Below are 57,671 nucleotides of genomic sequence, written 5' to 3' on the forward strand. Positions count from 1 at the left end.
GCCGGGCGGCACGTTGTTTGCCCGGCCTACGTTATCTACAGAGCGCGTAGGCCCGGATCGCTGCGCGCCACCGGGCGATACTAATCTTACTTCGCCATCGCCTTCTCGTTCTTCGCCCGTAGCTTCTTCGCCCGGCCTTCCAGCAGCAGATAACACACCAGCGCCAGCAGCAGCGGGATAAAGTAATACAGCATACGGTAAGCGAGCAGGGCGGCGATGATTGCCCCTTTAGACGTATGTTCCCCCGCCAGCAGCGCAATAAACACCGCTTCCAGCACGCCGATACCCGCCGGGATATGAATAATCACCCCGGCGATACTGCTCACCAGCAGGACGCCCAGCACGAAGAAATAGTTCACTTCCTGGCCCAGCAGCAGCCAGATAATAGCCCCCATCGCCATCCAGTTGGCGCTGGAGATCGCCATCTGCGCCAGCGCAAACTTCCATGACGGCAGCACCAGCTTCTGGCCTTTGATGGTGGCATGGCGACGTTTGGCAAAGGCGCAGAACCACATATAGGCGGCGATAAACGCCAGCAGCACCACGCCCGCAATACGCAGCGTACCTTCGTCGATATACCAGTGGGCGGGCAGTTCCACCACGCCAAAGGTGAAGATAATGCCGCCGAGCAGAATATAGCCCAGCCAGTTCGTGGTGATACTCAGGGAGAAAATACGCGTGATGGTGCTGCCCGGCAGCCCCAGGCGGGAATAGAGCCGGTAGCGCATGCCGATACCGCCAACCCAGGTGCTTAACGTCAGGTTAAAGGCATAGCAGACGAAGGACACCAGCATCACCTGACGCGCCGCCAGCTTATGCCCGCAGTAGGTGCGCGCCAGCAGATCGTAACAGCCGTAGAGCAGATAGCTCACCACCACCAGACCCAGCGCAATCAGCAGCGTCGTGCGGTTATAGTTGCGGATCACCTCCCAGACATCTTCCCAGTTCACCGTACGCGCATACACCACCAGCAGAACCGCCATGGCGATAAAAAACACCCATGTCAGGATTTTTTTGGCAAGACGCCACTTCGGATGCGATTTTGCCATCAGGGTTTTACCTCAGAGTTTTCGGGAGTGACGCGATCCTGGGTTTCGATTTCCGGCTGTACCGGCGCGGGCACCTGCGCCAGCCGCGGCGTATGGGCTGGCAACCATCCCACCAGCGCCGGGAATTTACGCAGGAAGTGGAACACCACCACGTTGATGGCCAGGTTCCACCAGGTGCGCTTCGGCGCCATGGTTTCATCCACGCGCTTACAGTCATTAGCGATAATCGCGTTGAGATTCTCGCGTAGCGTCTGGTTGAACTCGCGGTCATGAATAATCAGGTTGGCTTCCAGATTCAGCGACAGGCTGAGCGGATCGAGATTACTGGAGCCGACGGTTGCCCAGTGGTCATCCATCAGCGCCACTTTGCCATGCAGCGGGCGACGACGGTATTCATAGACCTGCACGCCGCCTTTTAGCAGATAGTTGTACAGTAGTTCCGCGCCCACTTTCACAATCGGCATATCGGGTTCGCCCTGTACGATCAACTTCACCCGCACGCCGCGCCGTGCCGCATTGCGCATGGCATGCAGCAGTCGATAGCCGGGGAAGAAATAGGCGTTGGCGATGATCACTTCGCGTTTGGCATTGGCCAGCATTTTCAAGTAGTGACGCTCAATGTCGTCCCGGTGATCGTCGTTGTCGCGCCAGACAAACAGCGCCTGCGCCTCGCCTGGCGTGCGGTTTTCCTCCGCCAGATGACGACGACGCTGCTGCCACCAGCGGCGGGTTTGCGCGTTCTGCGGCAGGTTTTCCAGTTCAAATTGCAGAATATCCTGCACCACCGGGCCTTCCACCCGTACTGCGTAATCCTGTTTGGCTTCTGGTCCGTAATCGGACATATGTTCTGCAGAGTAGTTGATGCCCCCGACAAAGGCGATGGTATTGTCGATCACCACGATCTTGCGGTGCATTCGGCGGAACACGTTGGTGCGCATGCCCATCAGCGGAGGGCGCGGATCGTAATAGCGGAACACCACGCCCGCAGACGTCAGTTGACTGACAAATTCGTCGCTCAAATCCGGTGAGCCGTAGCCGTCCAGCAGCACTTCCACATCCACGCCGCGCTGCGCCGCGCGCAGGATCACCGCGTGCAGCTGTTTGCCGACCTCATCCTCAAACCAGATAAAGGTTTCGAGGATCACTTTGCGCTGTGCATGATCGATTGCATCAAACACCGCGGGATAATATTCGTCACCGTTTTCCAGAAGCTGGATACGGTTCCCTTCTCGCCAGCCACATTTCATAAATGGATCTCCGCGCTCAGCGGCGCATGATCGGACAAATGACGCCAGTTGCGCAGCGGAAGCGCCGTGGGCGCGCTGGCACTGGCATTTTTCACATAAATACGATCAAGACGTAGCACCGGGAAACTAACCGGAAAAGTACGCGCCGGACGGCCATGCGCCCGCGTAAAAATCTCTTCCAGTCCGGCCTTCGTTTGTAGGGGACGATTGGCCTTTTGCAGCCAGTCGTTAAAATCACCCGCCACCAGCACCGGCTCACCTTCCGGGAAGGCATTTACCCACTCAGCCAGCATATCCAGCTGCGCCTGCCGATGCGCCTCGCGCAGGCCCAGATGGACGCAAATCACGTGGATTGGCCGGTCATATTGCGGCGGCACAATGCGGCAGTAGAGCAGACCGCGATTTTCGCTGCCCTCCACCGACACATCACGGTTTTCATAGTGTTCTATCGGGTAGCGCGACAGCACGGCATTGCCGTGGTGCCCTTCAGGGTAGACCGCATTGCGGCCATAGGCAAAGTCGCTCCACATGGTATCGGCGAGGAATTCATAATGCGTGGTATCCGGCCAGTTCTCGACGTGTAACGGGTGTACTTCGTGCGCGCCCATCACCTCCTGGAGGCAGACGATATCTGCGCTGACAGTGCGCACCGCATCGCGCAACTCAGGCAAAATGAAGCGTTTATTAAATGCTGTGAAGCCCTTGTGCGTATTAATGGTGAGCACTTTCAAAGAAAACTGTCGGGTTTGTTGCGTCATTTTTATCCTTCCCGCGTCACTATCCTGATGAAAATAAAGTGTAGTCCTTGTCACAAAAAGATGCGGCCTTACGGATTTTTCCGTAAAGTCCGGTACTCTCAATACAGTTAGATATCCGTTAAGGAGATAAGCCATGAGATGGCAACAACGTATTCGTGTCGCAACAGGCTTAAGTTGCTGGCAGATTGTGTTGCATTTAATGGTCGTCGCAGTGCTGATAATGGGCTGGATGAGCAAGTCGCTGGTGCATGTCGGCCTGGGGCTGTGCGTGGTCTATGGCGTCACCGTGCTGCTGATGCTGGCGCTGCAACGTCACCATGAGGCGAAATGGCGCGAGCTGGGGGATTTCCTCGAAGAGCTGACCACCACCTGGTATTTTGGCGCGGCGATGATCGTGCTGTGGCTGCTCTCCCGCGTGCTGCAAAATAACCTGCTGCTGGCGCTGGCCGGCGTGGTGATCCTCGCCGGTCCGGCCATCATTTCGCTGCTGATGAAAGATAAAAACTCAGGCCACTTTACGACGAAACATCGCGTACGCCGCTGAACCTGTCGTGGCCGTTATCACCAGTAGCGGCCATAAACTTCCCCATACGATCCCCAGACTCGCATCCTTGAGATAAATTTGCTTGGTTATGTCGGTGAAATGGCGGATCGGATTCACCCACGTCAGATTCTGCAACCAGACAGGCATGTTTTCCACCGGCGACACATAGCCGGAGAGCAAAATCGCCGGCATCATAAACACGAATACGCCGATAAACGCCTGCTGCTGGGTGGCGCAGAGCGACGAAATCAACAGCCCGAAGCCCACCAGCGACAGTCCGTAAATCACCATGGTGAAATAAAACAGCAGCAGCGATCCGGCAAAGGGGATCTGATAGGCAAAAATACCGATGGCCAGCACGATGGTGGCCTGGAAGGTGGCGACGATTAACGCCGGTACCGCCTTGCCGACGAAGATCTGCCAGGTCGCCAGCGGCGACACCAGCAGCTGATCCAGGGTGCCCTGTTCCCGCTCGCGCGCCACCGACAGCGAGGTGACAATCATCACGCCGATGGTGGTGATCATCGCAATCAGCGACGGCACGACAAACCATTTATAGTCCAGATTCGGGTTATACCAGTTGCGCACCACCAGTTCGCTGTTATTCGGTTTTGGCCGATCCCCCAGCAACTCCTGCTGATAGTCTTTGACGATTTGCTGTAAATAGTTGGCGGCGATCTGTGCGCTGTTGGAGTTACGCCCGTCGAGGATCAGCTGCATCGGCGCGGGCTGGAAGCTATCCAGATTGCGCGAAAAATCCGCCGGGAAGCGCACCAGCAGCAGGGCTTTTTGCTGGTCGATCGTCGGTTTGATCTCCTGCGGGCTGTTGAGCATGAGGACGTGCGTAAAGGCTTTCGCCCGCGCGAAGCGCTGGGTCAGCTCAATGGCATGTTTGCCGTTGTCTTCGTTATAGATGGCAATGGTGGCGTTGGTCACTTCCAGGGTGGCGGCAAAGGGAAACAGCAGCACCTGGATAAGCACCGGCAGCACGAGAATGGCGCGGGTTTGCGGCTCGCGCAGCAGCGATTGCAGTTCTTTGCGGATCAACGTCCAGAGTCGGTGAAACATGTTTGCTCCTTAAAACGATCCTGGCGACCTTGTAGGCCCGGTAAGCGCAGCGCCACCGGGCAAAATCAATCCAGCCGCCGTTTGGTTTTCATCCACGTCAGGCCGATAAACATCACCGCCGAGGCCACCAGAAACAGCGTATTGATCACCAGCACCGTCGGGATATTCCCCGCCAGAAACAGGCTTTGCAGGGTACTGGCGAAATAACGCGCCGGAATAATGTAGGTCACCATGCGGATGGCGGCGGGCATACTGTCGATCTGAAAGATAAAGCCTGACAACATCACCGACGGCAGAAACGCGGCGTTCAGCGCCACCTGCGCGGCATTAAACTGGTTGCGGGTGATGGTGGAGATCAGCAGCCCCATACCGAGGGTGCTCAGTAAAAACAGACTGGTGATCAAAAACAGTATCAACAGCGAGCCCCGGTAGGGCACGCCCAGCACGAACACCGACACCAGCATGCACAGCAACATCGCCAGCATGCCGAGAAAATAGTAGGGGATCAGCTTGCACAGCAGCAGCTCGCCGCGCGTCACCTCGGTGGAAAGCAGCGCCTCCATGGTGCCGCGCTCCCACTCCCGCGCCACCACCAGCGAGGTAAGAATTGCGCCGATCACCGTCATAATGATGGTCACCGCGCCGGGAATAATAAAATGCTGGCTGATGGCCGCCGGGTTAAACCAGTAGCGCATCTGCACGTCGATCAGCGGTTCAAAGGTTTCCCCACGATCGCTGGCGCGCTGGGTCTGCCACAGCTGCCAGATGCCCTGCACATAGCCCTGCACAAAGTTGGCGGTATTCGGCTCGCTGCCGTCGGTGATCACCTGCACCGGCGCATCATCGCCGGGGCGCGCCATTTTTTCGGCGAAATCCACCGGGATCACCACCAGACCGCGAATGCGTCCCGCCTGCATCATTTCAATCAGCTGCGGACGGCTGTTGCTGATGGTGGCGTCAATATAGGGGGAGCCGGTCATTGCATGGGTGAAATCCAGCGCCTCTTCGCTGCGCTGCTCAAGCAACACGCCGACGCGCAGCTTGCTGGAATCAAGGTTAATGCCGTAGCCGAAGATAAACAGCAACAGCAGCGGAATGACAAAGGCGATCAGCCAGCTGCTGGGGTCGCGCACGATCTGCCGCGTCTCTTTCACGCACAGCGCGCGCACCCGCCGCCAGCTTATAGCGGAACTACTCATTGGCATGCTCCTCGTCCCAGTCGTTGATCAGGCGGATAAAGGCCTGCTCCATGGTCGGATCCTGCTGCGCATCGTCGGCGGTCTGCGCTTTAAGATCGTCCGGCGTACCGCTGGCGATCAGCTTGCCGCGATACACCAGGCCAATACGATCGCAGTACTCCGCTTCGTCCATAAAGTGCGTGGTCACCATCACGGTGACGCCTTTTTCCACCATGCTGTTAATGTGCAGCCAGAATTCACGGCGGGTGAGGGGATCGACGCCGGAGGTCGGCTCATCCAGAAACAGAATATCCGGCTCGTGCATCAGCGAGCAGGCCAGCGCCAGCCGCTGTTTAAAACCGAGCGGCAGAGAGTCCGTCGCCTGTCCGGCCAGCGTTTTCAGGCCGAACGCCTCGCTCATACGGTTGATTTTCTCCTCCTGCGCCCGCCCACGCAGGCCATAGACGCCGGAGAAAAAGCGCAGGTTCTGTTCAACGCTCAGGTTGCCGTACAGCGAGAATTTTTGCGCCATATAGCCGAGATGCTGCCGCGCTTTGCCGGAGCTGACTTTCAGATCCATCCCTAACACCAGCGCTTTACCGGACGTCGGCACCAGCAGGCCGCACATCATTTTAAAGGTGGTGGATTTCCCCGCACCGTTCGGCCCGAGCAGGCCGAAGATCTCCCCGCGTTTGACGCTGAAATCCACGTGATCGGTGGCGGCGAAATCACCGAATTTTTTGGTCAGGGACTGCGCTTCGATCACCGTTTCGTCGGCGCTGCCAGTAACAGTATGCAGAATAGCGCCTAGCGGCGATTCCGACGCCCCCGCGCCGCCGAGCAGATCGATAAAGGCATCTTCAAAGCGCGGCGCGGTTTCAGCTATCTCAATGTCCGGCATACCGGGCGCCTGGCGAATGTCATCGGCAGTGGCCTCTTTTTTGAGGATCAGGCGTACCGATTTGCCCTGGATCATGCCATCGCTCACCTGCGGCAGCTTCAGCGCGCGCTGCAACAGACGACGGTTATTTTCCTGCGGGCTGTGCAGCAGAAAACTGCGTCCGGCGATGGTTTGCGTCAGCGCTTTTGGCTCGCCCTGATACAGCAGTTCGCCTTCGTTCATCAGCAGCACATCGCGGCACTGTTCCGCCTCGTCCAGATAGGAGGTGCTCCACAAAATCAGCATGCCGTCCCCGGCCAGCTCATGCACCATCTGCCACAGCTCCCGGCGGGAGATGGGATCGACGCCGACCCCCGGCTCGTCCAGCAGCAGCACTTTCGGCTCGCCCACCAGCGTGCAGGCCAGCCCCAGCTTCTGCTTCATACCGCCGGAAAGTTTTCCCGCCAGCCGCCCGGTGAAGGGGCCAAGGGCCGTAAATTCCAGCAGCCGGGCAAAAGTTTGTTTTCGCGCTTCGCCGGTGACGCTGCGCAGATCGGCATACAGATTAAGGTTTTCCATCACCGTTAAATCTTCGTACAGGCCGAATTTTTGCGGCATATAGCCCAGCACCGCATGCAGAGCGCGGTCGTCCTGGACAGGATCGAAGCCCAGCACCCGCGCTTCCCCCTCATCAGGCTTCATCAGCCCGGCCAGCATCCGCATCAGCGTGGTTTTGCCCGCGCCGTCCGGCCCGACCAGGCCGGTGACGTAGCCGGAGGCGATCCCGCAGTCCAGCCGCGCCACGGCGGGCTTGTCCATCCCGGCAAAGCGTTTAACCAGGCCGCTTAACTGGATGCCGTCATTACTCATGCGCCGCGGCATCCTGGAAGGTGGCGGTGATCGGCATCCCCTGGCGCAGGTTATCGTCGGCATCGGTGACGATAATGCGCAGGCGATACACCAGGTCGGTGCGCAGATCCGGCGTCTCGACGGTTTTCGGCGTGAACTCCGCCGTTGGCGAAACAAAGCCGATTTTGCCGTGATACGGCTTATCCGGGCGGCTATCGGTATAGAGCAGGATTTCGCGGCCAGGTCGCGCCTCGCCGAGGCTCTGTTCATTGATATAGGCGCGCACCCACACCGGGCGGGTGAGGGACAGGGTTAACACCGTGCTGCCCGCATTCAGCATACTGCCCGGCTCCACGGCGCGGGTCAGCACCGTACCGTCGGACGGCGCGACCAGCGTGGTGTCATGCAGATCCAGCTCCGCCTGGGCCAGCTGCGCCTGTGCCTGTTCAAGGCCCGCTTTCGCCTGGGCGATTTCCTGCGGCCGGTTCCCGGCGCGGAACTGGCTGAGCTTATCCTGCGCCGATTTCAGGCTGGCCTGCGCCTGATCCCGTGACGAACGGGCGTTCTCCAGATCGTTGGCGGAGATCACCCGGCTTTTCCACAGCCCCTGCTGGCGCTGATAAAAGTTTTGCGCATAGTCATAGGCCGCGCGCGCCTGATTGACCGCCGCCACCGCCTGGGCGATCTCCTCATCACGGTAGCCCGCAATGGTCAGATCGTATTTCGCCTGCGCGGTGGAGACATTGGCCTTCGCCTGCAACAGCGCGTTCTCATAAGGGGCGCGATCCAGCACGCCGAGCGTCTGGCCCGCTTTCAGCCGGTCCCCTTCATCGACGTTCAGCGTCTGCAAACGGCCGCCGACGCGAAAGCTGAGATTCACCGTGCGAATATCCACGTTGCCGTACAGCGTCAGCGGCTGATCCTGACGGCTCTGATACCACAGCGTCCCCGCGCCGATAACAGCGAGCACCGCCACCATCGCCAGCGCGATAATCACCGGTTTTTTCATGACTCCTGACTCCTTAACGTTAATCCTTCGAGGATAAGATCGAGATGGCAGCAGATGACTTCGTAGATTTGCGCGCACTTCCCGGCATCAAACGCCTGCCAGCCTGCACGCAGTAAAATGGTTTCCCGTCCGAGACGGAAGGCGAGGATTTCGCCGAGCAGGGCGTGAGTGTGCAGAATCGTGCGCGTATCCCCGGCGTCGCGCCCGGTAAAGGCGGCGATCAGGCGCGTTAAATGGCTGTGTAAGGGATCGATCACCTGCTCATGGATCAGGTGATAGGCGCGGGTAGGGGAGAGCTGCTCCCGGGAGATAAATTTGCTCAGCGGCAGGGTTTCATCTTCGGTCAGCAACTGGATCATATTGTTGCAGGCGCGGAGGATCAGCTCGCGGATGGCGGCTTTATCCGGTGCGGGCTGCGCCAGCAGACGCTCGGCGGCCTCGGCATGGGCACGGAAATTCTCGCCGATAAAGTCGGCAATCGACTGGGCGCAGGCGAGGTAAAGATCCTCTTTCGAACCAAAATAGTAGGGGATGGCGGCAATGTTTTGCCCGGCCTGGGCGGCGATCTCACGGGTGGTGGCATTCAGGCCATACTCACCAAACTGCGCCAGCGCTGCTTTGATCAGCAGGCCTTTTGCCTGTTCGCCTTTACTGGTTTTCAGGGATGCATTCATGGCGTCATTAAAAATTAATCAATCGATTGATTAACATTATGCCTGTTTTTTGACCTTGTCCAGTACAGTGATTTATTTTGCTGACAACCGCCTTCGGGATAATTTATGCGGTATGTCACAAAAGCTGCTACACTCCGCCTCTTCATGACATTGTGGTTTTTGTCATCCGTCACGTTACTGATCTCCCTGAAAACTACACCGGTAACGGTCGGGGCGGTTCGGAGTTGTTATGTCTTTTGATGAACTGGGTTTAAACCCTGAGATCCTGCGCGCCGTTGCCGAGCAGGGCTACCGCGAACCTACTCCTATTCAGCAGCAGGCCATTCCGGCCGTGTTGCAGGGGCGCGACCTGATGGCCAGCGCTCAAACCGGTACCGGCAAAACCGCAGGCTTCACGCTGCCGTTACTGCAGCACCTGGTGAACAACGAGCCGCACAGCAAAGCCCGCCGTCCGGTGCGCGCGCTGATCCTGACGCCAACCCGTGAGCTGGCGGCCCAGGTGGGCGAAAACGTCCGTGAATACAGCAAATACCTGAATATCCGCTCGCTGGTGGTGTTCGGCGGCGTGAGCATTAACCCGCAGATGCTGAAACTGCGCGGCGGCGTGGACGTACTGGTGGCGACACCGGGACGCTTACTGGATCTGGAACACCAGAACGCCGTGAAGCTCGACAGCGTGGAGATCCTCGTGCTGGACGAAGCAGATCGCATGCTCGACATGGGCTTCATTCACGACATCCGCCGTGTGCTGGCGAAGCTGCCGAAAAAGCGTCAGAACCTGCTGTTCTCCGCCACCTTCTCTGATGAGATCAAGGGTCTTGCGGAAAAGCTGCTGCACAACCCGCTGGAAATCGAAGTGGCGCGTCGCAACACCGCCTCTGAGCAGATCACCCAGCACGTTCACTTTGTGGATAAAAAACGCAAACGGGAACTGCTGTCACAGCTGATCGGCCAGGGCGACTGGCGGCAGGTGCTGGTGTTTACCCGTACCAAGCACGGCGCGAACCATCTGGCGGAGCAGCTGAACAAAGACGGCATCCGCAGCGCGGCGATCCACGGCAATAAAAGCCAGGGCGCACGTACCCGGGCGCTGGCTGATTTCAAATCCGGCGATCTGCGTGTACTGGTGGCGACGGATATCGCCGCCCGTGGACTGGACATCGAAGAGCTGCCGCACGTGGTGAACTATGAACTGCCAAACGTGCCGGAAGACTATGTGCACCGTATTGGCCGTACAGGCCGTGCTGCCGCCACCGGCGAGGCTCTATCGCTGGTGTGCGTCGATGAGCACAAACTGCTGCGCGATATTGAACGTCTGCTGAAAAAAGAGATCCCGCGTATCGCCGTACCGGGCTATGAGCCGGATCCGTCCATCAAGGCGGAACCTATTCAGAACGGTCGCCAGCAGCGTGGCGGCGGCGGTGGACGCGGGCAGGGCGGCAATGGCCGCAGCCAGCAGCCACGCCGTAACGACAGCGCAGCGCCTGGCGCGCGCCGCAGCAGCGAGGCAAAACCGGCCGGTGAAAAACCCCGTCGTCCGCGTCCGCGCAAACCGGCGGCCCAGTAACCGGAACGCCCTCTCCTGCGGGAGAGGGAAAATCCGCGTTGTCACTTTGTCAGCGGATCGCTAACATACGCTTCACTCTGTGCGGAGCGCTCTGATGATCGATAAACATTCTGCCGTCCCGGTATATTTACAGCTTGAACAGTATCTGACCCGCCGTATCTGCGCCGGTGATTTACGTCCGGGCGACGTCATTCCGTCGGAAAATGAACTCTGCCAGCAGTTTTCGGTGTCGCGCATGACCGCGCGCAAAGCCGTGGATTATCTGGTGCGGCAGGGAAAAGTCGAGCGCCGTCGCGGGCAGGGCACCTTTGTCGCCCATCCGAAAAAAATCCTCCGCATTCCGTTACCTCTCGATCGTCATCTCTCCTCCAGCGAAGCCACGCTCGGTCTTGAAGAGCCGGTGATAAACCGCCTGATCTGCCTGTCGCGCCAGCCTGCGCCCGGCGATATTGCCGACAAGCTGCAATTGCAGGCCGGGGAAGAGGTCTGGTTTATGAAACGCCTGCGCCTGCTGGATGACATCCCCTTCGTGTTTGAGCAGTCGTGGATGTTACTCGCCCCGTTTTCCGATCTGAGCGAAGCCGATCTCAACGCCTCGAAATACGCTTACATCAGCCGCAAGGGGCATACCGTCGCCCGCTCAGAGAAAGAGATCCGCGCCGAGCTGCCGTCTCAGGACGTGCGGGATATGCTCGGTATTAATCGTGACGAACCCGTACTCCATGCCACTTCCGTCGCCTGGCTTGCGGAAGGCATTCCCTTCGAAGTTTCTGAAATCTATTACAACCAACAGCATTACCGCTTCACGCTGACCGCTGAACGGCCGTAAATAACGGCGAATTTGTGATCCATCTCTGGTTATAAAATAAGTGGGCTAGACAACTATACATGTTGGCTGGCTATACTCATGGCAGGTTTTCGATCCGTAAATCACTTACTTCAATAAGGATCACGCTATGAGTCGCGCTGGCGAGTTTTTACAAGATTTAGGAAAGGCATTAATGATGCCGATTTCGGTGATTGCCGCCGCCGGGATATTTCTTGGCCTTGCAGCGGCATTGCAGAATCCGGCGATTGTCAGTGCCGAGATGATGAATGCGCAGATGATGCAGCACATCATCGGCTTTATACGCAAAGTGGCCGGATCGCTGTTTGCTAATTTACCCCTGCTCTTTGCCATTGCCGCCGCCATCGGTCTGGCGCGGGATGAAAAACCCACGGCGGCGCTGGCAGCGGTGATCGGCTTTATTACCTTTCACGTCGGCGTCAATTTCAGCCTGCTGGTGCAGGGCTTAACGCCCGCCACCACCTCTGTAGCCGCCTTTGTTGAAAAAGGTTACAGCCAGACCGAAGCGGTGATGTATTCCGCGGAATTCGCCAGCACGCTGGGGATATTTTCCTATCAGATGAGCGTACTCGGCGGGGTGATTGCCGGTATGGTCACGGTATTGCTGCATAACCGTTTTTATATGATTAAACTCCCGGCGGCCATCGCCTATTTTGGTGGCCGCCGCTTTGTCCCTATTATTACCGTGGTGGTCCTGCCGCTGGTCGGCGTCTTAATGTCGTTAATCTGGCCAGTTATTGCCACGGCGATTATTCATATCGGCGAATTTATTGGCGAGTCCGGGCCGTTCGGCACCTTTGTTTATGCCTTTACCGAACGCATTCTGATCCCGACCGGCCTGCACCATATTCTTAATGAAACCGTGCGTTTCACCCCGGTCGGCGGCATGGTGCATGTCGATAACGAAAGCGTGATCGGCGCGCTCTCTATCTTCAATTACGCGCTGGCGCATCCTGGCGCGCTGGCGGATGACATTACCCGCGAAGCCACGCGTTTCCTGGCGCAGGGCAAAATTCCGGTAATGATGTTCGGTTTACCCGCTGCCGCGCTGGCTATTTATCGCTGCGCCCGCCCTGAGCATAAACAGCGGGTTAAAGCGCTGATGATGGCGGGCGCGCTGGCCTCGTTTACCACCGGCATCACCGAGCCGCTGGAATTCAGCTTCATCTTTGTCTCACCCATTCTGTTCATATTCCACGCCATTATGTCCGGGCTTTCTTTTGCCAGCGCGCAGTTGCTGGAGGTGATGATCGGCAATATTCAGGGCGGCTTTATCGACTTTATGGTGTTCGGCGTACTGGGCGGCACGAAAACCCACTGGTGGTTCAGTCTGCTACAGGGCGCTATCTGGGCGCCGGCGTACTACTTCGTTTTCAAGTGGGTCATTTTACGCACCAATGCCAGAACGCCGGGGCGTGAAGATGAAGAGAGTGTGCGCAGCGTACTGGCAGGGGCAGGGGAACCGTCCGGTGAAACCGCGCTGATCGTGAAAGGTCTGGGCGGCAGCGAGAATATTCAGCACGTTGACTGCTGCTTTACCCGTCTGCGCGTGAAACTGCGCGATATGGCGAAAGTGGACGAAGCCGCGCTGAAACAGAGCGGAGCCAGTGGGTTTATTCGTACGACGGAGAACGATCTTCAGGTTATTTACGGACCGCAGGTGGAAAGCATCGCCAGCGCCGTAAAACAAAATTTAATTCAACAGACGCAATAAGAGAACTGATGATGAAAAACACTTTTAATATCGTATTAGTTGGCGGTGGTTCCACCTGGACGCCGGGTTTATTAAAAGCATTATGCAAACTCAAGGCGCGTCTGCCGCTGAAGAAACTGGTGATGTTTGATGTGAATGAAGAGCGCCAGGCGGTCATTGGCGAGTATGCGAAAGTGCTGTTCCGGGAAGAATACCCGGAACTGGAATTTACCTACACCACGGATAAAGACGTGGCCTTCACCGATATGGATTTCATCTTCTGCCAGATGCGCACCGGCGGCTACGCGATGCGCGAAAAAGATGAAAAAATTCCGCTGAGCCTTGGCGTGATCGGTCAGGAAACCTGTGGGGCAGGCGGCTTCGCCTACGGTATGCGCTCGATCCGCGACATGATCCAGCTGGTGGAAGATGTGCGCGCCCGCTCACCGAAGGCGTGGATCCTCAACTATACCAACCCGGCGGCCATTGTCGCCGACGCGCTGAACCAGCGTTTCCCGGACGACGATCGCATTATGAATATCTGCGACCAGCCGGTGAACCTGCTGCGCTCCTACGGTCGCCTGCTGGGGCGCAATCCGGAAAACTTCGAGCCGGTCTATTTTGGCCTTAACCACTTCGGCTGGTTCACCCACCTGTACGATGAAAACGGCGTCGATCTGGTGCCGGAATTAAAAGCCATTATTTCCGACAATGGCTTTAAACCGGCGGATGCCGAGCAGCGCGATCAGTCCTGGCTGGACACCTACGCCGCCGTCGCCGATATGCTGCGTGATTTCCCGGACTATCTGCCGAATACCTATTTGCAGTACTACCTCTATCCGGAATACAAGTTCTCGAAGCTGGATCCGAATTTTACCCGCGCCAACGAAGTGATGAACGGTCGCGAAAAACGCGTGTTTGAGGAGTGCCGCACGGCGGTGGCGGAAGGCACCACCCAAAACGTTAAAGTCGTGCATAACGACGCGCACGGCGACATGATTGTTGAGCTGGCGGAAGCCATCGCCTTCAATCTGAAGAAGAAATTCATCGTCATGCTGGAAAACAACGGTCTGGTGGAGAACCTTGACGACGACGTGATGGTGGAAGTGGTGGCGGAAATCGGCGTTAACGGCGCGCGTCCGTATGGCGTCGGCAAAATCCCCACCTTCTACAAAGGGCTTATCGAGCAGCAGTTTGCCTATGAGCGACTGACGGTGGAGGCCTGGTTTGAAGGCTCTTACACCAAAGCGTTGCAGGCGCTGACCCTCAACCGCACCATTGTGGATGCGAAAAAAGCCCGCAAAGTGCTGGATGCGCTGATCGAGGCCAACAAAGAGTACTGGCCTGAACTGCGCTAAGCGGAGCGGGAGAAGGTAACTTCTCCCGTTTTTACGAGCCGCCTTCCAGAGGCGGCAAAAAAAGGTACTGCCTGAACGCTAAAAATGCCACAATAGTGGCTGTTTATACAGTATTTCAGGTTTCCCGATGGCCTTATCCGCCGCGCTAAAAACGCAGATTGCCGCCTGGTACAAGGCGCTACAACAACAGATCCCGGATTTTATTCCCCGCGCACCGCAACGGCAGATGATTGCCGATGTGGCGAAAACCCTCGCCGGTGAAGAGGGGCGGCATCTGGCGATCGAAGCGCCCACCGGCGTCGGTAAAACCCTCTCCTATTTGATCCCCGGCATCGCTATCGCCCGCGAGGAGCAAAAAACGCTGGTGGTCAGCACCGCTAACGTGGCGTTGCAGGATCAGATCTTCAGTAAAGACCTGCCGTTGCTGAAGAAAATCATCCCCGATCTGCGCTTTACTGCCGCCTTCGGGCGCGGGCGCTATGTCTGTCCGCGTAATCTTGCGGCCCTTGCCAGCAGCGACGCCATGCAACAGGATCTGCTGGCCTTTATGGACGACGAGCTGACGCCGGGCAGCAAAGAAGAGCAGCAGCGCTGTGCAAAGCTTAAAGCCGATCTCGACAGCTACAAATGGGACGGCCTGCGCGATCACACCGATCAGAACATTGAAGACGCGCTCTGGGCGCGGCTCTCAACCGATAAAGCCAGCTGTCTGAACCGTAACTGCCACTACTACAAGGAATGCCCGTTCTTTGTCGCCCGCCGGGAAGTGCAGGAAGCGGAAGTGGTGGTGGCAAACCACGCGCTGGTGATGGCGGCGATGGAGTCCGAAGCGGTATTGCCGGAGCCGAAAAACCTGCTGCTGGTACTGGATGAAGGCCATCATCTGCCGGATGTGGCGCGGGATGCGCTGGAGATGAGCGCGGAGATCAGCGCGCCCTGGTACCGCCTGCAGCTGGATCTGTTCACCAAACTGGTGTCCACCTGCATGGAGCAGTTCCGCCCGAAAACCACGCCGCCGCTGGCGACGCCGGAGCGGCTGAATGCCCACTGCGAGGAGCTGTATGAACTGATCGCCTCGCTGAACAATATTCTGAATCTGTACATGCCTGCAGGCCAGGCGGCTGAGCATCGTTTTGCGATGGGCGAGCTGCCGGATGAAATCATGGAGATCTGCCAGCGGCTGGCAAAGCTCACCGACATGCTGCGCGGGTTAGCGGATCTCTTCTTAAGCGATCTGAGCGAGAAGACCGGCCAGCACGACATCGTGCGTCTGCACCGGGTGATCCTGCAAATGAACCGCGCCCTCGGCATGTTTGAAGGCCAGAGCAAGCTGTGGCGGCTGGCGTCTATGGCGCAGGCGTCCGGCGCGCCGGTATCGAAATGGGCGACGCGCGAGCTGCGCGACGGCCAGCTGCATCTGTTCTTCCACTGCGTCGGCATTCGCGTCAGCGATCAGCTGGAAAAGCTGCTGTGGCGCAGCGTGCCGCACATTATCGTCACCTCCGCCACGCTGCGCTCGCTGAACAGCTTCACCCGGCTTCAGGAGATGAGCGGCCTGAAAGAGAAAGCGGGGGACCGTTTTGTGGCGCTGGATTCGCCCTTTAATCATGTCGAGCAGGGAAAAATCGTCATCCCGCAGATGAAGTACGAACCGCTGATGGAGCATGAAGAGCGGCACATCGCGGAGATGGCGACCTATTTTCGGGAACAGCTGGAGAGCAAAGTCCATAAAGGCATGCTGGTGCTGTTTGCCAGCGGACGCGCCATGCAGCTGTTTCTGACCTTTGTCACTGACCTGCGGCTGTTGCTACTGGTGCAGGGGGATCAGCCACGCTACCGGCTGGTGGAACTGCACCGTAAACGCATCGACGGCGGCGAGCGCAGCGTGCTGGTCGGCCTGCAATCCTTTGCCGAAGGGCTGGATCTGAAAGGCGATTACCTGACGCAGGTGCATATCCATAAAATCGCCTTCCCGCCTATCGACAGCCCGGTGGTGATCACCGAAGGCGAATGGCTGAAAAGCCTCAACCGCTACCCTTTTGAAGTGCAGAGTCTGCCGAGCGCTTCCTTTAACCTGATCCAGCAGGTGGGGCGACTGATCAGAAGCCATAGCTGTCACGGCGAAGTGGTGATCTACGATAAACGTCTGCTCACCAAAAGCTATGGCAAGCGTCTGCTTAACGCGCTACCGGTATTTCCTATTTCACAACCGGCCGTCCCGGACGTTATAGTGAAAAGTAAACCAAAAGCAGACGCAAAACAGAGCCGTCGCCGACGACGCTAATCCGGGCACGGGAAGGAGATTTCATGGACTATCGCAAGATCATCAAAGAGGTCGGGCGCGGCAAAAATCACGCCCGCGATCTGGATTTTGATACCGCACGCGCGCTGTACACGCACATGCTGAACGGCGAGGTGCCGGAGCTGGAAATGGGCGGCATTCTGATCGCGCTGCGCATCAAAGGCGAGGGCGAAGCGGAAATGCTCGGCTTCTATGACGCCATGCAGCAGCAGACTATGAGCCTGACGCCGCCGGTGGCAAAGCCGATGCCGATTGTTATCCCGAGTTATAACGGCGCGCGTAAACAGGCCAACCTGACGCCGCTGCTGGCGATCCTGCTGCATAAACTCGGTTTTCCGGTGGTGGTGCACGGCGTCAGCGAAGATCCCACCCGTGTGGTGACGGAAACGATTTTCGCGTTGCTCGGTATTGAGGCCACGCATCTGGCGGGTCAGGCGCAGGCGAAGCTGGACGGTCATCAGCCAGTTTATATTCCCGTCAGCGCCCTCTGTCCGCCGCTGGAAAACCAGCTGGCGATGCGCTGGCGCATGGGGGTGCGTAACAGCGCCCACACGCTGGCGAAGCTGGCGACGCCGTTCGCCGAAGACGCCGCCCTGCGCCTCTCCAGCGTTTCCCATCCGGAGTATGTGCCACGCGTGGCGAAATTCTTCAGTGATATTGGCGGACGCGGCCTGCTGATGCACGGCACCGAAGGGGAAGTGTATGCCAACCCGCAGCGCTGCCCGCAGATGACATTAATAGACAGCCAGGGCGCGCGCGTCATCCTTGAGCGCCAGGCCGAAGAGCAAACTGACGTCTCGCTGCCAGACGCCAAAGATCCACACACCACCGCGCGCTGGATCGAACGCTGCATAGTGGGCAGCGAAGCGGTACCGCAATCACTGAAAACGCAAATGGCCTGCTGCCTGTATGCCGCAGGTCAGGCCGATTCCCTTGAGGCGGGGCTGGCGCAGGTCAACGCCCGTTTTTAAGGCAAAAAAAAGCCCGTCCAGGGCCGGACGGGCAACAAGGGTAATAACACTCTGGTATTGCAAAATACAACATATGATGAGGGTAAAACGCACCGGCGGGCGGGTAGCCCGCAGGTGTAAAGCATTCAGTCGATTATTTGTAGATAACCGCGGTGCCGCTCATTTTGTTACTGGTGTTAGCGGAAGTGATGCTGTAACCGGTCGCGCCAGCTTCAGCCGCTTTCTGCGCCAGCTGTGCTTCCAGACCGTCCAGCGTGGTCGCGCCGTCGGCTGCCACAACGCCGATTTTGCTCATATTCTGCGCCTGTTCAGCAGTCACTGCCTGGGCGGCAAACGCGCCGAATGACAGGGTGGAAAGGGCGATGGCGGCAACAGCATATTTAATGGTTTTCATTGGTAAACTCTCGCAGATAATTCTGTTAAGGGGACGATGTTCCGTCGATGTGATAAGTATCACAGTATTTTGCGAAAGATAAAATCTAAGAGAATTGACGACCTTGTTCTAAAAAATTGAACGATCGTTAATTAATTGATTAGTAATATATTTTTCAGATGAATGGGTATAAAGCCGGGCAGGACGACGCGACAGCGGCGTTAGCGGCACGATTTGCTACTTTCTGAGCGTTTTTTTGTGGTCTTACCCGCAACCGCTTGCGCTGTCATATTACGTCAGGAAAGGTCAACGTAACTGGCTTTCCTTGGAACCTCTGCGATTATATCCTGAGTTAGCCTGATTTTTTAAATCTTTCTTCTGCTGGCAGTTTACGCACAGACGCACACCGGGGATCGCCTTACGACGCGCGTCCGGAATAGGTTCGCCGCACTCTTCGCACTCCTTCAGGCTTTCGCCCTTCGGCAGATCGCGCCGTGCACGTGCCACGGCGTCTTCAACAGTGCTGTCGATTTGATCCTGCACTGCGCCATCATTTGCCCAACCGGATGCCATCGCCTTCTCCTTCTCTCTGTACATACCTTAAGTTTAGACCATGTACAGACAAGCCAGGACGACAGGCTTAGCGCGCGTCGGGGCGAACCAGGTCGAAGCGCTGGGATTCGTCAATGGTGTAGTAGGCAGACGGGCCGCCCGCACGCAGTACCGGACGGGCTTTAGCCGTCTGATAAATACCGTTTTCCAGCAGGGATTCATCAATATGAATGCCGACCACTTCGCCCAGCACCAGCCAGCTGTCAATCGGCGTACCGTCGGCGGCGGTCAGCTGAATACACTGGGACAGGCGGCATTCGAAATTGACCGGGCTTTCGGCGACGCGCGGCACGCTCACCACCTGGCTTGCCACCGGCGTCAGACCGGCACGCACAAATTCGTCCTCGTCGTGGGGCAGGGACGCAGAGCTTTCATTCATTCGCACTGCCAGATCATAAGTGGTCAGGTTCCAGACGAACTCTTTGGTTTCAGTGATGTTTCGTACGCTGTCTTTCCAGCCGGTGCTGGAGAAGCCAATGATCGGCGGGCGATAGTTAAAGCAGTTAAAAAAGCTGTAGGGCGCGAGGTTACGCTGTCCCTGACTATCCTGCGACGCGATCCAGCCAATGGGACGCGGGCCGATAATGGCATTCAGCGGATCGTGGGGCAGACCGTGCCCCAGCGCTGGCTGATAAAAATACATAGTTCACCTGTTTTTACGATTAAATCAGAATAGCGAGCGTCACTTATTTACCGCGCCGCCGTCAACGGGTATCTTACGCCGCTGTTGAAAGGAGAATGCCATGACTGCCCAGAAGCCGGGATTACACCCGCGAAACCGCCATCACAGCCGCTACGATCTTGACGCCCTTTGTCACGACTGTCCGGAGCTGCGTGGCTATATTATTGCCACGCCAACGGGTGAGGCGACGGTGAACTTTGCCGATCCCCTCGCCGTGAAAGCCCTGAATAAAGCGCTGCTGGCGCATTTCTATGGCGTCGCCCACTGGGATATTCCGCAAGGGTTTCTCTGTCCGCCGGTGCCGGGCCGCGCGGATTATATTCATCATCTGGCGGATCTGCTGGCGGAAAGCGCCGACGGCGCTGTGCCGCGTCAGGCGAGCGTGCTGGACGTGGGCGTGGGCGCGAACTGCATCTACCCGCTGATCGGCCATCACGAATACGGCTGGCGCTTTACCGGCACGGAAGTCAACAACGAGGCTTTTGCCAGCGCCCAAGCGATTATTAACGGCAATCCTGGCCTGACCCGCGCCGTGCGTCTGCGTCGTCAGAAAGATCCTGCGTCTGTTCTTAACGGGATCATCCACAAAAACGAACAGTACGACGCCACGCTCTGTAACCCGCCGTTCCACGACTCGGCTGCCGCCGCCCGCGCCGGCAACGAGCGCAAGCGCCGTAACCTTGGTCAGAGCAGCGAGGCGCTGAACTTTGGCGGTCAGCAGCAGGAGCTGTGGTGCGAAGGCGGGGAAGTGGCCTTTATCACGCAGATGATCGCCGAAAGCCAGGCCTTTGGTCGTCAGGTGCTGTGGTTCAGCTCGCTGGTGTCACGCGGGGAAAACCTGCCGCCGCTGTACCGCGCGCTGACCGAAGCCGGGGCGGTGAAAGTGGTGAAAAAAGAGATGGCCCAGGGGCAAAAGCAGAGTCGCTTTATCGCCTGGACCTTTATGGATGACGCCCAGCGTCGCCGCTGGGCAAATACCCGCTTTAAAGCGTAGGGGCAGCGGGCGGCGGCAGTTCCTGCGGCGCGGCAGATGGCGGCGTGGCAGGCTGCGCCAGCACCTGATAAGTCTGCACCGGCGGGCGTACCCCTGCCAGATCGAAGTATTTCTTCACCATGCTGTCGAGCGCAAAGCGCACCGTCCACTGCTTGAGCGGCTGCGTGGTGAAGGTCACGCGCAGGGTAAAGGCGGTGTTGGTCAGGCCGACGATGCCGACAAAAGTCGGTTCGCCGATGATCAGCCCGCGAATATCCTCCCGCGCCATCAGTTCCCCCACCGCATCCTTGAGCGCCTGATTCGCTTTATCCGCATCTTCATGGCGATCGACATCGTAGTTAGCCACAATCGAGCCAATACCGCGCACAAAGTTGGCGAAGGTGGTGATAGATGACCAGGGGATGATGTGGTACGCGCCGGTATCCTGGCGCACCCCCACCGAACGGATCGACATGCGCTCCACCGTGCCGGTTAGTGGCCCGATGGTCACCAGATCGCCGGTGTTCATCCCGTTTTCAAACTGAATAAACACCCCGGTAATAATATCTTTCACCAGCGTCTGCGAACCAAAAGAGATCGCCAGACCCAGCGCCCCGGCACCCGCCAGCAGCGGCGCGATGTTCACGCCAATCTCCGACAGCACAATCATCACCGTGATGGTGCTGATCACCACCGCCAGCGCATTACGGAACAGCGTCAGCAGGGTACGGGTACGGGCGCTCGGCAGCGGGCGGCCGTGAATATCGGAAGACAGGCGGTTTTCGATAAGACTGGCCAGCACCGTCCAGCCGACGGCGGAGAAGAACAGGATCAGCGCGATGCGGATCAGAATATCCACGGTTTTCTCGCCTGCGCCGTTATGCAGCCAGTTCCAGAAATCAAACAGACCCCAGGCATTGAGCAGCAGCATGATCGCCACGCAGACCACCAGAATACGCGCCACTTTCAGCGAGGCGGAGATCCAGCCATTAACGCGCTTTTGCAGCTCCGGATAGTTACGTTGCACATGGGGCGACAGGGTGATGGTCTTGGTGAGCCAGCGCGACAAAATTCCCGAAGCAAAGGCGGCGACGCTGATGATAGCCAGACTGTGCAACGACGCGCTCATCATAAACTTCAGGCTGTTGCCGGGATCGAACAGCGAGAAGAAGAACAGCACCACGAAGTAAGCGCTGGCCAGCCAGTGCCACACCAGCGCAAAGGCGCGGATAAAAAGGCTGAAAAACGACAGCGAGCGCTCCGCCAGATGGATAAGATTTTGCTGGACGGTGATCCTGTTATGAAAGATCAAATACAGCGCCCAGCTGGTGATGCAGAGCATGATAATGACGTTCGCCACCGCGCCCACCTGCACATTCACCTGATTGGAAATAATGGGCACCGCCACCAGCAGGCCATAGCCGATCAGGCTGCTTAAGGCGCTCAGGCGCAGATGCCAGTATTTTGCCGCCTCATCCTTTACCGGGAACGGGCGCAGATCGGGAAAGCGCGGGCAGAAAATCAGCCGCAGTATGGCTTTAAAAAACTCAATCAGCGCAAAAGCGTTCAGGAACAGCCCCTGCTGGAAGGCGATAGTGCGGTTACCGCCGTTGAGGTTATCGCTCAACAGCTGGCCGACAAACAGCGTCAGGGCCAGCAGCATGATGTCGATAATAAATGCGCCTATGATCATTGCCGGTAACTGTAACCAGTTGGCGTGCTCGCGGTTTTTACGCCGCGCCCAGGTGCCCATTTTGCGGTACAGCGGCGAGACGCTAAAGCGCACCACCCAGAAGAAGACGAACACGCTCACCGCCAGCATCAGAAAATGCGAGGCGGCGTTGTAAAAGGTCTGCGGATTAAACGCTTTATGCGGCGAACCGGTAATGTTGCGATACAGCTGCGCGAAGCGGGAGGCCAGTTCATCGCCGTAATGGCGGGTGACGGCGGTGACGTTCTCCAGCACGGTAGTTTCTTCGACCACTACCGGCGGCGTGATAGTCGGCGCTTGCCCTGTGGCTGGCGCGGCGGCCGCATTACGTAACTGACCGATCAACTCCTCCCGCGAGGCGCTGTTTTCCAGCACATCCGCCAGCGCGCCATAGGCGGCTTTTTTTTGCTCGGCATCTGGCTCAGCGGGGGTGGTTTCGGCCGGGGTGGCAGTGGCGCCTGACGTGACGCCAGGAATTGTCGCCGCGTGCAGCGGCATGAAGAACAGGCTAAGCAGCAACAAGATCCACTTCACGGACTCCTCCTGAGAAAAGCACAACAAAAGGATAAGTATAGAGGATGGCAGGGCGGCGACGGGAAATGGGAGAAATCCAGGCGGGGTGGAAAACAGCCCTCTCCGGGAGAGAGGGCCGGGCAGTTACGACACGTGCTGTAAGAATTCCTGCAGACGCGGGCTTGGCGGATTTTCAATCAGCGCCTGCGGATTGCCGTCTTCGGCAATGCGGCCTTTATCAATGAAGATCAGGCGTGAGGCCACTTTTTCGGCAAAGCCGATTTCATGGGTCACGATCACCATCGTCATGCCTTCTTCCGCCAGATCCTGCATCACCTTCAGCACTTCATGGCGCAGCTCCGGATCCAGGGCTGAGGTTGGCTCATCAAACAGCATCATTTTCGGCTTCACCGCCAGGGCGCGGGCGATAGCGACACGTTGCTGCTGCCCACCGGACAGCTCCGACGGGTAGTGATGCGCACGTTCAGCAAGGCCGACTTTCGCCAGCAGCGCTTTGGCCTGCACTTCGGCATCTTTTTTGTTCGCGCCACGCACGCGCAGCGGGCCAAACATCACGTTTTCCAGCGCGGTCAGGTGCGGGAACAGATAAAACTGCTGGAACACCATACCGGCTTCCTGACGGATCAGCCGCTCATCCACCTTCGGATCGTTCACTTTCAGACCGTCAACAATCAGATCGCCGCTGGTGATCTCTTCCAGCTTGTTAATGCAGCGTAAGAGCGTCGATTTACCGGAGCCGGACGGCCCGATAATCACCACCACTTCACCCTGTTTGATATTCAAATCGATATTGTGCAGCACCTGGGTCTGGCCAAAGTGCTTGGAAACATTTTTAAATTCAATCACAGGATTTTCATCCTTCTTTCAAGACGACGCAGAATAAAGCTCAGCACCAGGGTGATGATCAGATAGAAGACCGCAACGGCGCTCCAGATTTCCAGCGCGCGGAAGTTGCCGGCGATGATCTCCTGGCCCTGACGTGTCAGTTCGGCGACGCCGATAACAATAAACAGGGAGGTATCTTTAATGCTGATGATCCACTGGTTGCCCAGCGGCGGCAGCATACGGCGCAGCGCCAGCGGCAGGATCACGTGGCGAATGGTTTCGCGGCGCGACAGCCCCAGCGCCAGACCCGCTTCGCGGAAGCCTTTATGAATAGACAGCACGGCGCCGCGGGTGATCTCGGCAATGTAGGCGCCGGAGTTGATCATAATGGTCACGACGGCGGCGCTGAACGGATCGATACGCAGGTCGTTAAACGCCATGGGCAGCGCAAAATAGATGAACATCACCTGCACGACGATAGGCGTGCCGCGGATCACTTCGATAAAGACCAGCGCGATGTGGTTAGCCAGCCAGCCGCCGAAACTGCGGGCGAAACCGGCGGCAAGACCGATAAGCAGGCCGCCAGCGAGACCGAGGACCGAGATCCACAGCGTCATTTTGGCGCCTTCTAAGAGAAGCGGAATGGCAGGCCAGATGGCACTCCAGTCAAACTGCATGATGAATTCCTGTAAACCGTGGTTTAAAAACAGCAGGGGCGAATGGTCGCCCCTGAACTAACTTGTTAAAACTTATGATTATTATTTAGGCTCGGTGCCGAACCATTTTTTGTAGATTTCGTTGTAGGTGCCGTTCTCTTTCAGGGTTTTCAGTGCGCCGTTAACTTTGTTACGCAGATCGTCGCTGCCTTTCGGGAACGCGATACCGTACTGCTGCGCTTCCAGAGAATCGCCTACCGCTTTGAACTTACCGTTACCGGCGGTTTTGATGAAGTAGAGAATGTTCGGCGTGTCATGCAGCACCGCGTCGGCACGGTTGGTGCCCAGTTCCATATAGGCATTGTCGATGTTCGGGAACTGACGCAGATCTTTGGTTTTGATGTTCGCTTTTGCGTAGTCAACAGAGCCGGTACCGCCTTTCACGGCAACGACTTTACCGTCCAGATCTTTTACGCTCTTCACGTCGTTGTTGTCGGCTTTCACCATCACCAGCAGACCGCTCTTGTAGTAGCCATCAGAGAAGTCGATCGCTTTTTTACGTTCTTCAGTAATAGTGATACCCGCCAGCGCCACGTCGACGTTTTTGGTTTGCAGAGCCGGGATAATGCCGCTGAAATCCATAGGTTTCAGCTGGTAATCCAGCTTCAGCTCTTTCGCCACGGCAGCCCACAGATCCACATCGAAACCAACGTATTTATCGCCTTGTTTGAATTCGAACGGAACGAAAGCAGTATCTGTTGCCACAACCAGTTTATCGGCGGCGTGAGACGAAACCGCAAATGCCAGGGTCAGAGCAGCCAGGGAAACTTTTAATACAGACTTCATAGCATTTCCTTTTATATCCACGGGGCGATCCCCTGAGAGAACCTGTGCAGTATGAAAAAATCGTGCCAGGTTTACAACCTGTTGTTTTGTAAAGACGTGTCATCGCCGGGGTGCACTAAAAGCAGCGCAACGGCAACGGAATGCACCATGATGGGGCGCTATTTTAGTGCAGTTACGCCGGGCACCGGGAGACGTCTATTTTTAACGCAGGAAATGGGCAGGAAACAATCTTTTATTAACGATTGTGTGAAGTGATTATTACATCTTTTTCACGATTGACGGCAGGAGTGGAAGAAAGGATGCACCATAAATGTGCAAAACCCCCCGCCGGGGCGAGGGGTCATAGCAAATCACAATACTTATTCGATATTGGATTCAATGAACCACAGATACTGATCCAGGTCGCGTGATGCGGCGGTCAGAATGTCAGCGGTGTCTTCATCCTGCGCTTCGCTGATGGCTTTACGCACATCGTTTGCCACTACCGCGTAGCGGTCGGCCAGCTCTTTCAGGTGTTCCTGAACGGAATGAATGTCCAGCGGGTAGCTTTTCAGCGGGGTTTTGCTGTTGATAACCTGAGTGGTACCCAGTGCAACACCGCCCAGCTGTACAGCACGTTCTGCCATGGTATCCAGGTGATCCACCAGGCCTGTACGGAAGCCATCCAGCATTTCGTGAACAGCGATAAAGTTTGCGCCGCGCATGTTCCAGTGCGCCTGCTTGGTGATCAGAGACAGGTCAATGAACTGGGCCACCTGACGATTAAGCAACTCGATAGTCGCTTTCTTATCGTTATCAGAGACATCATTGCGGGTATAAAGCAGATCGGAAGCTTTCGTTTTTACCAGTTTAGCGGTACTCATAATCTCATATCCTCTTGATGTTTATGTCCCGGGTAATTACTGGAACTAAGTATAGCAGCGGATCCTGGCTTTGCTTTTCGTCTCTGCCTATCGGTTTAATAGCGACAACGATAGGAAAAATTAAATCCTATTAAATTTCAGTGACTTGATGATTTTTTTAGGAATGATTCTTAATTCTGACCGGGACAGAAGAGTGTGAATAAATATTACTGAAAATAAAGCGAAACAGCGCAGGGATTATTCCGGGCGCTTCGCCTGGCGCCCGGAAATATAATTTAACTGATATCCACTTTCTCAATTTTCGCTTCACGGCGCAGCGTCAGGGTCGATCCCATGGACGCCGTAATGATAGCGAGCAGAGCCAGCCACTGGGTCAGCGTCAGGTTTTCCCCCAGGAAAACCATGCCCGACAGCGCCGCCAGTCCGGGTTCCATACTCATCAGCGTACCGAAGGTGCGGGTCGGCAGACGGGTTAGCGCCACCATCTCCAGCGAGTAGGGCAGCGCCGTGGAGAGGATCGCCACGCCCAGCCCCAGCGGTAAGACCGACCAGTGCCACAGAGCATCGCCCGCCTGCCAGACACCGACCGGCACAAACACCAGCGCGGCGATCAGCGAACCAATGGCCACCGTTGCCGGACCATGTTCTTCCCCGGCACGCTGGCCGCTTAATATATAGACAGCCCAGCAGGCCCCCGCGCCAAGAGCCAGCGCCGCACCGGTCAGATCAACATGTGAGACATCCTGGCCGAGGGGCAGCAGAAACCACAGTCCGAGCACCGCCAGCGCCACCCAGATAAAATCCACCGCGCGCCGGGACGCAAAGAGCGCCACCGCCAGTGGGCCGGTGAACTCCAGCGCCACCGCGATCCCCAGCGGCACCGTCTGGATAGATAAGTAAAAGAGATAGTTCATCGCCCCGAGGGATAATCCATAAAGCAGCAGCGGCTTGCGCTGCGCTTTAGTAAAACGTAAGCGCCACGGCTTGAAGATAACCACAAGGATCAGCGTGCCGAGGGCCAGACGCAGGGCAGTGACGCCGGGCGCGCCAATTAACGGAAAGAGCGATTTCGCCAGCGAAGCCCCGCTCTGTATAGAGAGCATGGCAATGAGGATCACCAGTACGGGCATCCATACCGGCGTTTTACGGGACAATCCAGGCATCCTTTCTCCTGTCAATTTATGTCAAACGAAGTAAAAGAAGGCAGTGTAATGGAAATACCTGCCCACGGTTGAACCTTCGTTGAAAAAAAGTCTCCGCAAATCCGTACAATAGGCCATAGTTGATGGATTAATCGCCGTTTGATTAGGATTAATCTGGATGAATATGTTGCGTTTCTCGCGTAAAAATAGCGTCCTGTGTGGGAAAACCGCTGCATTTTGAAAGAGATAGTCAGTGCTGGAAACGTTCTGTTACAGGAAAAGAGCCCTTAGACAACGTAAACCGCCAGGAGTTTCCTGACTATTTTTGATATATTTAAAACTTAGGATTTACTTGAAGCACATTTGAGGTGGTTATGAAAAAAATTGCATGTCTTTCAGCGCTGGCCGCGATTCTGGCCGTTACCGCAGGTTCCGCAGTAGCTGCATCCACCGTTTCTGGCGGTTACGCTCAGAGCGATGCGCAGGGCGTAGCGAACAAAACAAACGGTTTCAACCTGAAATACCGTTACGAAAATGATACTCCGCTGGGCTACATCGGTTCCTTCACTTACACCGAAAAAGATCGTACCGAAGACGGCGCTTATAACAAAGCACAGTACTACGGCGTGACCGGTGGTCCTGCTTTCCGTATCAACGACTGGGCCAGCATCTATGGCGTAGTGGGTGTTGGTTACGGTAAATTCCAGCAGCGCGAAGATGGCTTCAAAACCGCTGACACCAGCGATTATGGCTTCTCTTACGGTGCAGGTATGCAGTTCAACCCGATGGAAAACGTTGCTCTGGACGTGTCCTACGAGCAGAGCCGTATCCGTAGCGTTGACGTTGGCACCTGGATCGCAGGCGTTGGCTACCGCTTCTAATCACTTCTGTGATGATAAAAAATCCGCCCTCGGGCGGATTTTTTTTTGCTTTATGGAAACGAATGGCTACGGTCGTAGGGTTTACCGCGTTTTGGTATCAAAAATATCCGTGCCCAGATGGGTGTAATCCACTTTCTGCAGTTTGAAATTCGTCACCCAGGTGGTGCCGCTTTTTTGCGAGGACATAAAACGGTATTTATTGGTGATCTCTTTCGCGCTGATGCCGGTCCACTGTGAGAAAAAGTTCAGGAAATCATTGGCCGAGCGACGGGCTTTGATCACGCGATGGGTCTTGTCATCGCTGGAGACCACCATAAAGGGCACCTGGAAGTTCTGCTGGAAGGTGTCGCCATGGGCCAGATACTGCACGTCTTTGCCGCGCTCTTTAATGGCAAGGCCATGATCCGAGAAATAGACCATCGAGAAACTGTCCCCCGCGCCCTGCAACTGCGCATAGAGTTTGCCGAGCAATTCATCGGTCTGGGTGATGGAATAGAGGTAGCAGGAGGTCTCTTTCGACTGCACAAACACCTTATATTTACCTTCGGTGCGATCGCAGGCCTGCGGGTGGGAACCCATCAGGTGCAGGACGATCAGCTGCGGCTGGCTGCGCGGCGTGGACAACACCTGGGCCGTCATTTTCAGCAGCGCCTCATCCTTGACGTTTTTATCCGCTTCGAAATCGCCGTTTTTCAGGAACTGCACTTCATCGGCGCGTTTCGCGATGCTGGCGATGGCGGTATCGTATTCGCCAATTTGTCCCTGATTGGAGAACCACCAGGTCTGGAAACCGGCGCGGTTCGCCAGGGTGACGAAGTTATCCTGGTATTGCGGTTTATCGTCCACCACGCGGTTCAGCGTCAGGCCGAGGGATTTTTGCGTCGAGCCGCTGGCGGCCACGTAGTCGATAAAGAAGGTGCCGTTAACCTGGCTGGCGAAGGGCGTGTTATTCCAGTACCCGCCAAAGGCGCCCATCGCGTCGCGACGCACGCTTTCGCCGATCACCACCACATAGGTGTGATATTTCGGCTTCACGCCCAGCACCGTCCAGGTATCTTTCATGCCGGACAATTCCGCCATGCGGGTCTGTTCTTCCCGCACTTCGCGGTTATTCACCACCACATCTTTCACGAAGCGCACTACCGGATAACCGGTGTCTTTCAGATGGAAGCCCCAGCCGTAGTAGAGGTTGCTTACCGGCTGCACGAACACCACCGCGAGACAGAAGGCGACACCCAGATGATCCCATTTACCCCAGGCCGGACGTTCCGCCGCTTTGCGGCGCACGGCGATCACGCCCAGGCCAAAAATAAACAGGCCTATCACGTAGTTGTGCCACGGGAAAATCGTCAATATTTCCGTGGACTCTTCCATATTGGTGGAGTGCAGCGCCAGCAGGGTATTAAAGTTGGGCGCGCCATAAGCCTGACCGAACGGATAGTAGGACGCCGCCACCAGGGTACAAAGGCCGATCAGCACTTTCTGTACCCGCGGGGCGTGACGCCATAGCAGCTGTAAGACCAGGGCAAAGGCGACGGCATACAGCAGGCTGAAAGGATAGCCAAGGGCGTAGTTAATAAGTAAGGACTGCAAAAAATAAAAACCTGTCCACGGGCTGATGTTCAGCCCGCGTGCAGCGAGGGTTTCTTTTATGATTAAATTCATATGACACTATCGCGAAAACGCCATGTGCTCACCCTGGCGTCGAGGGTCAAAACCTGCGGGACAATGCGTGAAGAATGAGGAGGGGGCCGTCATCCGCAAGCCGCATTTGCGCAGGGCTGCGAGAAGATAGAGCGAGCCGCCATGAAGGTCAACAGGCGTCAGGGCTATGTTTTGCGATAATGGTTACAAAACCAACAAATAATAAGAAATTTCTATAGAAACGATCAGTATGACGGGGGGATGTGACAGAAAAATGAAGCGGCGTACCGCGACGCCGCATTAGCGTGAAGGTTTATCGTCCGGCTGCGGTTTGCTGTGGAACATATCGCACAACAGATTAACCAGCAGTAAACGCACTTTAAAAGGGGAGTGACTGAACACGGCCATACATCTCCTGAATTCGTTCATTAGTTACCTCCTGTCCAGATAAAAACCATTCCGTCCGTGAAGGGTGACTGCATTACATACAGATATAGCATAGGCTATATTTTATAGCTATGGCTAATGCGTTAATTTTTTGTACTCCTCAGGCGATGGTTTACAATGGCCGCTCGCTTAGAGGATGCGGTATTCGCGTCACGTCAATGAGGAAGCACTATGAGTCGTCGCGCAGGTACGCCAACAATAAAAAAAGTGACGCAACTGGTTAATGTTGAAGAACATGTCGAAGGATTTCGCCAGGTTCGCGAGGCGCATCGCCGCGAGTTAATCGATGATTATGTTGAGTTGATTTCCGATCTGATCCGCGAAGTGGGCGAAGCGCGTCAGGTGGACATGGCGGCGCGGCTGGGCGTTTCGCAGCCGACGGTAGCCAAAATGTTAAAACGACTGGCCAGCGTCGGCCTGATCGAACAGATCCCCTGGCGCGGCGTGTTCCTGACGCCTGAAGGGGAGACCCTGGCGCAGCAAAGCCGTGAGCGTCATCAGATTGTGGAAAGTTTTCTGCTGGTGCTCGGCGTCAGCCCGGATACCGCCCGCCGCGATGCGGAAGGGATGGAACACCACGTCAGTGAAGAAACCCTTGAGCGTTTCCGTCTGTTTACCCTGCAACAGGGCCAGAACGCAGAATGACGCTGCCCTTCGTGCGTGCGCTGGCCCGCGACCGATTCTTTCATCTGTTACTGCTGGTGGGCGTGCTCCTCAGCTTTTTCGTCCCCTTTGCCCCGGCGGGCTGGGGTAAAGCCATCGACTGGCACACCATTATTACCCTCAGCGGGCTGATGCTGCTGACCAAAGGCGTCGAGCTGTCGGGCTATTTCGATGTGGTGGGGCGTCGCATGGTGCGCCGCTTCGCCACCGAACGCCGTCTGGCGATCTTTATGGTGCTGGCGGCGGCGCTGCTGTCGACCTTTCTGACCAACGATGTGGCGCTGTTCATTGTGGTGCCGCTGACCATCACGCTGAAAAAACTCTGTGAGATCCCGGTCAACCGGCTGATCATCTTCGAAGCGCTGGCGGTAAATGCCGGCTCGCTGCTTACGCCCATCGGTAACCCGCAAAATATCCTGCTATGGGGGCGCTCCGGACTGTCGTTTGCCGCCTTCTGCGCGCAGATGGCGCCGCTGGCGCTGGCGATGATGCTGACATTACTGGCGCTGTGCTGGTTTGCCTTCCCGAAAAAAGCCCTCAATTACCATAGCGGCAGCCAGAGCGCCGACTGGCAGCCGCGGCTGGTGTGGAGCTGTCTGGCGCTCTATATCGTGTTTCTTATTTCACTGGAGCTGAAACAGGAGCTGTGGGGGCTGGCGGCCATCGCTGTCGGTTTTCTGATCCTCGCACGCCGCGTGGTGCTGAGCGTCGACTGGACGCTGCTGCTGGTGTTTATGGCGATGTTTATCGACGTGCACCTGCTGATCCAGCTGCCGGTATTGCAGGGGGCGCTGAACGACGTCGGCAACTTATCCGCGCCCGGCCTGTGGCTCACCGCCATTGGCCTGTCGCAGTTTATCAGCAACGTTCCGGCCACCATTTTACTGCTTAACTATGTACCGCCGGATCAGCTGCTCGCCTGGGCGGTTAACGTCGGCGGTTTCGGGCTGCTGCCCGGCTCGCTGGCGAATCTCATCGCGCTGCGCATGGCGCAGGATCGCCGCATCTGGTGGCGTTTTCACCTCTGGTCGCTACCGCTGCTCGTCTGGGCGGCGCTGGTCGGCTACGGTCTTTTTATTCTCAGTTAGTGCTCAATTGTCAGTTTTTCCTGGCAAATGTATAGCAACCTCCTAACTTTAGTTAACGGCGCACCTGCCGCGCCGTTAACTGACAGGAACGTTGTAACGCTATGGCTGAGAACATGAACGCGTCTGACGAGACGCAAAAAGACGACAATAAAATCGACAATAATAACGAAAAAACAGAACGCAAACGCCCCGGCAAAAAGCCGATTATTATCCTTGGCATCGTGGTGATCGTCATGGTGGTCGGCGCACTGGTGTGGTGGCTGCTGACCCGCAATGAAGAAACCACTGACGACGCCTTCACCGATGGCGATGTGGTGACTATTGCGCCCAAGGTCGCGGGCTACGTGACCGAGCTGCGTGTGAAAGATAACCAGCGGGTGAAGAAGGGCGATCTGCTGGTGACCATCGATCCGCGCGATACCCGCGCCCAGCGCGATCAGGCGCAGGCCCAGCTGGGTCTGGCGACCGCGCAACTGCATCAGGCGCAGGCGCAGCTGGCGCTCTCGAAAGTGCAGTATCCCGCCCAGCGGGATGAAGCGCGCGCCCAGGTGCTGAAAGCGCAGGCAGATCTGGCCAATGCCGAGGCCGCGTACCGCCGTCAGCGCGGCGTCGATCCCCGCGCCACCACGCAACAAAATATTGATACCGCCAACGCGCAACTGCGCAGCGCGCAGGCCCAGCTGGCCAGCGCTAAGGCGCAGGCGGAAGTGGCCGAGCAGGTGCAGCTGCAAATTCGCCAGCAGGAAACTAACGTCGAAGCGCGCCAGCGTCAGGTCGATCAGGCGCGGGCGCAGCTGGAAAACGCCGAGCTGAATCTCTCCTATACCGAAGTGCGCGCGCCTTTCGACGGTTACGTCACCAAACGTAACGTGCAGACCGGCACTCTGGTGCAGGCGGGCAGCGCGTTGTTCTCGCTGGTGTCGCCGGACATCTGGGTGGTCGCTAACTTTAAAGAGTCGCAGCTGGAGCGTATGCGCCCCGGCAATAAAGTCACCATCAGCATCGACGCCTGGCCGGATATGGAGCTGGAAGGGCATATCGACAGTATTCAGCAGGGCAGCGGATCGCGCTTCTCCGCCTTCCCGGCAGAAAACGCCACCGGTAACTTTGTGAAGATTGTCCAGCGCGTGCCGGTGAAAATCGTCATCGACAAAGGGCTGGATCCCAACAAGCCGATGCCGCTGGGTCTGTCTGTTGAGCCGAAGGTTACGCTGGAATGACCGATCACAACCATGAAAGCTGGAAACCCGCCAGCAATCCGTGGGCGGTGGCGATTGTCGTCACGCTGGCGGTTTTTATGGAGATCCTCGACACCACTATCGTTAACGTGGCGCTGCCGCACGTCGCCGGATCGCTCTCCTCCAGCTACAGCGAATCGACCTGGGTGCTGACCAGTTATCTGGTGGCGAACGGTATTGTGCTGCCCATCTCGGCGTTTTTAAGCCGGGTGTTTGGCCGTAAACGCTTCTTCCTGATCTGCATCGTGATGTTTACCGTCTGCTCGTTTTTGTGCGGTATCGCCACTGAACTGTGGGAAATCATCCTGTTCCGTATCTTGCAGGGCTTCTTTGGCGGCGGTTTGCAGCCGACGCAGCAGTCGGTGCTGCTGGATTACTTTAAGCCGGAAGATCGCGGCAAGGCGTTCGGCCTGTCCTCTATCGCCATTATCGTCGCGCCTGTGCTTGGCCCGACGCTCGGCGGCTGGATCACCGACAACTACTCCTGGCGCTGGGTATTCTTTATCAATATCCCGGTGGGCATCATCACGGTGCTGGCGATCTATCAGCTGCTGGAAGATCCGCCGTGGGAGCGTAAATCGGAAGAAAAACTCTCCATCGACTGGACGGGCATTGGCCTGATCGCGCTGGGTCTGGGTTGCTTACAGGTGATGCTGGATCGCGGCGAAGACGACGACTGGTTTGCTTCCGGCTTTATCCGCACCTTTGCGGTGCTGACGCTGGTGGGCATTATCGGCGCTATCTACTGGCTGATTTACGCCAAAAAACCGGTGGTCAACCTGCAATGTATGAAGGATAAAAACTTTGCGGTGTCGAGTCTGCTGATGGCGGGCATGGCGATGATCCTCTACGGCAGCTCGGTGGTGATCCCGCAGCTGGCTCAGCAGGATCTGGGCTATACCGCCACCTGGTCCGGGCTGGTGCTGTCGCCGGGGGCGATACTGATCGTGCTGACCATTCCGCTGGTGCTGAAACTGATGCCGGTGGTGCAGACGCGCTGGATCATCGCCTTTGGCTTTGCCTGCCTCGCGCTGTCGTTCTTCTGGTCGCGCACCCTGACGCCGGACATCGATTTTGAAACCCTGGTGCTGTTCCGCAGCGCCCAGTCGATTGGTCTTGGCTTCCTGTTCGTGCCGCTGACCACCATCGCCTTTATTACCATACCCCGGCAGCTGAACGCCGACGCCGCGGCGCTGTTCACCATGTTCCGTAACGTTGCGGGATCGATGGGCATTTCGCTCTCCACCGCCGCTATTACCGAACGATCCCAGGTGCACAGCGCCTATCTCAGCGAACATGCCTCGCCTTTTGACGAGCAGTTCCAGCAGGCGATCCGTAGCTCAGCAGAGGCGATACGCAATTTCACCTCGCAGGTGGGCGATCCCACCGCCATTGCCAGCGGGCAGATGTACCAGACCTTAATCGAGCAGTCGCGCTTTCTCGCCTACGTGGATGTCTTCACATTGCTCAGTCTGGTGGCCGTTCTGTTGATCCCATTTTGTTTACTGCTTTCGCCGGTGAAAAGCGAAGGCAGCGCAGGAGCACATTAAGATGCACAGGAAAACTCATCCCACTTTCACCCTGCTGGCGCTGTTGCTGGCAGGCTGCGCCGTCGGGCCGGATTATCAGCAGCCCGCCGCCCCGGCGGTCAGCCACTGGAACGATCAGGGCGACCGCAATGTGAAGTCGCAGACGGCGTCCCAGGCGGTCAATCCCCGCTGGTGGACGACCTTCAACTCCCCGCAGCTCAACAGCCTGATCGAGCGGGCAATTGCCGATAACCTGTCGTTGCAGCAGACCGTGCTGCGCATCGCCGGGGCGCGGGAGCAGATCAATCAGGCGGGCGGGGCATTGCTGCCGGCGGTAAACGGCAGTCTGAAGGCCACCCGTCAGCAGCTCGGGCTGGAAGGGGAGCTGAAATCCCATGACGTTTACGGCCAGCTGAATGACGTTGATCCCGAATTGCAGGGGGCGCTTGGCACCCTGACGCAGCCGGTGAATCTCTATCAGGGTAGCTTTGATGCCCAGTGGGAGATCGATCTGTGGGGCAGAGTGCGCCGCCAGGTGGAAGCGGCGCAGGCGCAGCAGCAGGCGGCCATTGAACAGCGCAACGACGCGCTGGTATCGCTGGAAGCGGAAGTCGCCCGCGCCTGGCTGCAACTGCGCGGCGCGCAGAGCATTATCGCCACCATGAATACGCAGATTGCTACCGCCCAGGAAACGTTCTCGCTGACGGAAAACCGCCAGCGCGGGGGACTCTCGCCGCAGCTGGATGTGGAAAACGCCCGCGCACAGCTTGGCAATCTTGAAGCGCAACTGCCGCAGTATCAGGCGCAGGAGCGGCAGGCGATGAATGCGCTGGCGATCCTGCTCGGCAAGCCGCCGGGTGCGCTGGACGCTGAACTGCGCAACCCACAGCCGCTGCCGAAACTGCCGGATCTGGTGGCGACCGGCATTCCGTCCACCCTGGCGCGGCGTCGTCCGGACGTGCGCGAAGCGGAAGCGAATTTACATGCCGCCACCGCGCAGATCGGCGTGTCGGTGGCGCAGCTGTTCCCCAGCCTGTCGCTGACCGGACAGTTTGGCCTGCGTAACAGCGAAACCAACTGGCTCACCGACTGGAGCAGCCATTTCTACAGCTTTGGCCCGCAGGTTTCGATCCCGATTTTCCAGGGCGGACGGCTGGTTTCCAGCGTCAAACTGGCGCGGGCGCAGCAGGGGGCGGCGGTGCTCAACTACCGGCAGACAGTGCTGACCGCGCTCGGGGATGTGGAGAACGCGCTGGTCAGTTACCGCACCGATCAGCAGCGTGAAGCCGGTCTGAGCAAAACCATCACCGCGCTGCAAAACGCCTTCGATCTGGCGAGCGACAGCTACCGGCAGGGGATCGCCACCTTTATCGATGTGCTGGATGCCCAGCGCCAGTTAGCCCAGGCGGAACAGCAGCGGGCTCAGGCGCGGGTGCAGACCAGCCTCGATCTGGTGGCGCTCTATAAAGCCCTCGGCGGCGGCTGGGAGCCATACCAGAACGTGCAGATGCCTGACTACGCCGTGTTTGGCGACGCGCCGCGCGGATAACTTTCAGAGGATTGGGCAAGAAACGCGCAGGATCGCCACATTCGCATAAGCGGCAGGGCGGGTATAACTACAGAACATTCACGGCAGCATCTTTATGAGGAAGGTTCTATGCGATACCAGAAACTTGGCAATACCGGTCTGTTTGTGTCGGAACTGTGCCTTGGCACCATGACCTTTGGCGGCGAAGACGACATGTGGGGCAAAATCGGCAAGCTCAGTCAGAGCGACGCGGATCGCCTGGTCGGTAGCGCGCTGGATGCGGGGATCAATTTCATTGATACCGCCGATGTGTACTCCGGGGGCCGCTCGGAAATCATCACCGGGCAGGCGCTGAAAAACCTGAAGGTGCCGCGGGAAAACGTCATTGTCGCCACCAAAGTGTTCGGTGAAACCGGCACGGCAGGGGTGAACTCCCGCGGCAGTTCCCGCCACCACATTATCACAGGCGTGAAGCAGAGCTTACAGCGCCTGCAACTGGATCATATCGATCTCTATCAGCTGCACGGCTTTGATCCGGCGACGCCTATCGAAGAGACGCTGTACGCGCTGGATAATCTGGTGCAGCACGGCCATGTGCGTTATATCGGCGTCTCCAACTGGGCAGCCTGGCAGATCGCCAAAGCGCTGGGCATTTCCGAACGGCTGGGTCTTACGCGCTTTGCCTCGCTGCAGGCCTATTACACCCTCGCCGGACGGGAACTGGAGCGCGAGCTGGTGCCGATGATGCAGAGCGAAGGCGTCGGCCTGATGGTCTGGAGCCCGCTGGCGGGCGGCCTGTTAAGCGGAAAATACAGCCGCGACGGGCAGGCGGAAGCGGGCAGCCGTCGCCAGGAATTCGACTTCCCGCCGGTGAATAAAGATCGCGCGTTTGACTGCGTGGACGTGATGCGCACCATTGCCGAGGCGAAGGGCGTGAGCGTGGCGCAGATTGCCCTGGCCTGGCTGCTGCATCAGCCGGTGGTCAGCAGCGTGATCATCGGCGCGAAGCGCGAAGAACAGTTGCTGGATAACATCGCCGCCACCAGCATTCGCCTGAGCGACGACGAACTGCAACAGCTGGATGCGGTCAGCGCGTTGCCGCGGGAATATCCGGGCTGGATGCTGGAACGTCAGGGCGAATACCGCCGCAAGCAGCTGGCTGCGCAGTAATTTATTGCAATTTTGTTACATCCATAACATATCATCCATAAGAGCATTGCCAGCGCCGTCTGACCCGGCATCATGTCGCGAAAGAGAAGGGAGTGATGCTAATGGTCCGTGTCGTACTGGTGGATGATCATGTGGTGGTACGGTCGGGGTTTGCCCAGCTCCTCGGCCTGGAAGACGATGTGTGCGTGACCGGGCAGTTCAGCACCGCTGCGGAGGCCTGGCCCGCACTGCTTCAGGATGATGTTGACGTGGCAGTGCTGGATGTCGCCATGCCCGATGAAAACGGCCTCAGCCTGCTGAAACGCCTGCGTCAACAGCGCCCTGGCTTTCGCGCCATTATTCTCAGCATTTATGATACCCCGGCCTTTGTGCAAAGTGCGCTCGACGCCGGAGCCAGCGGCTATCTCACCAAGCGCTGCGGCCCGGAAGAGCTGGTGCAGGCGGTGCGATCCGTCGGCATGGGCGGTCACTATCTGTGCGCCGATGCCCTGCGCGCCCTGCGCGGCGGCGAACCCTCCGGTAAAGTGCTGAATATTCTCACCCCCCGCGAGCGGGAAGTATTCGATCTGCTGGTCAAGGGCGACAGCGTTAAAGAGATCGCCTATAAGCTCGAACTAAGCCATAAAACCGTTCATGTTCACCGTGCCAATGTGCTGGGCAAATTACAGTGCAGCAGCACCATTGAGCTGGTGCATTTTGCCCTCGACCACCAGCTGCTGACGGGGCACTGATGTCGTCAGCGTCCCGGCGTTTTATGGTGCTGTCGCTGTTTATCGTTCTGGCCTGGGGACCGGGCTGGCTGATGCTGTGGACGCTGAGTTTTTATCTCACCCATAACGGCCAGCAGGCGGTGCTGTTTCTGCCGCAGGGCGTGTTTCTGGCGCTGCTGATTTTGCTGTCGCGCCGCTTCTGGCCGGCGCTGTTACTGCCGTTGCTGGCGATGATTTTCTGGCTGCACAGCGAACAGTTGCTCACTGGTTACACCATGCTGGCCGCCCCCTTAATCGCGCTACCGGTGGCGCGTGTGGCGCACTATTACTGGCACCGTTTTCCCCTCTACTGGCATCGCCTGACGCTGCTGCTGACGGCGGTCACCGCCTGCGCCCTGCTGCAAACCCTGCTGCTGGCCCCCTTTCTGGAAAGTAAGTCCACGCTAATCGGCCTTGCCAGCTTTACCGGCGGCGTGCTGCTGACGCCCTTCGTCTACCTGATTTTTGAATTTCTGCGCCAGCAGCATCGCTATCATCTGCTGGGGCTGGACACCAGCAACCCGCCGCTGCACACCTCGCTGATTATCTGGTGCAGCCTGTTTTTTATTATCGGCATCGGCACGCAGATGGTGCTGTCGCCGGAAATCGAACGGCTGCTGCTGATCGTGGTGTTTCTGCCTAACGTCATCATGGCGTGGAAATTCGGCTGGCAGGGCGGGGTGCTGGCGGGGCTGCTCGGCAGCATGATGATCACCATCGCCCGACAGGTGGGCATCGGTTTTGGCGATCTGCTGGAGCTGGAGATTTTCCTCGCCACCCAGGCGTTGCTCGGCATCGGGCTTGGGATCGCCATCAGCCGCCAGCAGCATCTGGCGCAAAACCTCGATCGCTATCGTCAGCGGCTGGAGGTGGAGTTACAGGCGCGCCGCGCGCTGGCGGAGAAGCTGATCCACAGTGAAGAAGACACCCGCAAAAGCCTTGCCAGAGAGCTGCACGATGAGATCGGCCAGAACATCACCGCCATTCAGATCCAGTCGCAGCTGGTAAAACGCAGCGCGGGCAGCAGCCAGGCGCTGGACGCCGCCAGCCAGATTAACGATCTGGCGCGGCGCATTCACACCTCCACCCGCCAGCTGTTGCGACAACTGCGTCCGCCGGTGCTGGATGAGCTCTCCTTTCGCGAGGCGCTGCACCATCTGGTGAATGAGTTCGCCTTTGCCGAGCGCGGCATCACCTGCCGCTTTGATTACCGGCTCAGCGCGCCGCCGGAAAACGAAACCCTGATTTTTACCCTTTACCGCCTGTTGCAGGAGCTGCTGAACAACGTCTGCAAGCATGCGCAGGCCAGCCGGGTGAGCATTGTCCTTGAGCCGCGCGACGGGCAGATCTGGCTGACGGTCGCGGATAACGGTATCGGCCTACCGGCCGGGCAGTCCCCTGGCTTCGGCATTCAGGGGATGCGCGAGCGGGTGCATGCGCTGGGGGGCGATCTGGTGCTGGAGTCCGCTCAGGGCACGCGCGTAATTGTTAACCTGCCCACACTTTTGCCACAAAGCCCCCGTTAACCAGGAAAAAGTCTTAGTCACTGCGGACTTTCTCTCATCCCCTTTTTCGTTCGCTTTCATATAGTCATTGTCACCGGAGGCCCTATGCAGGAACTGTCAGCCACTGCCATTAGCCAGCGCTACCGCCGACTACGTCCGCGTTTATTGCTGTCGATGGTGGTGGGTTACGCGGCCTTTTACCTGACGCGCAAAAGCGTCAATTACGTGCTGCCCGCGCTGCAACTGGATCTCAGCTTAAGCAAGAGCGACATCGGTCTGCTGGGTTCGCTGTTTTATCTCAGCTATGGCCTGTCGAAGTTTGCCGCCGGCCTCTGGCACGACAGCCACGGCAGCCGGGTATTTATGGGCATCGGGCTATTTGCCACCGGGCTGTTAAACGTGCTCTTTGCGTTTGGCGATTCGCTGCCGACGCTGCTGTTCATCTGGACGCTGAACGGCTTTTTCCAGGGCTGGGGCTGGCCGCCATGCGCGCGCCTGCTGACCCACTGGTATTCGCGCAACGAGCGCGGCTTCTGGTGGGGCTGCTGGAATACCTCCATCAATATCGGCGGGGCGATTATCCCGCTGATCTGTGCCTTTGCCGCCCACTGGTGGGGCTGGCAGGCCGCGATGCTGACACCAGGGATCATCAGCATGGCGCTCGGCGTGTGGTTAACCATGCAACTGCGGGGCACACCGCAGGAAGAGGGATTACCGTCCGTCGGGGAGTGGCGGCAGGATCCGCTGGAGTTACGGCAGGAGCAGCAAAGCCCGCCGATGGGGTTGTGGCAGATGTTACGCACCACCATGCTGCAAAACCCGATGATCTGGCTGCTGGGCGTTTCTTATGTGCTGGTGTACCTCATCCGCATTGCGCTCAACGACTGGGGGAACATCTGGCTGGCGGAGAATCACGGCGTCAATCTGCTCAGCGCCAATGCCACTGTGATGCTGTTTGAAGTGGGCGGGCTGCTGGGGGCGCTGTTTGCCGGATGGGGATCGGATGTGATGTTCAGCGGGCAGCGTGCGCCGATGATTTTGCTGTTCACCCTCGGGCTGATGGTTTCCGTCGCCGCGCTGTGGCTCGCGCCGGTGCACCATTATGCGCTGCTGGCGATGTGCTTTTTTACCGTGGGCTTTTTTGTTTTCGGCCCGCAGATGTTGATTGGTCTGGCGGCGGTGGAGTGCGGTCACAAAGGGGCGGCGGGCTCCATCACCGGTTTTCTGGGGCTGTTCGCCTATCTGGGGGCGGCGCTGGCGGGCTGGCCGCTGTCACAGGTGATCGAAGGCTACGGCTGGTCGGGGATGTTTACCCTGCTGTCCGTCGCGGCGGCACTGATGGGTTTACTGCTGATGCCGCTGTTGATGGCGGGCATTACGGCTTCTAACACGCAAAGGATAAAAACATGAAAGTGACTCTGCTCTCTACGCTGGTAGCCACCGGCATCGCGCTTGCAACATTAAGCGGCGGCGCACAGGCAAAAGGCCGTCTGGTGGTCTATTGCAGCGCCACCAATGAAATGTGTGAAACCGAAACCAAAGCCTTCGGCGAAAAATACGATGTGAAAACCTCGTTTATCCGTAACGGCTCCGGCAGTACGCTGGCGAAAGTGGATGCGGAGAAGAAAAACCCGCAGGCGGATGTCTGGTACGGCGGCACCTTAGATCCGCAGTCGCAGGCCGGTGAAATGGGGCTGTTGCAGCCGTATAAATCCCCGAACCTTGAGCAGATCATGACGCAGTTCCGCGATCCGGCCAAAGTGAAAGGCAACCTGTCGTCGGCGGTGTATGTCGGCATTCTCGGCTTCGGGGTTAATACCGAGAAGCTGAAAGAGAAAAACCTGCCGATCCCGAAATGCTGGAAAGATCTGACCAAACCGGAATACAAAGGTGAGATCCAGATTGCCGATCCGCAAAGTTCCGGCACCGCCTATACCGCGCTCGCCACCTTCGTACAACTGTGGGGCGAAGATCAGGCGTTCGATTACCTGAAGCAGCTTAATACCAATATCTCTCAGTACACCAAATCCGGGATCGCCCCGGCGCGTAACGCCGCCCGCGGCGAAACGGCTATCGGCATCGGCTTCCTGCACGATTATTCGCTGGAAAAGGAGCAGGGCGCGCCGCTGGAGCTGATCTCGCCGTGCGAAGGCACCGGCTATGAAATCGGCGGCGTCAGTATTCTGAAAGGCGCGCGCAATGCCGACAACGCGAAGCTGTTCGTTGACTGGGTGCTGTCAAAAGAAGCGCAGGAGCTGGCGTGGAAGAAGGGCAAGTCCTATCAGATCCTGACCAACACCACGGCGGAAACTTCGCCGAACTCGCTCAAGCTCGACGATCTGAAGCTGATCAGCTACGACATGGACAAATACGGCTCAACGGATGTGCGTAAGGCGCTGATCAATAAATGGGTCAGCGATGTGAAGATGGGGAAATAACCCCACGACGGTCACTGCCGGGTGGCAGCGTTAACGCCTTACCCGGCCTACAACTTTCCCAACACCGGAACACTTATGTCACACACACTTGCACTCCATCCCGCCAGAAAGCGGGATGCGGTCTTCCTTTGGCTGCTTTTAGGCTGGCTGGCGTTCGCGCTGCTGCCGAGCTGGAGCCTGGATTATGGCCTGTTTGAATCCACGGCGGACGAAATTCTTGATGCGTACGCCTGGTCGCATCTTAACGTCAGCCTGCTGTGGTACCTGTTCCCCAGCCTGTTGCTGTTGCGCCCGTTCAGCGCGGCCAGCCGCGATCAACGCCGTCGCCACTGGTTTGACGCCGGCTGGGCGCTGGCCTGTATGGCGTTTATCGTTATCAGCGCGACGCTCGCCGGGCGCGGGCTGGGCTATGCCACCATCATGCTGTTCATTTCCCTTGGCGCGATCATGACGCTGGCGTTGACCCGCCTTGAATGGCTGAGCGGCGACCGCTTTGTGATTGGCTCGCTGATCGCCATTATCGCGCTGATCGGCATTTTTATCGTCTGGCCGAGTATCGCCATCTTTATTCCGATGTTCACCACCGACAGCGGGGAATTCGCGCCGCTGGCGTTTATGACGGTGCTGTCGCAGGCGCATATCGTGCAGGTGATCGTCAACTCGATCCTGCTGTCGATGGCGGTGGGCGTGGGCTGTACCTTCTTCGGGCTGGTGCTGGCGATCTACACCACGCGCATCGCCCGGCGCAGCGCCATTATTGGCCGTATTTTCTCTATTCTGCCGATCGTTACGCCGCCCTTTGTGGTCGGGCTGGGCGTGACGCTGATGATGGGCCGCTCCGGTTATGTGACTGAACTGATGGTCGACTGGTTCGGCCTGACCAACACTAACTGGCTGTACGGTTTTACCGGTATCTGGATCGCGCAGGTGCTGGCCTTTACGCCGATGGCCTTTATGATCCTCGATGGCGCCATCAAAACCATTCATCCGTCGCTGGAAGAAGCCTCTTATACCCTGCGCGCCAGCCGCTGGCAGACCTTTAACGGCGTCTTTGTGCCGCTCTTAAAACCGGCGCTGGCGAACGCCTTTTTAGTTGTCATCGTGCAGTCGCTGGCGGACTTCAGTAACCCGCTGGTGCTGGGCGGCAACTTCGACGTGCTGGCGACGCAGATCTATTTCTATATCACCGGCTCGCAGCTGGATTATCAGGCCGCCAGTACGCTGGGCGCGTTCCTGCTGCTGTTCTCGCTGCTGGTGTTCTGCATCCAGTATATGTGGATCGGTAAACGCTCCTACGTCACCGTCTCCGGTAAATCCTACCGGGGCGACGTGCAGCCGCTGCCGGTGACGCTGGTGTGGGGCGTGATGGCGCTGCTGGCGGTGTGGGTGGCGTTCAATGCGCTGCTGTACGGCAGCATTTTCTACGGTAGCTTTACCGTCAACTGGGGCGTGGATTACACCCTGACGCTGGATAACTTTATCAAGCTGTTCGGTCAGGGGATGAGCGATGGCGCGTGGCCGTCACTGCTCGATACGCTGCTGTACGCCGGTATTGCCGCGCCGATCACCGCCATTTTTGGCCTGCTGATCGCCTGGGTGGTGGTGCGCCAGCAGTTCCGCGGCAAAAAGACTATCGAATTCACCACCATGCTGTGCTTTGCCGTACCGGGCACCGTGGCGGGCGTTTCTTATATTCTCGCCTTTAACAGCGCCCCTGTGTATCTCACGGGTACCGCGGCCATTGTGATTATTTCGATGGTGATGCGTAACGTGCCGGTGGGTATTCGCGCCGGGATCGCCGGTCTCGGCCAGATCGACAAATCGCTGGATGAAGCTTCCCTCAGCCTGCGCGCCGGATCACTACGTACCATTACGCACATTCTGCTGCCACTGCTGCGCCCGGCGATCCTCTCGGCGCTGATCTACAGCTTTGTGCGCGCCATTACCACGGTGAGCGCCATTGTGTTCCTCGTCACCCCGGACACCCGTGTGGCTACGGCCTACATCTTAAACCGTGTTGAGGACGGCGAGTACGGCGTGGCCATTGCCTACGGCTCGATCCTGATTGTGGTGATGCTGGCGATCATCTTCCTCTTTGACTGGCTGATCGGTGAGGCGCGTATCTCCCGTTCAAAAGCTAAAAACCAGGCGTAAATTTATGACTCAGAAACATTTTGTTGAGCTGCGCAACGTGGGTAAAACCTTTGGCAGCAATGTGGTGATTGAAAATATCAACCTGGCGATCCCGCAGGGGGAGATGGTAACGCTGCTCGGCCCGTCCGGCTGCGGTAAAACCACGGTGCTGCGGCTGGTGGCGGGGCTGGAAAAACCGACTTCCGGGCAGATTTTTATCGACGGTGAAGACGTGACCGACAGTTCGATCCAGCAGCGGGATATCTGCATGGTGTTCCAGTCCTACGCGCTGTTCCCGCACATGTCGCTGGGCGAGAACGTCGGCTATGGCCTGAAGATGCTCGGCGTGTCGCGCGCGGAGATCAAAACCCGGGTCAAAGAGGCGCTGGCGATGGTCGATCTGGACGGCTTTGAGGATCGCTATGTGGATCAGATTTCCGGCGGTCAGCAGCAGCGTGTGGCGCTGGCGCGCGCGCTGATCTTAAAGCCCAAAGTGCTGCTGTTTGATGAGCCGCTCAGCAACCTCGACGCCAACCTGCGCCGCAGCATGCGCGATAAAATTCGCGAGCTGCAAAAGCAGTTTAATATCACGTCGCTCTATGTCACCCACGATCAGAGCGAAGCCTTTGCGGTATCCGATACCGTGCTGGTGATGAATAAAGGCCACATCATGCAGATGGGCTCGCCACAGGATCTCTATCGTCAGCCTGCGTCGCGCTTTATGGCCAGCTTTATGGGCGATGCCAACCTGTTCCCGGCAGCATTCTCCGCAGATCATGTGGATATTTACGGTTACCGGCTACCGCGCCCGGCGCAGTTCGCCACCGTGGGCAGCGGGCAGGTGGGCGTGCGTCCGGAGGCGATCACCCTCGGGCAGCATGGCAGCGAAAGCCAGCGCTGCGTGATCCGTCATGTGGCCTATATGGGACCGCAGTATGAGGTGATTGTTGCGTGGCATGGGCAGGAGATTTTGTTGCAGGTGAATGCGACGCGATTGCAGCCGGACGTGGGGGAGAATTATTTCCTGGAGATCCATCCGTACGGGATGTTTGAGATGCGGGAGGCGGGTTAATCAGGGTCCCTTTAAGTGGAATGTTCCGTTCACTGGTATGTTCGGTTTAGTGGAATGTTCCGTTCACTTTGCGTTTCGTGTCAGGCGTAACACCGCTGACGGTGAACGTGCTAAGGGGGCCACCGCGGCCCCCTTAGCAATCCCCGCGGCCCCGCAAAGAAACCGRTGCTGCGCACTGCGCTCACCTCCCGACCGTCTGCCCGCGGTCGGCTCKATTCGGCMTCCTGCCTCATTTCGCCTCTGGCCGCCATCCATGGCGTCCAGCCCTTGTCATCCGGCCTCCGGCTCGCCGGTTTCAGCGGGGACTCAACCCCTCGCGTTAATATCTCTGTTTTTTATAAAGCGACTGAGTGGCTTTSTGTTTGTCWGAACTTACAGGAACTGCTGAGTTAATTTATTTAGAAATCATGAAGTGTGKGGGGAGCCCGGGGGTGCAGGGGGCGGCGGCGACTGGCCGCCCCTTGCGTGCTCTCGCCATCCGGTGTTCCGTTGTTCCGCAACATTAATAAGAGCGCAACCTACCACCATCAATAAAAGCGCAACCTGCCGCATGCAAGAGATCATTACGCGATCTTTACGGCGCTGGTCACAAAACCAGCACCCTCTCTTTGCCTGCCTTATCCGCATCCGCTATATGACTAGTCATATAAACTAAATGACTTTACATAATCACCAGCGGAGATCAGATGATGACTAAATCCTTACCGGCGGGTTTTTTGTGGGGCAACTCGGTATCCAGTATGCAGACGGAAGGGGCGTGGGACGAAGGGGGAAAAGGGCCGTCGGTTTACGATATTCGCGAAGCCAGCGAATTCGCCTCCGACTGGAAAGTGGCGACCGACTCCTACCATCGCTATGCCGAAGATTTCGATCTGATGCAGGATCTCGGCATGAACTGCTACCGCTTCCAGATCGCCTGGAGCCGCGTCTGCCCGCAGGGCGACGGGGAATTTAACGACGAGGGCATCGCCTTTTACGATCGCTTTATCAACGATCTGCTGGCGCGGGGTATCGAGCCAATGGTCTGCCTGTACCATTTCGATATGCCGCTGGCGCTGGCGCAGAAGTATAACGGGTTTACCGATCGTCACGTCATGGAGGCGTTCGTTCGCTACGGTAAAAAGATGATCGACTGCTTTGGCGACCGCGTGAAGTACTGGCTGACCTTTAACGAGCAGAACATCTACCACATGCCGGAGGCCTTTAAGGTCGGCGGTTATCTGGAAGGCGAAAAAACGCTGCGCGAGCTGTACCAGATCTCCCATCACGTGATGATGGCCCATGTCCGGCTAACGCACTATCTGCATGACACCAAACCGGGGCAACTGATGGGTGGCATGCTGGCGCATCAGCTGATCTATCCCGCCACCTGTAAGCCGCAGGATATTTTCTGCGCCCAGCAGTATGACGAATTCCTCAACCAGAACCTGCTACGCGTCTACGCCGGACAGGGCTACAGCCCGGCGGTGATGGCGGTAGTGGAGCGTGAGGGCTTCCAGGATATTTTTCGCGACGAGGATCTGGAAGAGATCGCCCGGGTGAAAAATGATTATATGGCGTTCAGCTACTACGCCAGTAAAACGCTGGACAGCGATGCCATCCCTGACGGTACGCCGGTGAACTATTACCTGCTGCACGGCGATAAAAATAATCCGTTCCTGAAGGCTACCGAATGGAACTGGCAGATCGATCCGCTCGGCTTTCGCACCATTATCACCCGTTATTACAACGACTGGCGGTTGCCGGTGTTCCCCATTGAAAACGGCATCGGCGTGATCGAATCCTGGGATGGGGTCAATCCCATCGACGACCAATACCGCATCGAGTATCACCGCGAACATTTGCAGGCCATGAAAGACGCCATTTTTGAAGACGGCGCACAGGTGATTGGCTATCTCGGCTGGGGACTGATTGACATTCTCAGCTCGCAGGGGGACATGCGTAAGCGCTACGGCGTGGTGTATGTGAACCGTGAAAACCACGATCTGAAAGATCTGAAACGGGTGCCGAAAAAGAGCTACGCCTGGTTTAAACGTGTGATCCACAGTAACGGCGACGAGATGTGATCCCGCCTGCCGGACCGTTTTGTGACTGATTGAAGGGAAGGTATCTGCAATGTCTGATGCAAACATGAAACCGAATATGCAGTCGTTTGTTGATCGATTTGTTGAGTTCTCCGCCCGTATCGCCAACCAGGTGCATCTGCGCTCGCTGCGCGATGCCTTTGCGGCGGTGATGCCCATTTTCATTCTCGCCGGACTGGCGGTGCTGGTGAATAACGTGGTGTTTCCCTGGGTGATGGACGGGGAGCTACTCACGCGCTTTAAAGTGTGGGGCGATGTCATTATCAACGGCACGCTGAACATCGCGGCGCTGTTGATCGCGCCAATGATCGCCTGGTCGCTGGCGCGCAACAAAAATTTCGACAACCCGGTCTCGGCAGTGGTGATCGCCTTATCCAGCTTTATCATTATGATGCCGATCCAGCTCGACGTGGTGCCGGTGGGCGGTACGACGACGGTAACTGTCGGCCAGTTGCTGTCGTTCGCCAACATCGGCACCACCGGGATTTTCGCCGGGGTGATCATCGGCCTGCTGTCCACCGAGCTGTTTATCCGCATTGCCGGGATCAAAAAGCTCGATATTTCCCTGGGCGAAAACGTGCCGCCTGCGGTGAGCAAATCCTTTTCCGCGCTGCTGCCGACCATTTTTACGCTTTCCACCTTCGCCATTATCGCCGCGCTGCTGGCGAACGTGCTGCATACCGATCTGATCCACCTGATCACCACGCTGATCCAGCAGCCGCTGCGTCTGATCAATACCAGCCTGCCGGGCACGCTCTTTATCTACAGCTTCGGCAATTTTCTGTTTACGCTGGGTATTCATCAGTCGGTGGTTAACGCCGTGGTGCTGGAGCCTTTCCTGCTGATCAACACCAACGAAAATATGATCGCCTTTGCCAACGGGCAGCCTATCCCGCATATCATCAACAATATCTTTGTGCCGACCTTCGGCATGATTGGCGGCACCGGCAGCACGCTGTCGCTGCTTATCGCCATCTTTCTGTTCTCGCGCCAGAAGGCGGCGAAACAGGTGGCGCGTCTGTCCATTTCACCGGGACTGTTTAACATCAACGAGCCGGTGATTTTCGGTCTGCCGATTGTGTTTAACATTCCGCTGATGATCCCCTTTGTGCTCTTGCCTGCTATCGGGATTTTCTTTGCCTGGATCTGCACCACTCTCGGGTTGATGTCGCGCTGCGTGGTGATGATCCCCTGGACCACGCCGCCGGTTTTAAGCGCCTGGCTGGCGACGGCGGGGGACTGGCGGGCGGTGGTGGTTCAGTTGATAATCATCGTCTTTGGTGTATTCTTCTACCTGCCTTTCCTCAAAATAGCCGAGCGAGTGGCCTTAAAAAACAGTGGGATAGTCGAATAATAAAAGGAACGGGCAATGTCGGCGAAATACGTTTCTATCGCGCGGGAAATTAAGCAGCGCATCATGAGCGGGCAGTATTCTGCCAGCGAGCCGCTGCCCGATCAGTTCGCTCTGGCGGCGGAGTTCAGCACCAGCCGCATGACTATCCAGCAGGCGATACGCCAGCTGATCGTCGAAGGGCTGGTGTATACCCGTCAGGGGCAGGGCACCTTTATCCGCAAGAACTTCCTTCAGCTCTCGCAATGGGATCTGCCCGGCAGCGACTATTTCGGCGCGACCAAAACCTGGGAAAACGTCGGCACCGTCACCAGCGAGATCATCCGCTTCGATTTACGCTTTGCCGATGAAAAAGAGCAGGCCTCGCTGCTGATCGACGCCGATGCGCCGGTCTATGACTTTGTGCGTCTGCGGCTGCTTGACGGCGAACCGGTCTCGCTGGAATTTACGCTAATGCCGGTGGCGCTGGTGCCCGGCCTTAACCGCGGCCATCTGCAAAGTTCCGTGTTTCGCTATGTGCAGGACACCCTGGCGCTGAAACTTATGGGCTCGTACCGCGTGGTGCGCGCGCTAAAGCCGAACGCCGAGGATAAACGCTGGCTGAGCTGCGATGACACCGATCCGGTGCTGGAAGTGGAGCAGGTGGTTTATCTGGAAGATGGCACGCCGCTGGAGTATGCCCACTGCCATTATCGCTACGATCATGGCGGCATTATCATGGTGAATCACGGATAAAAAAAAGCGATGGTTTCCCATCGCTTTTTTTGTTTACTGCCGGGGCAGGATCAGTTCAGACGAACCGGCATACCGGAGCGGTTTTCAATCGCCTGCTCGACAACGGCCTGGTCAACGTCAGCCTGGCTGGTCACGCTCTGCACGCTTTTGGTGAGGGTGATCGGTACGATTTCCCCGCCTTCAAACTGCGCTTCGGTGGTCGACAGCGGGTTGTGCACTTCCACATAACGGCTGCCATCCGGTTCAGTGGTGGCTTTCACCGGCTCATCGATAAACTGAACGCGGGTGCCGACCGGCACGTTCTGGAACAGGAACTTGATGTCTTCGTTACGCAGACGCACGCAGCCGTGGCTTACGCGCAGGCCGATACCAAAGTTGGCGTTGGTGCCGTGAATGGCATACAGACGGCCAATGTAGAGCGCGTACAGACCCATCGGGTTATCCGGGCCAGCCGGAACTACTGCGGGCAGCGGGTTGCCGGCGGCAATATATTCCGCATGCATTTTGGCGGTCGGCGTCCAGGTCGGGCCGGCTTTTTTACGCTCAACTTTAGTGGTCCAGTTGATCGGCGTATCTTTGCCTAACTGACCGATACCAATCGGCAGCACGATCACCGTGTTGGTGCCTTTCGGGTAGTAGTAGAGGCGCATTTCGGCGCTGTTGATCACAATGCCTTCATGAACGGTGTCCGGCAGGATCAGCTGCTGCGGGATATTCAGCACGCTACCGCCTTTCGGCAGGTAAGTGTCCACGCCCGGGTTCGCTTCCAGCAGGTTAGACAGGCCCATCTGATATTGCGCCGCAAAGTACTCCAGCGGCTGCTGGTTCCCTTCCGGAATGGTGATGACCTGGTTCTGGCCAACCAGACGGCTGCCGTCGGTTGGCAGTGGATAAGTTACTGCAGAGGCAGATTTGCAAAACCCTACTACCGCGAAAGCCGCCGCTAAAATCGTTGTTAATTTAATTTTCATGTTGTGCGAGGTATCTTTGCCACTGGCCATCCGGCCGTTGAGTTAAAGTCTTAATGGAGATGGGAGCGCATTATATGTGCATTCCCCCGCGCATGGAATTCAGATGTGTACGAAATCACATTTTTTTCTGAAACCTACAGTGTAGCCGCTTATCACGGTGCGCGATTTCAATTCGGAATTGTGGCATAATGCACGGTTTGTCACACATTTTTAGGATAACGCCGTGTTAGTTACCAGCAACGTCACCATGCAGTTCGGCACTAAGCCGCTGTTTGAAAACATTTCCGTCAAATTTGGCGGCGGCAACCGTTACGGCCTGATTGGCGCCAACGGTAGCGGAAAATCCACCTTTATGAAGATCCTCGGCGGCGATTTAGAGCCGACGCTGGGCAACGTCTCCCTCGATCCCAACGAGCGCATCGGTAAGCTGCGTCAGGATCAGTTCGCTTTCGAAGAGTACAGCGTGCTCGACACGGTGATCATGGGGCATACCGAGCTGTGGGAAGTGAAGCAGGAGCGTGACCGCATCTACAGCCTGCCGGAAATGAGCGAAGAAGACGGCTACAAAGTGGCCGATCTGGAAGTGCAGTATGGCGAAATGGACGGCTACTCTGCCGAATCCCGCGCCGGTGAGCTGCTGCTTGGCGTGGGCATTCCGCTGGAACAGCATTACGGCCTGATGAGCGAAGTCGCGCCAGGCTGGAAACTGCGTGTGCTGCTGGCCCAGGCGCTGTTCGCCAACCCTGACATTCTGCTGCTCGATGAACCGACGAACAACCTCGACATCGATACCATTCGCTGGCTGGAGCAGGTGCTTAACGAACGTAACAGCACCATGATCATCATCTCGCACGACCGTCACTTCCTGAACATGGTGTGTACGCACATGGCGGACCTGGATTACGGCGAGCTGCGCGTCTACGCCGGCAACTACGACGAATACATGACCGCTGCGACCCAGGCGCGTGAGCGTCTGCTGGCGGACAACGCCAAGAAGAAGGCCCAGATTGCCGATTTGCAGGCCTTCGTCAGCCGCTTCAGCGCCAACGCCTCCAAATCCCGTCAGGCGACCTCCCGCGCCCGTCAGATCGACAAAATCAAGCTGGACGAAGTCAAAGCCTCCAGCCGCCAAAACCCGTTCATCCGCTTTGAGCAGGATAAAAAACTGTTCCGTAATGCGCTGGAAGTGGAGCAGCTCAGCAAAGGCTTTGATAACGGCCCGCTGTTCAAAAACGTTAATCTGCTGCTTGAAGTGGGCGAGAAGCTGGCGATCCTCGGCACCAACGGCGTGGGTAAATCTACCCTGCTGAAAACCCTGGTCGGCGATTTAACGCCGGACACCGGCACTGTGAAGTGGTCGGAAAACGTGAAAATTGGCTACTACGCCCAGGATCACGAATATGAGTTTGAAAACGGCATGACCGTCTTCGACTGGATGAGCCAGTGGAAACAGGAGGGCGACGACGAGCAGGTGGTGCGCGGTATTCTGGGCCGTCTGCTGTTCAGCCAGGACGACATCAAGAAACAGGTGAAAGTCCTCTCCGGTGGTGAAAAAGGCCGTATGCTGTTTGGCAAGCTGATGATGCAGCGCCCGAATATCCTGGTGATGGATGAACCCACCAACCACCTGGATATGGAATCCATCGAATCGCTGAACATGGCGCTGGAAATGTACCAGGGCACGCTGATCTTCGTTTCCCATGACCGCGAATTCGTCAGCTCGCTGGCGACCCGCGTGATCGAAATCACCCCTGAGCGTGTGATCGACTTCAGCGGCAACTACGAAGATTACCTGCGCAGCAAAGGTATCGACTGATTTTGCCCCTCACACTGCTCCCCGAACTGATGGGGAGCGGTGCTTTATATTTATATTATAAATAACTCACTTCTAACTATTTGCCCCCTGAATATATATTTCCCTGAAGCCGTGATATAAAAGAAAATCTCTTTTTCTTTAAATTTGCGACAGCTCACAAATATGCATTTAATTTCGTCATAACCCGCTTTATCACGGCCCCGCTACGTTGACACCCCATTTCAGGAGGAGTAATTTTCCGCGTCATGGGACCGATACCACGGAAAGTCAAATGAACGGAAACATTAACACACTGCTTCGGGAAGTTTATGCCGGGCGTTTCACCGACACACATTATGAAAAATTAACGGCCTGTATTGAGAAATACCGGCCGCTTATTACTCAAAACCGTAAACAGAAATGGGATGAAAGCGATGTGGTGTTAATTATCTACGCCGATCAATTTCATCATGAAAAGGCTAAGCCCTTAGCGGTATTTAACGATTTCTATTATAAATGGTTTAAATCTGTTTTCTCGCATGTCCATTTATTACCATTTTATCCATGGTCGTCTGACGACGGCTTTTCGGTAATGGATTATCACCGCGTCGCGCCGGAATCAGGGGAGTGGAGCGATATTGCCGAATTAAACAAACAGGCGCGGCTGATGTTTGATTTTGTCTGCAATCATATGTCGGCAAAAAGCGAATGGTTCAACAATTATCTGCAACAGAAGCCAGGCTTTGAGAATTTCTTTCTCGCCATGGATCCGTCCACCGATTTATCGGCGGTGACCCGCCCGCGCGCGCTGCCGTTATTAACGCCTTTCACGCTGCATGACGGTTCGCAGCGCCACCTGTGGACTACCTTCAGCGACGATCAGATTGACCTTAACTATAACGAGCCGGACGTGCTGCTGGCGATGATCGAGGTGCTGCTGCACTATCTGGCGCAGGGGGCGGATTACGTGCGCCTGGATGCGGTTGGCTTCATGTGGAAAACGCCGGGCACCAGCTGCATTCATCTGCAGAAAACCCACCAGCTGATCAAGCTGTTCCGCGCCATAACAGACGAGGTCGCGCCGGGTACGGCGATCATTACTGAAACCAACGTTCCCCATAAAGACAATATCTCTTATCTGGGCAACGGGCGCGATGAAGCGCACATGGTGTATCAGTTCTCGCTGCCGCCGCTGGTGCTGCATGCGGTGCACCGTCAGGATGTCACCGCGCTGTGCCAGTGGGCGCAGGGGCTGGCGCTGCCGGGTCGCGACACCACCTGGTTTAACTTCCTCGCCTCTCACGATGGCATTGGTCTTAACCCGTTACGCGGCATTTTGCCGGAAGAGGAAATCCTGCACTTAGTGGAGCAGCTGCGTCAGGAAGGCGCGTTAGTTAACTGGAAAAATAACCCGGACGGCACCCGTAGCCCGTACGAAGTGAACGTCACCTATATGGACGCGTTAAGCGCGCGGGACAGCACCGATGATGAACGTCTGGCCCGTTTCCTGCTTGCCCATGCCATTCTGCTGAGTTTCCCTGGCGTGCCGGCGATCTATATTCAGAGCATTATGGGATCGCGTAACGATTATGACGGCGTTGAACGTTTAGGCTATAACCGCGCTATTAATCGCCAGAAATATCATCAGGACGATATTGAAAGTCAGCTACAGGCCAGCGGCTCCCTGCGGCATCGTGTTTATCACGCTTTATCCAGAATGATTGTGCTCCGCCGCCAGAGCAGTGTTTTCCATCCGGACAGCGCGTTCACTATCAATAGTCTCACGCCGCAGGTAATGCAAATTACCCGTACCACTAAAAATGGCGAGACGCTGGAGGCATTATTTAATATCAGTAACGCCGAACAAAAAATAAAAGTCCACAGTACAGGCTTTGATTTAATAAGTGAATGTCCTGTCCCTCATGCGGAATTGACCCTGCGTCCGTGGCAGGTCATGTGGATCAAAAAACAATAAAGGAACATCTTATGTTTAAAGCAAAAGTCGTGCTGTTATCAGCACTGGTGTCGTGCGCCCTTATTTCCGGCTGTAAGGAAGAAAAAAAGATGGTCGCCATTGAGTTTATGCACTCCTCCGTTGAACAGGAGCGCCAGGCGGTTATTTCCCGCCTGATCGATCGGTTCCAGAAAGAAAACCCGGACATCACCGTAAAACAGGTGCCGGTGGAAGAAGACGCCTTCAACACCAAAATCATTACCCTGGCGCGTACCGGCGCGCTGCCGGAAGTGATCGAAACCAGCCACGACTACGCCAAAGTGATGGACAAAGAACAGCTGGTGGATCGTAAGGCCATCGGCGAAGTGATCGCCTCTGTGGGCGAGCAGAATTTCTATGACGGCGTGCTGCGCATCGTGCGTACCGAAGACGGAACGGCCTGGAACGGCGTGCCGATCAGCGCCTGGCTACAGGGCGTCTGGTACAAAAAAGATGTGCTGGCAAATGCCGGTCTGAGCGAGCCGCAGAACTGGCAGCAACTGCTGGAGGCGGCGCAGAAGCTCAGCGATCCGGCGCAGAAAAAATACGGTATCGCACTGCCGACGGCAGAAAGCGTGATGACCGAGCAGGCGTTCTCCCAGTTTGCGCTCTCCAACGACGCCAACGTCTTTGACGCCAGCGGCAGCATCACGTTCAACACGCCGGAAATGGAACAGGCACTGGGAATGTACCGTCAGCTGGCGGAAACCACCATGCCTGGCTCCAACAACGTCATGGAAATTAAAGACGCCTTTATGAACGGTGCCGCACCGATGGCGATCTATTCCACCTACATCCTGCCCGCAGTGTTTAAAGAGGGTGATCCGGCCAACCTCGGCTTTATGGTGCCCACTGAAAAATCCGCCGCGGTGTTCGGCACCATCACTTCGCTGACCATCAGTAACGGCCAGTCGGCTGACGAAACCGCCGCCGCAGAGAAATTCGTCACCTTTATGCACAAAGCTGAAAACGAAGCGGAGTGGGTAATGATGTCGCCCGGCGCGGCTTTCCCGGCCAATAAAGGCGTCACCGACACCGCGCTGTGGAAAGACAACGAGGTGATCAAGGCCTTTGGTCAGCTGCCGTATGACCTGATCGCCCAGTATCCGAATATGAAAGTCTTCGGCTCCGTCGGCGATAAAAACTTTACCCGCATGGGCGATGTCACCGGATCCGGGGCGATCAACCGCGCGGTGCATAACGTCACGGTAGGTAAAAAAGATCTCAGCCAGACCCTTTCAGAAGGGCAGGCGAAGCTGGAAGAACTTGTAAAACAACGTTAATCAAAGGATGTGAATTGCAGTTATGAAAAGGTTGTTTTCAGGTCGTTCTGATATGCCTTTCGCCATGCTGCTACTGGCCCCCAGCTTAATTTTGCTGGGGGGCCTCGTAGCCTGGCCGATGGTATCAAATATTGAAATCAGTTTTTTACGCCTGCCGCTGAACCCGCGCATCGACGCGACTTTTGTCGGGCTGGAAAACTATATCCGTATCTTAAGCGATCCGGGTTTCTGGCATTCATTGTGGATGACGGTCTGGTACACCGTGCTGGTGGTGGCGGGCAGTACCGTGCTCGGTCTGGCGGTGGCGATTTTCTTTAACCGCGAGTTTCGTCTGCGCAAAACCGCGCGTTCGCTGGTGATTTTGTCCTACGTCACGCCGTCGATTTCGCTGGTCTTTGCCTGGAAGTACATGTTCAACAATGGCTACGGCATCGTGAACTATCTGGGCGTCGATCTGCTGCATCTCTACGATCGGGCGCCGCTGTGGTTCGATAATCCGGGCAGCAGCTTTGTGCTGGTGGTGCTGTTCGCCATATGGCGCTACTTCCCCTATGCCTTTATCTCCTTTCTGGCGATTTTGCAGACCATCGATAAATCGCTGTACGAAGCCGCCGAAATGGACGGCGCGAACGCCTGGCAGCGTTTTCGCATCGTCACGCTGCCCGCGATCATGCCGGTGCTGGCGACAGTGGTGACGCTGCGCACCATCTGGATGTTCTACATGTTCGCCGACGTTTATCTGCTGACCACCAAGGTCGATATCCTCGGCGTCTATCTCTACAAAACGGCTTTCGCATTTAATGACTTAGGAAAAGCAGCGGCCATTTCTATCGTGCTGTTCGTCATTATTTTCGCGGTAATTTTGCTGACCAGAAAACGGGTGAATCTCAATGGCAACAAGTAAACGTACCCTCAGCCGCATCGGGTTTTACGTCGGGCTGGCTGCCTTTCTCATCATCACGCTGTTTCCGTTTTTCGTGATGCTGATGACCTCGTTCAAAGGCGCGAAAGAGGCGATTTCCCTTACGCCGACGTTGCTGCCGCAGCAGTGGACGCTGGAACACTATATCGACATTTTTAATCCGCTGATTTTCCCGTTCGTCGATTACTTCCGTAACAGCATGGTGGTGTCGGTGGTGTCGTCCACGGTGGCGGTGTTTCTCGGTACCCTGGGAGCCTATGCGCTCTCCCGCCTGCGCTTTAAGGGCCGCATGACCATCAACGCCAGCTTTTACACGGTGTACATGTTCTCCGGCATTTTGCTGGTGGTGCCGCTGTTCAAGATCATCACCGCCCTTGGCATCTACGATACCGAAATGGCGCTGATCATCACCATGGTGACCCAGACGCTGCCTACCGCCGTGTTCATGCTGAAAAGCTACTTCGACACCATCCCTGATGAGATCGAAGAAGCCGCGATGATGGACGGCCTCAACCGCCTGCAAATTATCTTTCGCATCACCGTGCCGCTGGCGATATCCGGGCTGGTGTCGGTCTTTGTCTACTGCTTTATGGTGGCCTGGAACGACTATCTGTTCGCCTCGATTTTCCTCTCCAGCGCCAGCAACTTCACCCTGCCGGTCGGCCTGAACACCTTGTTCAGCACGCCGGATTATATCTGGGGACGCATGATGGCGGCCTCGCTGGTGACCGCGCTGCCGGTGGTGATCATGTATGCGCTTTCTGAACGTTTTATCAAAAGTGGACTGACCGCCGGTGGCGTTAAGGGCTAAGGCGGCCTGATTTTAACAGGAGACTGGTATGAAGAAGTTAGTGGCGACCGAACCGCGTGTTGCGGCGCTGGTGGAGTATGAAGATCGCGCCGTGGCGGAGAACGAAGTCAAAATCCGCGTCATGTTCGGTGCGCCAAAACACGGGACGGAAGTGGTGGATTTTCGCGCCGCCAGCCCGTTTATCGACGAGGAATTCAACGCTGAATGGCAGATGTTTACCCCGCGTCCGGCAGACGCGCCGCGCGGTATTGAATTTGGCAAGTTCCAGCTCGGCAACATGGTGGTGGGCGAGGTTATCGAACGCGGCGCGCAGGTCACCGACTACGCCATTGGCGATCGGGTATGCGGCTACGGCCCGTTATCGGAAACCGTCATCATCAATGCGGTAAATAACTACAAACTGCGCAAAATGCCGCAGGGCAGCTCGTGG

50 protein-coding genes (1 of these 50 cut by a window edge) are annotated in these 57,671 nt (G+C 57.0%); 30 read left to right on the forward strand and 20 right to left on the reverse strand.

The genetic code is table 11. The features are described 5' to 3' along the window. Positions 1 to 86: 86 nt before the first annotated feature. The 3 genes from QRD42_RS11560 to QRD42_RS11570 are packed head-to-tail and all read right to left on the reverse strand — an operon-like array spanning position 87 to position 3,054. Positions 87 to 1,049, reverse strand: a complete 963-nt coding sequence (locus QRD42_RS11560) for a lysylphosphatidylglycerol synthase transmembrane domain-containing protein (RefSeq protein WP_321987163.1) — start codon at positions 1,047 to 1,049, stop codon at positions 87 to 89. Next, complete coding sequence (gene clsB / locus QRD42_RS11565) at positions 1,049 to 2,296, reverse strand: cardiolipin synthase ClsB (protein ID WP_072567899.1); 1,248 nt, start codon at positions 2,294 to 2,296, stop codon at positions 1,049 to 1,051. Before clsB ends, QRD42_RS11560 begins: the two co-directional genes overlap by 1 nt. Continuing rightward, positions 2,293 to 3,054 carry an endonuclease/exonuclease/phosphatase family protein gene (locus QRD42_RS11570; protein ID WP_072567900.1) on the reverse strand — a complete coding sequence of 254 codons (762 nt, stop codon included), beginning with the start codon at positions 3,052 to 3,054 and terminating at the stop codon, positions 2,293 to 2,295. The genes clsB and QRD42_RS11570 overlap by 4 nt, the downstream gene beginning before the upstream one ends. Positions 3,055 to 3,187: 133 nt before the next feature. On the opposite strand from QRD42_RS11570, the gene QRD42_RS11575 reads away from it, so the two are divergent. After that, a complete protein-coding gene (locus QRD42_RS11575) occupies positions 3,188 to 3,598 on the forward strand; it encodes a YbhQ family protein (RefSeq protein ID WP_321987164.1) in 411 nt (136 codons plus the stop codon). On the opposite strand, the gene QRD42_RS11580 is transcribed toward QRD42_RS11575, so the two are convergent. From QRD42_RS11580 to cecR, 5 genes are all read right to left on the reverse strand, one after another. Beyond that, the gene (locus QRD42_RS11580) at positions 3,560 to 4,666 is read right to left on the reverse strand and encodes an ABC transporter permease (RefSeq protein WP_072567902.1); all 1,107 of its coding nucleotides are present in this window, start codon (positions 4,664 to 4,666) and stop codon (positions 3,560 to 3,562) included. The two genes, QRD42_RS11575 and QRD42_RS11580, sit on opposite strands and share 39 nt — an antisense overlap. Before the next feature lie 65 nt (positions 4,667 to 4,731). Next, a complete protein-coding gene (locus tag QRD42_RS11585) occupies positions 4,732 to 5,865 on the reverse strand; it encodes an ABC transporter permease (protein ID WP_072567903.1) in 1,134 nt (377 codons plus the stop codon). Then, positions 5,858 to 7,594, reverse strand: a complete 1,737-nt coding sequence (locus tag QRD42_RS11590) for an ATP-binding cassette domain-containing protein (RefSeq protein ID WP_321987165.1) — start codon at positions 7,592 to 7,594, stop codon at positions 5,858 to 5,860. The genes QRD42_RS11585 and QRD42_RS11590 overlap by 8 nt, the downstream gene beginning before the upstream one ends. After that, positions 7,587 to 8,582, reverse strand: a complete 996-nt coding sequence (hlyD, locus tag QRD42_RS11595; RefSeq protein ID WP_072567905.1) for a secretion protein HlyD — start codon at positions 8,580 to 8,582, stop codon at positions 7,587 to 7,589. The genes QRD42_RS11590 and hlyD overlap by 8 nt, the downstream gene beginning before the upstream one ends. Next, entirely contained in the window at positions 8,579 to 9,256 is a 678-nt protein-coding gene (gene cecR, locus QRD42_RS11600) for a transcriptional regulator CecR (protein WP_072567906.1), read from the reverse strand. The genes hlyD and cecR overlap by 4 nt, the downstream gene beginning before the upstream one ends. Positions 9,257 to 9,485: 229 nt before the next feature. On the opposite strand from cecR, the gene rhlE reads away from it, so the two are divergent. The 6 genes from rhlE to ybiB all read left to right on the forward strand — a co-directional run bounded on the left by rhlE (position 9,486) and on the right by ybiB (position 17,994). Continuing rightward, entirely contained in the window at positions 9,486 to 10,823 is a 1,338-nt protein-coding gene (gene rhlE, locus QRD42_RS11605; RefSeq protein ID WP_318363585.1) for an ATP-dependent RNA helicase RhlE, read from the forward strand. 94 nt (positions 10,824 to 10,917) lie between these two features. Then, positions 10,918 to 11,652, forward strand: a complete 735-nt coding sequence (locus QRD42_RS11610; RefSeq protein WP_318363584.1) for a GntR family transcriptional regulator — start codon at positions 10,918 to 10,920, stop codon at positions 11,650 to 11,652. Between the two features lie 127 nt (positions 11,653 to 11,779). Continuing rightward, positions 11,780 to 13,384 (forward strand): PTS transporter subunit EIIC, encoded by a 1,605-nt coding sequence (locus QRD42_RS11615; protein WP_318363583.1) that lies wholly within the window; start codon positions 11,780 to 11,782, stop codon positions 13,382 to 13,384. Between the two features lie 8 nt (positions 13,385 to 13,392). Beyond that, positions 13,393 to 14,721, forward strand: coding sequence for a 6-phospho-alpha-glucosidase (locus QRD42_RS11620; RefSeq protein ID WP_234007181.1), 1,329 nt, complete (start codon positions 13,393 to 13,395; stop codon positions 14,719 to 14,721). Between the two features lie 127 nt (positions 14,722 to 14,848). Next, positions 14,849 to 17,005 (forward strand): ATP-dependent DNA helicase DinG, encoded by a 2,157-nt coding sequence (gene dinG, locus QRD42_RS11625; RefSeq protein WP_321987166.1) that lies wholly within the window; start codon positions 14,849 to 14,851, stop codon positions 17,003 to 17,005. A 23-nt stretch (positions 17,006 to 17,028) separates the two neighbouring features. Then, the gene (ybiB, locus tag QRD42_RS11630) at positions 17,029 to 17,994 is read left to right on the forward strand and encodes a DNA-binding protein YbiB (protein WP_321987167.1); all 966 of its coding nucleotides are present in this window, start codon (positions 17,029 to 17,031) and stop codon (positions 17,992 to 17,994) included. A gap of 133 nt (positions 17,995 to 18,127) precedes the next feature. Here the strand turns inward: ybiB and ybiJ are convergent, their stop codons facing one another. The 3 genes from ybiJ to QRD42_RS11645 form a co-directional block, all read right to left on the reverse strand. Next, complete coding sequence (ybiJ, locus tag QRD42_RS11635) at positions 18,128 to 18,388, reverse strand: DUF1471 family protein YbiJ (protein ID WP_072567911.1); 261 nt, start codon at positions 18,386 to 18,388, stop codon at positions 18,128 to 18,130. A 285-nt stretch (positions 18,389 to 18,673) separates the two neighbouring features. Then, a complete protein-coding gene (locus tag QRD42_RS11640; protein WP_321987168.1) occupies positions 18,674 to 18,940 on the reverse strand; it encodes a DksA/TraR family C4-type zinc finger protein in 267 nt (88 codons plus the stop codon). 67 nt (positions 18,941 to 19,007) lie between these two features. Continuing rightward, the gene (locus tag QRD42_RS11645; protein WP_321987169.1) at positions 19,008 to 19,622 is read right to left on the reverse strand and encodes a flavin reductase family protein; all 615 of its coding nucleotides are present in this window, start codon (positions 19,620 to 19,622) and stop codon (positions 19,008 to 19,010) included. Positions 19,623 to 19,722: 100 nt separating this feature from the next. Between QRD42_RS11645 and rlmF the strand changes: the two genes are divergently transcribed. Further along, the gene (gene rlmF, locus QRD42_RS11650) at positions 19,723 to 20,655 is read left to right on the forward strand and encodes a 23S rRNA (adenine(1618)-N(6))-methyltransferase RlmF (protein WP_321987170.1); all 933 of its coding nucleotides are present in this window, start codon (positions 19,723 to 19,725) and stop codon (positions 20,653 to 20,655) included. Here the strand turns inward: rlmF and ybiO are convergent. The 6 genes from ybiO to rhtA form a co-directional block, all read right to left on the reverse strand. Further along, on the reverse strand, positions 20,645 to 22,879 hold the full coding sequence (gene ybiO, locus QRD42_RS11655; RefSeq protein WP_318376516.1) for a mechanosensitive channel protein: 2,235 nt from the start codon (positions 22,877 to 22,879) through the stop codon (positions 20,645 to 20,647). The two genes, rlmF and ybiO, sit on opposite strands and share 11 nt — an antisense overlap. A 123-nt stretch (positions 22,880 to 23,002) precedes the next feature. After that, the gene (gene glnQ, locus QRD42_RS11660) at positions 23,003 to 23,725 is read right to left on the reverse strand and encodes a glutamine ABC transporter ATP-binding protein GlnQ (RefSeq protein WP_318376515.1); all 723 of its coding nucleotides are present in this window, start codon (positions 23,723 to 23,725) and stop codon (positions 23,003 to 23,005) included. Then, positions 23,722 to 24,381, reverse strand: a complete 660-nt coding sequence (gene glnP / locus QRD42_RS11665) for a glutamine ABC transporter permease GlnP (RefSeq protein ID WP_072567917.1) — start codon at positions 24,379 to 24,381, stop codon at positions 23,722 to 23,724. The genes glnQ and glnP overlap by 4 nt, the downstream gene beginning before the upstream one ends. A gap of 81 nt (positions 24,382 to 24,462) precedes the next feature. Then, complete coding sequence (gene glnH, locus QRD42_RS11670) at positions 24,463 to 25,206, reverse strand: glutamine ABC transporter substrate-binding protein GlnH (RefSeq protein ID WP_072567918.1); 744 nt, start codon at positions 25,204 to 25,206, stop codon at positions 24,463 to 24,465. Between the two features lie 359 nt (positions 25,207 to 25,565). Next, positions 25,566 to 26,069 carry a DNA starvation/stationary phase protection protein Dps gene (gene dps / locus QRD42_RS11675; protein ID WP_072567919.1) on the reverse strand — a complete coding sequence of 168 codons (504 nt, stop codon included), beginning with the start codon at positions 26,067 to 26,069 and terminating at the stop codon, positions 25,566 to 25,568. A gap of 275 nt (positions 26,070 to 26,344) precedes the next feature. Further along, positions 26,345 to 27,232 (reverse strand): threonine/homoserine exporter RhtA, encoded by an 888-nt coding sequence (gene rhtA / locus QRD42_RS11680; RefSeq protein WP_321987171.1) that lies wholly within the window; start codon positions 27,230 to 27,232, stop codon positions 26,345 to 26,347. A gap of 353 nt (positions 27,233 to 27,585) precedes the next feature. On the opposite strand from rhtA, the gene ompX reads away from it, so the two are divergent. After that, positions 27,586 to 28,092 (forward strand): outer membrane protein OmpX, encoded by a 507-nt coding sequence (gene ompX / locus QRD42_RS11685; RefSeq protein WP_072567921.1) that lies wholly within the window; start codon positions 27,586 to 27,588, stop codon positions 28,090 to 28,092. Positions 28,093 to 28,173: 81 nt separating this feature from the next. On the opposite strand, the gene QRD42_RS11690 is transcribed toward ompX, so the two are convergent. Together QRD42_RS11690 and mntS are read right to left on the reverse strand one after the other, a co-directional pair. Next, a complete protein-coding gene (locus tag QRD42_RS11690; RefSeq protein WP_321987172.1) occupies positions 28,174 to 29,757 on the reverse strand; it encodes a phosphoethanolamine transferase in 1,584 nt (527 codons plus the stop codon). Between the two features lie 279 nt (positions 29,758 to 30,036). Then, entirely contained in the window at positions 30,037 to 30,165 is a 129-nt protein-coding gene (gene mntS / locus QRD42_RS11695; protein ID WP_072567923.1) for a manganase accumulation protein MntS, read from the reverse strand. A gap of 189 nt (positions 30,166 to 30,354) precedes the next feature. Here mntS and mntR point away from each other — a divergent pair, with 189 nt between their 5' ends. The 15 genes from mntR (at position 30,355) to QRD42_RS11770 (ending at position 49,466) form a co-directional block, all read left to right on the forward strand. Continuing rightward, a complete protein-coding gene (gene mntR / locus QRD42_RS11700) occupies positions 30,355 to 30,828 on the forward strand; it encodes a manganese-binding transcriptional regulator MntR (protein ID WP_072567924.1) in 474 nt (157 codons plus the stop codon). Further along, a complete protein-coding gene (locus QRD42_RS11705; protein ID WP_321987173.1) occupies positions 30,825 to 31,934 on the forward strand; it encodes an SLC13 family permease in 1,110 nt (369 codons plus the stop codon). The genes mntR and QRD42_RS11705 overlap by 4 nt, the downstream gene beginning before the upstream one ends. Before the next feature lie 101 nt (positions 31,935 to 32,035). Continuing rightward, the gene (locus QRD42_RS11710; protein WP_321987174.1) at positions 32,036 to 33,154 is read left to right on the forward strand and encodes an HlyD family secretion protein; all 1,119 of its coding nucleotides are present in this window, start codon (positions 32,036 to 32,038) and stop codon (positions 33,152 to 33,154) included. After that, positions 33,151 to 34,722: a DHA2 family efflux MFS transporter permease subunit gene (locus QRD42_RS11715; RefSeq protein WP_072567927.1), complete on the forward strand. Its 1,572-nt coding sequence runs from the start codon at positions 33,151 to 33,153 to the stop codon at positions 34,720 to 34,722. Before QRD42_RS11710 ends, QRD42_RS11715 begins: the two co-directional genes overlap by 4 nt. A gap of 1 nt (position 34,723) precedes the next feature. Beyond that, on the forward strand, positions 34,724 to 36,250 hold the full coding sequence (locus tag QRD42_RS11720; RefSeq protein WP_321987175.1) for an efflux transporter outer membrane subunit: 1,527 nt from the start codon (positions 34,724 to 34,726) through the stop codon (positions 36,248 to 36,250). Between the two features lie 108 nt (positions 36,251 to 36,358). Further along, positions 36,359 to 37,399, forward strand: coding sequence for an aldo/keto reductase (locus QRD42_RS11725; protein WP_321987176.1), 1,041 nt, complete (start codon positions 36,359 to 36,361; stop codon positions 37,397 to 37,399). A gap of 101 nt (positions 37,400 to 37,500) precedes the next feature. Continuing rightward, the gene (locus QRD42_RS11730) at positions 37,501 to 38,130 is read left to right on the forward strand and encodes a response regulator transcription factor (protein ID WP_321987177.1); all 630 of its coding nucleotides are present in this window, start codon (positions 37,501 to 37,503) and stop codon (positions 38,128 to 38,130) included. Further along, the gene (locus QRD42_RS11735) at positions 38,130 to 39,674 is read left to right on the forward strand and encodes an MASE1 domain-containing protein (RefSeq protein ID WP_321987178.1); all 1,545 of its coding nucleotides are present in this window, start codon (positions 38,130 to 38,132) and stop codon (positions 39,672 to 39,674) included. The genes QRD42_RS11730 and QRD42_RS11735 overlap by 1 nt, the downstream gene beginning before the upstream one ends. A gap of 84 nt (positions 39,675 to 39,758) precedes the next feature. After that, entirely contained in the window at positions 39,759 to 41,063 is a 1,305-nt protein-coding gene (uhpC, locus tag QRD42_RS11740) for an MFS transporter family glucose-6-phosphate receptor UhpC (RefSeq protein WP_321987179.1), read from the forward strand. After that, entirely contained in the window at positions 41,060 to 42,091 is a 1,032-nt protein-coding gene (locus tag QRD42_RS11745; RefSeq protein ID WP_318363569.1) for an ABC transporter substrate-binding protein, read from the forward strand. Before uhpC ends, QRD42_RS11745 begins: the two co-directional genes overlap by 4 nt. A gap of 75 nt (positions 42,092 to 42,166) precedes the next feature. Then, complete coding sequence (locus tag QRD42_RS11750; protein WP_321987180.1) at positions 42,167 to 44,245, forward strand: ABC transporter permease; 2,079 nt, start codon at positions 42,167 to 42,169, stop codon at positions 44,243 to 44,245. 4 nt (positions 44,246 to 44,249) lie between these two features. Then, positions 44,250 to 45,296, forward strand: a complete 1,047-nt coding sequence (fbpC, locus tag QRD42_RS11755) for a ferric ABC transporter ATP-binding protein (RefSeq protein ID WP_072567935.1) — start codon at positions 44,250 to 44,252, stop codon at positions 45,294 to 45,296. A 689-nt stretch (positions 45,297 to 45,985) separates the two neighbouring features. Continuing rightward, complete coding sequence (locus QRD42_RS11760) at positions 45,986 to 47,362, forward strand: glycoside hydrolase family 1 protein (protein ID WP_321988757.1); 1,377 nt, start codon at positions 45,986 to 45,988, stop codon at positions 47,360 to 47,362. A 49-nt stretch (positions 47,363 to 47,411) separates the two neighbouring features. Next, positions 47,412 to 48,734 carry a PTS sugar transporter subunit IIC gene (locus QRD42_RS11765; protein ID WP_321987181.1) on the forward strand — a complete coding sequence of 441 codons (1,323 nt, stop codon included), beginning with the start codon at positions 47,412 to 47,414 and terminating at the stop codon, positions 48,732 to 48,734. 15 nt (positions 48,735 to 48,749) lie between these two features. Continuing rightward, positions 48,750 to 49,466, forward strand: a complete 717-nt coding sequence (locus tag QRD42_RS11770) for a GntR family transcriptional regulator (RefSeq protein ID WP_318374380.1) — start codon at positions 48,750 to 48,752, stop codon at positions 49,464 to 49,466. Positions 49,467 to 49,516: 50 nt separating this feature from the next. Here QRD42_RS11770 and ldtB read toward each other — a convergent pair whose 3' ends face one another. Then, positions 49,517 to 50,437, reverse strand: a complete 921-nt coding sequence (gene ldtB / locus QRD42_RS11775) for a L,D-transpeptidase (protein WP_072569424.1) — start codon at positions 50,435 to 50,437, stop codon at positions 49,517 to 49,519. A 223-nt stretch (positions 50,438 to 50,660) separates the two neighbouring features. On the opposite strand from ldtB, the gene QRD42_RS11780 reads away from it, so the two are divergent. The 6 genes from QRD42_RS11780 to QRD42_RS11805 form a co-directional block, all read left to right on the forward strand. Next, positions 50,661 to 52,253, forward strand: a complete 1,593-nt coding sequence (locus QRD42_RS11780) for an ABC-F family ATPase (protein ID WP_072567938.1) — start codon at positions 50,661 to 50,663, stop codon at positions 52,251 to 52,253. Positions 52,254 to 52,524: 271 nt separating this feature from the next. Further along, positions 52,525 to 54,207: a sugar phosphorylase gene (locus QRD42_RS11785; protein WP_321987182.1), complete on the forward strand. Its 1,683-nt coding sequence runs from the start codon at positions 52,525 to 52,527 to the stop codon at positions 54,205 to 54,207. An 11-nt stretch (positions 54,208 to 54,218) separates the two neighbouring features. After that, positions 54,219 to 55,508 (forward strand): ABC transporter substrate-binding protein, encoded by a 1,290-nt coding sequence (locus QRD42_RS11790; protein WP_321987183.1) that lies wholly within the window; start codon positions 54,219 to 54,221, stop codon positions 55,506 to 55,508. A gap of 22 nt (positions 55,509 to 55,530) precedes the next feature. Next, positions 55,531 to 56,412, forward strand: a complete 882-nt coding sequence (locus QRD42_RS11795) for a carbohydrate ABC transporter permease (protein WP_072567941.1) — start codon at positions 55,531 to 55,533, stop codon at positions 56,410 to 56,412. After that, complete coding sequence (locus QRD42_RS11800) at positions 56,399 to 57,241, forward strand: carbohydrate ABC transporter permease (RefSeq protein ID WP_072567942.1); 843 nt, start codon at positions 56,399 to 56,401, stop codon at positions 57,239 to 57,241. The genes QRD42_RS11795 and QRD42_RS11800 overlap by 14 nt, the downstream gene beginning before the upstream one ends. Positions 57,242 to 57,269: 28 nt before the next feature. After that, on the forward strand, positions 57,270 to 57,671 hold the 5' end (the start) of the coding sequence (locus QRD42_RS11805; protein WP_072567943.1) for a zinc-dependent alcohol dehydrogenase. The gene runs 651 nt beyond the window's last position; the window shows 402 of its 1,053 coding nt (coding positions 1-402); its start codon is at positions 57,270 to 57,272; its stop codon lies off the right edge, out of view.

Source organism: Enterobacter sp. PGRG2 (genome assembly GCF_030291195.1).
Classification (GTDB): Bacteria; Pseudomonadota; Gammaproteobacteria; order Enterobacterales; family Enterobacteriaceae; genus Enterobacter_D.

Bases quoted from the DNA above. Each gene is read 5' to 3' on its own strand.
- glnH (WP_072567918.1), bottom strand. From the start codon at position 25,206: ATGAAGTCTGTATTAAAAGTTTCCCTGGCTGCTCTGACCCTGGCATTT.
- rlmF (WP_321987170.1), top strand. From the start codon at position 19,723: ATGACTGCCCAGAAGCCGGGATTACACCCGCGAAACCGCCATCACAGC.
- ybiB (WP_321987167.1), top strand. From the start codon at position 17,029: ATGGACTATCGCAAGATCATCAAAGAGGTCGGGCGCGGCAAAAATCAC.
- mntR (WP_072567924.1), top strand. From the start codon at position 30,355: ATGAGTCGTCGCGCAGGTACGCCAACAATAAAAAAAGTGACGCAACTG.
- QRD42_RS11735 (WP_321987178.1), top strand. From the start codon at position 38,130: ATGTCGTCAGCGTCCCGGCGTTTTATGGTGCTGTCGCTGTTTATCGTT.
- QRD42_RS11570 (WP_072567900.1), bottom strand. From the start codon at position 3,054: ATGACGCAACAAACCCGACAGTTTTCTTTGAAAGTGCTCACCATTAAT.
- fbpC (WP_072567935.1), top strand. From the start codon at position 44,250: ATGACTCAGAAACATTTTGTTGAGCTGCGCAACGTGGGTAAAACCTTT.
- QRD42_RS11730 (WP_321987177.1), top strand. From the start codon at position 37,501: ATGGTCCGTGTCGTACTGGTGGATGATCATGTGGTGGTACGGTCGGGG.
- QRD42_RS11585 (WP_072567903.1), bottom strand. From the start codon at position 5,865: ATGAGTAGTTCCGCTATAAGCTGGCGGCGGGTGCGCGCGCTGTGCGTG.
- QRD42_RS11800 (WP_072567942.1), top strand. From the start codon at position 56,399: ATGGCAACAAGTAAACGTACCCTCAGCCGCATCGGGTTTTACGTCGGG.
- QRD42_RS11615 (WP_318363583.1), top strand. From the start codon at position 11,780: ATGAGTCGCGCTGGCGAGTTTTTACAAGATTTAGGAAAGGCATTAATG.
- QRD42_RS11580 (WP_072567902.1), bottom strand. From the start codon at position 4,666: ATGTTTCACCGACTCTGGACGTTGATCCGCAAAGAACTGCAATCGCTG.
- ybiJ (WP_072567911.1), bottom strand. From the start codon at position 18,388: ATGAAAACCATTAAATATGCTGTTGCCGCCATCGCCCTTTCCACCCTG.
- QRD42_RS11590 (WP_321987165.1), bottom strand. From the start codon at position 7,594: ATGAGTAATGACGGCATCCAGTTAAGCGGCCTGGTTAAACGCTTTGCC.
- ompX (WP_072567921.1), top strand. From the start codon at position 27,586: ATGAAAAAAATTGCATGTCTTTCAGCGCTGGCCGCGATTCTGGCCGTT.
- QRD42_RS11765 (WP_321987181.1), top strand. From the start codon at position 47,412: ATGTCTGATGCAAACATGAAACCGAATATGCAGTCGTTTGTTGATCGA.
- QRD42_RS11720 (WP_321987175.1), top strand. From the start codon at position 34,724: ATGCACAGGAAAACTCATCCCACTTTCACCCTGCTGGCGCTGTTGCTG.
- QRD42_RS11705 (WP_321987173.1), top strand. From the start codon at position 30,825: ATGACGCTGCCCTTCGTGCGTGCGCTGGCCCGCGACCGATTCTTTCAT.
- QRD42_RS11575 (WP_321987164.1), top strand. From the start codon at position 3,188: ATGAGATGGCAACAACGTATTCGTGTCGCAACAGGCTTAAGTTGCTGG.
- QRD42_RS11785 (WP_321987182.1), top strand. From the start codon at position 52,525: ATGAACGGAAACATTAACACACTGCTTCGGGAAGTTTATGCCGGGCGT.
- dps (WP_072567919.1), bottom strand. From the start codon at position 26,069: ATGAGTACCGCTAAACTGGTAAAAACGAAAGCTTCCGATCTGCTTTAT.
- ldtB (WP_072569424.1), bottom strand. From the start codon at position 50,437: ATGAAAATTAAATTAACAACGATTTTAGCGGCGGCTTTCGCGGTAGTA.
- QRD42_RS11560 (WP_321987163.1), bottom strand. From the start codon at position 1,049: ATGGCAAAATCGCATCCGAAGTGGCGTCTTGCCAAAAAAATCCTGACA.
- QRD42_RS11725 (WP_321987176.1), top strand. From the start codon at position 36,359: ATGCGATACCAGAAACTTGGCAATACCGGTCTGTTTGTGTCGGAACTG.
- rhlE (WP_318363585.1), top strand. From the start codon at position 9,486: ATGTCTTTTGATGAACTGGGTTTAAACCCTGAGATCCTGCGCGCCGTT.
- uhpC (WP_321987179.1), top strand. From the start codon at position 39,759: ATGCAGGAACTGTCAGCCACTGCCATTAGCCAGCGCTACCGCCGACTA.
- QRD42_RS11710 (WP_321987174.1), top strand. From the start codon at position 32,036: ATGGCTGAGAACATGAACGCGTCTGACGAGACGCAAAAAGACGACAAT.
- QRD42_RS11620 (WP_234007181.1), top strand. From the start codon at position 13,393: ATGATGAAAAACACTTTTAATATCGTATTAGTTGGCGGTGGTTCCACC.
- QRD42_RS11715 (WP_072567927.1), top strand. From the start codon at position 33,151: ATGACCGATCACAACCATGAAAGCTGGAAACCCGCCAGCAATCCGTGG.
- QRD42_RS11690 (WP_321987172.1), bottom strand. From the start codon at position 29,757: ATGAATTTAATCATAAAAGAAACCCTCGCTGCACGCGGGCTGAACATC.
- hlyD (WP_072567905.1), bottom strand. From the start codon at position 8,582: ATGAAAAAACCGGTGATTATCGCGCTGGCGATGGTGGCGGTGCTCGCT.
- QRD42_RS11645 (WP_321987169.1), bottom strand. From the start codon at position 19,622: ATGTATTTTTATCAGCCAGCGCTGGGGCACGGTCTGCCCCACGATCCG.
- QRD42_RS11795 (WP_072567941.1), top strand. From the start codon at position 55,531: ATGAAAAGGTTGTTTTCAGGTCGTTCTGATATGCCTTTCGCCATGCTG.
- glnP (WP_072567917.1), bottom strand. From the start codon at position 24,381: ATGCAGTTTGACTGGAGTGCCATCTGGCCTGCCATTCCGCTTCTCTTA.
- QRD42_RS11745 (WP_318363569.1), top strand. From the start codon at position 41,060: ATGAAAGTGACTCTGCTCTCTACGCTGGTAGCCACCGGCATCGCGCTT.
- QRD42_RS11770 (WP_318374380.1), top strand. From the start codon at position 48,750: ATGTCGGCGAAATACGTTTCTATCGCGCGGGAAATTAAGCAGCGCATC.
- QRD42_RS11750 (WP_321987180.1), top strand. From the start codon at position 42,167: ATGTCACACACACTTGCACTCCATCCCGCCAGAAAGCGGGATGCGGTC.
- QRD42_RS11760 (WP_321988757.1), top strand. From the start codon at position 45,986: ATGACTAAATCCTTACCGGCGGGTTTTTTGTGGGGCAACTCGGTATCC.
- clsB (WP_072567899.1), bottom strand. From the start codon at position 2,296: ATGAAATGTGGCTGGCGAGAAGGGAACCGTATCCAGCTTCTGGAAAAC.
- dinG (WP_321987166.1), top strand. From the start codon at position 14,849: ATGGCCTTATCCGCCGCGCTAAAAACGCAGATTGCCGCCTGGTACAAG.
- rhtA (WP_321987171.1), bottom strand. From the start codon at position 27,232: ATGCCTGGATTGTCCCGTAAAACGCCGGTATGGATGCCCGTACTGGTG.
- cecR (WP_072567906.1), bottom strand. From the start codon at position 9,256: ATGAATGCATCCCTGAAAACCAGTAAAGGCGAACAGGCAAAAGGCCTG.
- mntS (WP_072567923.1), bottom strand. From the start codon at position 30,165: ATGAACGAATTCAGGAGATGTATGGCCGTGTTCAGTCACTCCCCTTTT.
- QRD42_RS11640 (WP_321987168.1), bottom strand. From the start codon at position 18,940: ATGGCATCCGGTTGGGCAAATGATGGCGCAGTGCAGGATCAAATCGAC.
- QRD42_RS11610 (WP_318363584.1), top strand. From the start codon at position 10,918: ATGATCGATAAACATTCTGCCGTCCCGGTATATTTACAGCTTGAACAG.
- QRD42_RS11790 (WP_321987183.1), top strand. From the start codon at position 54,219: ATGTTTAAAGCAAAAGTCGTGCTGTTATCAGCACTGGTGTCGTGCGCC.